Genomic DNA, 55,496 nt, shown 5'->3' with positions numbered 1-55,496 from the left:
TGCTGCAACTGCACATTCCCCTGTTCGACCAGGGCCTGTTCGCGGGCGTGGTGCTCGGCGAGTTCTCGGTCGACGGCCTGCTGCGCTACGGCATGCCGTCCGAGGTGCAGGCGCGCTACGCAGTGTCGCTGCTCGACGCCAAGGGCCACGTGATCGCCGGCAACACCACCAACCTGAAGGACAGCGGCACCCGCCTGCTGCCCTGGACCGAGCGCACCAATGAATACGAAGTGCCGGTGTCTCCCGTCGGCAACGCGCTGGTGCTGCGGGCGCAGGCCTACCGCACCTCGCAGGGCGTGGTCGGCAATGGGCTGTTCTGGCTGGTCTGCGCGCTCAGCGTGCTCACGAGCTGGATGCTGATCGGCACCTGGCGCCACACGCGCCGACGGCTGCAGGCGCAACAACGGCTGGTGGCCGAGACCAACTTCCGCCGGGCCATGGAAAACTCCATGCTGACCGGCATGCGGGTGCTCGACCTGCAGGGCCGCATCACCTACGTGAACGCCGCGTTCTGCGCGATGACGGGCTGGAGCGAGGAAGAGCTGGTCGGCCAGTCGCCACCCTTCCCCTACTGGCTCGAATCCGACCGCGAAGTGATGAACGAGCGGCTCGAAGAAGAACTGCACGGCCGCGCCCTGCCCGGCGGCTTCCAGGTGCGGGTGAAGCGCAAGAACGGCAGCGTGTTCAACGCCCGCCTTTACGTGTCGCCGCTGATCGACGCGCGCGGCCACCAGACCGGCTGGATGACGTCGATGACCGACATCACCGAGCCCACGCGCATTCGGGAGCAGCTCTCTGCTTCCTACGAGCGCTTCACGACGGTGCTCGAGGCACTGGACGCGGCCGTGTCGGTGGCGCCCATCGGCTCCGAGGAACTGCTGTTCGCCAACAAGCTGTACCGCCTATGGTTCGGCTCAGACACCGTGGGCCACCTCGGCATGGTCGCGCAGGCTGGCGTGCCGGCGTCGAACGCGCATGACGAGGGCCTGGACGACGTCGACCCCTACGCGGGCCTGCCGATCGACACGCTCACCGCCGCGCAGACCGCCAACAACGAGATTTTCGTGCCGCACCTGGGCAAGTGGCTCGAAGTGCGCTCGCGCTACCTGACCTGGGTGGACGGCCGCCTTGCCCAGCTCGTGATCGCGACCGACATCACGCCCCGCCGCGACGCCGAGGAACAGGCCGCCGCGCAGGCCGACAAGGCCCAGGCCGCCAGCCGCCTCATCACGATGGGCGAAATGGCGTCGAGCGTGGCGCACGAGCTCAACCAGCCGCTGACCGCCATCACCAACTACTGCAACGGGATGATGTCGCGCATCAAGGGGCAGACAATCGACACCGAGGCGTTGCTTGCTGCCCTGGAAAAGACCTCGAAGCAGGCCCAGCGCGCGGGCCAGATCATCCAGCGCATCCGTTCCTTCGTGAAGCGCAGCGAGCCCAACCGCACGCCGGCCGACGTGGCCACCATGGTGAGCGAGGCGGTCGAACTCGCCGGCATCGAGCTGCGCCGGCGCAACGTGCGCCTGAACCACTACGTGGCGGCACGGCTGCCGGTGGTGCGCGTCGACCCGATCCTCATCGAGCAGGTGATGGTCAACCTGCTGAAGAATGCGGCCGAATCCATCGACATCGCGGACCGCCCGCTGGCGCGCCGCAGCGTCGAGCTGCGGGTGCTGCCCAAGGTGATCGAGGGCCACAACGCCATCGAATTCTCGGTGCAGGACACCGGCAAGGGCCTGGCCCCGGAAGTGATGGACCGGCTCTACGAGGCCTTCTTCTCCACCAAGCCCGAAGGCATGGGCATCGGGCTCAATTTGTGCCGCACCATCGTCGAGTCGCATCGCGGCCGGATGCAGGCGGAGAACATCTACAATGGTCCGGATGTGATCGGATGCCGTTTTTCCTTCTGGATTCCGGTGTTGGACGCTATCAGTTCCGTAGCTAGCGACGAGGCAAAGGTACCTGCATGAGTTTGATTCCGAAGAAGGGCACGGTCTATGTCGTCGACGACGACGAAGCCGTACGCGATTCGCTGCAATGGCTGCTCGAAGGCAAGGACTACAGAGTCCGCTGTTTCGATTCCGCCGAATCCTTTCTCTCCCGATACGACCCGCGCGAAGTCGCCTGTTTGATCGTCGACATCCGCATGGCCGGCATGACCGGCCTCGAACTGCAGGATCGGCTGATCGAGAGGCGCTCCCCGCTGCCGATCGTGGTCATCACCGGCCACGGCGACGTGCCGATGGCCGTCGACAGCATGAAGAAGGGCGCCATGGATTTCATCCAGAAGCCCTTCAACGACGAGGAACTCGTCACGCTGGTCGAGCGCATGCTCGAACATGCGCGCGGCGCCTTCACCCAGCACCAGCAGTCGGCCAGCCGCGACGCGCTGCTGTCCAAGCTCACCGGCCGCGAGGCACAGGTGCTGGAGCGCATCGTCGCCGGCCGCCTGAACAAGCAGATCGCCGACGACCTGGGCATCAGCATCAAGACGGTCGAGGCGCACCGCGCCAACATCATGGAAAAGCTCAACGCCAACACCGTGGCCGACCTGCTGAAGATCGCACTCGGACAAGCGGCCCCCGCGGCCAAGGCCTAGAAGCTATCCCTGCGATAGCGATGAATGACCCCCACGCCTGCGCAAGCGGGCGTTTTTACTTGGAAGATCGAAACCGATGACCGCCCAACTGATCGACGGCAACGCCCTCGCCCAAACCATTCGCGCCGAAGTTGCCGGCCGCACCGCCGCACTCAAGGCCCGAGGCGTGAATCCGGCCCTTTCCATCATCCTAGTGGGCGAAGACCCGGCCAGCCAGGTCTATACGAAGCACAAGGTCAACGACAGCGCCCAGACCGGCCTCGCCGCCACGCTGGAGACCTACCCCGCCGACATGACCGAGGCCGACCTGCTGGCCCGCATCCGCACGCTCAACGACGACCCGAAGGTGCACGGCATCCTGGTCCAGTTGCCGCTGCCGAAGCACATGGACAGCCAGAAGGTCATCGAGACGATCTCTCCCAGCAAGGACGTGGACGGCTTCCACGTTGCCAGCGCCGGCGCGCTGATGACCGGTGCCCCCGGCTTCTGGCCCTGCACGCCGCACGGCTGCATGAAGATGCTCGAATCCATCGGCTACGACCTGCGCGGCAAGCACGCCGTGGTCATCGGGCGCAGCAACATCGTCGGCAAGCCGATGGCCATGATGCTGCTGGCCAAGAGCGCCACCGTGACCATCTGCCACAGCGCCACGCAAGACCTGGGCGCCATCACTCGCCAGGCCGACGTGGTCGTCGCGGCAGTGGGCAAGCGCAATCTCCTGACCGCCGACATGGTGAAGCCCGGCGCGGTGGTCATCGACGTTGGCATGAACCGCAAGGAAGACGGCAAGCTCGCCGGCGACGTCGATTTCGACGGCGTCAAGGAAGTAGCCAGCTGGATCACCCCTGTGCCCGGCGGCGTCGGCCCCATGACGCGCGCCATGCTGCTCGCCAACACCCTTGAAGCGGCCGAACGCGCCGCCAAGTAACTTCCATGGCCATGACGAACAACCCCCTCCTCGATTTCACCGATCTCCCGCTGTTCGACCAGATCAAGCCGGAGCACGTCGCACCAGCCGTGGACACGCTGCTGGCCGAAGGCGAGGCCAATCTGGAAACAGTGGTTGCGCCCGAATTTCCCGCCGAATGGGTCGCGATCTCGCGCGTGCTCGATGTCGGCGGCGAGCGCTTCACACGCGCCTGGGGCGCCGTCAGCCACCTGAACGCTGTCGCGGACACGCCCGAACTGCGCGCCGCCTACAACGAAGCCATGCCCCGCGTCACCGCCTTCTGGACCCGCGTAGGCTCCGACGAGCGGCTCTACGCCAAGTACAAGGCCATCGACGTCGCCACGCTCAACGCCGAACAGCGCCAGGCCCATCGCAATGCCGTGCGCAACTTCGTGCTGGGCGGCGCCGAACTGCAGGGCGAGGCAAAGAAGCGCTTCGCCGACATCCAGGAGCGCCAGGCCGAGCTGAGCCAGAAGTTCAGCGAGAACGCCCTCGACGCCACCGACGCCTTTGCCTACTACGCCTCTCTCGGCGAGCTCGAAGGCGTGCCCGATGACGTGGTGAGCGCTGCCCGCGCAGCCGCCGAAGCCGACGGCAAGGAAGGCTACAAGCTCACGCTCAAGATGCCGTGCTACCTGCCGGTGATGCAGTTCGCCAAGAGCACCGCGCTGCGCGAAAAGCTCTACCGCGCCTATGTCACCCGCGCCAGCGAGTTCGGCGACGCCGCCTTCGACAACACCCCGCTGATCACGGAGATCCTTGCGCTGCGCGAGGAAGAAGCCAAGCTGCTGGGCTACAGGAATTTCGGCGAACTGTCGGTCGTGCCGAAGATGGCCGAATCGCCCGAGCAGGTCGTCAAGTTCCTGCGCGACCTCGCAGCCAAGGCCAAGCCCTATGGCGAACGCGATCTGGCCGACTTGCGCGTCTTCGCGGCCGAGCAGTTGGGCATCACCGACCCGCAGCCCTGGGACTGGACCTACATCGGCGAGAAGCTGAAGGAAGCGCGCTACGCTTTCAGCGAGCAGGAGGTGAAGCAGTACTTCCCGGCGCCGAAGGTCATGGCCGGCCTGTTCAAGATCGTCGAGACGCTGTTCGAAGTGTCGATCCGCCGCGACAGCGCGCCTGTGTGGCACCCGAGCGTCGAGTTCTACCGCATCGAGCGCCAAACCCCTCAGGGCGTCCAGAAGGTCGGCCAGTTCTACCTCGACCCATCCGCCCGCGCCGCCAAGCGCGGCGGCGCCTGGATGGACGACGTGCGCGCCCGCTGGCTGCGCCCCGACAACGGCGTGCTGCAGACACCGGTCGCGCAGTTGGTGTGCAACTTCGCCAGCGGCGTCGACGGCAAGCCGCCGCTGCTCACGCACGACGACGTGACCACCCTCTTCCACGAATTCGGCCACGGCCTGCACCACATGCTCACGCAGGTGAACGAGCGCGACGTCTCGGGCATCAGCGGCGTCGAGTGGGACGCGGTCGAGCTGCCGAGCCAGTTCATGGAAAACTTCTGCTGGGAGTGGGACGTGCTCAAGCACATGACCGCCCACGTCGACACCGGCGAGCCGCTGCCGCGCGCGCTGTTCGACAAGATGACGGCCGCCAAGAACTTCCAGAGCGGCCTGCAGACGCTGCGCCAGATCGAGTTCTCTCTGTTCGACATGCTGCTGCACACCGAGTACCACGCCGCTGATGCCAAGCCCGGCGACGTGATGGCGCTTCTCGGCAAGGTGCGCACCGAAGTGGCGGTGATGCCCTCCCCGCCGTTCAGCCGCACGCCGAATACTTTCAGCCACATTTTCTCGGGCGGCTATGCGGCCGGCTACTACAGCTACAAGTGGGCCGAGGTGCTGAGCGCCGACGCCTACGCGGCCTTCGAGGAAACCGTGGGTGCCGACGGCGAGCCGAACATCGAGACCGGCCGCAAGTACCGCCAGGCCATCCTGGAAGCGGGCGGCAGCCGCAGCGCGATGGATTCGTTCAAGGCCTTCCGCGGCCGCGAGCCCCAGCTTGATGCGCTGCTGCGACATCAGGGCATGGCCGAGGCCCAGCCCGCTTGATGCGGCGCTGAAGCTTGCGATACTCGGGCGATGCATCCGACCCCTTACAAATTCTCACTGCATCGCCTGATCGGCCTGGCCCTCGTGTTCGCCGCCGTGAGCACAACGGCGCAGACCATCTACCGCCAGGTGGACAAGAACGGCAAGGTCACCTTCTCGGACCGGGCACCGACTGCCGACGCAGGGGCGGCTTCGGGCCCGCAAGGCGGTGTCACCACGCCGCCCAATGCAGGGCTGCCCTACGAACTGCGGCAGGTGGCACAGCGATATCCGGTCACGCTGTACAGCGGCGAAGAGTGCGCGCCCTGCGGTGCCGCTCGCTCCTTGCTCACGACGCGCGGCATTCCGTTCGACGAGCGCACCGTCAAGAGCAACGAGGAAATCGAGGCGCTGCAGCGCTTGAGCGGCCAGAGTGCGCTGCCGTTGCTGACCATCGGATCGCAGCAGCTCAAGGGTTTCTCGGACGTCGAATGGTCGCAGTACCTCGACGCGGCCGGCTACCCCAAGAGCAACAGCCTTCCCGCCGGCTACCGCAACGGCCCGGCACGGCCGCTGGTCGCGCAGCAGGCGGCGCCCGCCGCCCGCACGCCGGCCGCAGCACCCGCCGCGCAACCGGCCTCGCCAGCGCCCGCGTCGAGCGAGCCGGGGCCGAGCAACCCGGCCGGCATCAAGTTCTGAGCTGAAGCCTGGGCGCTGTTTGTTGTTCGCCCTCAGGCGAACGTCATCGTCTTCACGCCCGTCGCGGTACCCAGCAGGCACACGTCGGCCTTCTGGTGCGCGAAGACACCGACCGTCACCACGCCCGGCCACTGGCTCACCTCGGACTCGAAAGCCAGCGGATCGCCAATCCGCAAGCCGGTCACGTCGACGATGTGCTGGCCGTTGTCCGTCACCAGAGGCAGGCCGTCCTTCTCGCGCACCTGGGCGATGCCGCCCATGGCCGCGAACTGGCGCATCACGCGGCGCGCGGCCATCGGAATCACTTCCACCGGCAGCGGGAAGGCGCCCAGCGTTTCCACCAGCTTGGACGCGTCGGCGATGCAGATGAACTTGCGCGACTGGGCCGCGACGATCTTCTCGCGCGTGAGTGCCGCGCCGCCACCCTTCACCATGAAGCCGCGGTGGTCGATTTCGTCGGCACCGTCGATGTAGACGGCCAGTTCCTCCACCTCGTTGCTGTCGAACACCGGGATGCCCAGCGCCCGCAGGCGCTCGGTCGAGGCCACCGAGCTGGAGACGGCGCCCTTGATCTGGTCCTTGATGGTGGCCAGCGCGTCGATGAACTTGTTCACCGTCGAGCCGGTGCCGACCCCGACGATCTCGCCCTTGACCACGTAGGCCAGCGCGGCGTGGCCGACCAGGGCCTTGAGTTCGTCCTGGGACAGGGTGCCGGAAACAGGGGTTGGGGAGGCGGGTGCGGTCATCGCGGAGAATCCTTGGCTCATTGAAGTCGAGAATTATCCGATGCCCCTGCTGATGCCCTCTTCGCTCTACGGCCTGGCCCGCCCTTTCCTGTTCGGCTTCGACCCCGAGCACGCCCATGAACTGACCCTCGACGGACTCGCGCGCACCCAGAACACCCCCCTGGCCTGCGCCTACTCGGCACCGCGCGTCAGCGATCCCGTCCAGCTTGCGGGGCTGAGCTTTCCGAACCGCGTGGGCCTGGCGGCCGGGCTCGACAAGAACGCCCGCTGCATCGACGCCTTCGCGGCCATGGGCTTCGGATTCGTCGAGGTCGGAACCGTCACGCTGAAAGGTCAGCCGGGCAACCCCAAGCCCCGCATGTTCCGCCTGCCGCAGCGCGACGCGCTGATCAACCGGCTGGGTTTCAACAACGAAGGACTCGACGCCTTCCTTGCGAACGTGCAGAAGGCGCGCTTCCGCACGGCGGGCGGCGCGGCCAAACCACCGATGCTGCTGGGCCTGAACATCGGCAAGAACGCCGCCACGCCGATCGAGCGCGCGGTGGACGACTACCTCGCCTGCCTCGACGGCGTGTACCCACATGCCGACTACGTGACGATCAACATCTCCAGCCCCAACACCGCGAACCTGCGCTCGCTGCAGAGCGACGAGGCGCTCGATGCCCTGCTCGGCGCCGTGGCCGAGCGCCGCGAGACGTTGGCCACGCGCCATGCCAAGCGCTCGCCGCTGTTCGTGAAGATCGCTCCGGACCTCGACGAAACCCAGGTCGCGGTCATTGCAGCCACCCTGAAGCGCCACGGCATGGACGGTGTGATCGCCACCAACACCACGCTGGCGCGCGACGCGGTGAAGGGCCTGCCGCATGCGGAGGAAGCGGGCGGACTTTCAGGTGCACCGGTGCGGGAAGCAAGCAACCGCGTGATCGCGCAACTGCGCGCTGCCCTGGGCTCTGGTTTTCCGATCATCGGGGTGGGTGGCATCCTGAGCGGGGCCGATGCCAAGGCCAAGATCGCCGCCGGCGCAGACGTGGTGCAGATCTACACCGGGCTGATCTATCGCGGCCCCGGGCTGGTCCGCGAAGCGGCTCAGGCGCTGCTGCGGGATCGCAGCAAGGCCTGAGTCTTTTCGGCTTTTTTCAGCGCATGCGCCAGAGCACTGGCGCAATGAACGCGGCCCAGCGCAGCAGGCGCCTCGGCCGGATCACCACCACGGCAGCCGCAGCGACGACGCCGGCGGCCACGGGGTGCGCCCGCGCGATGCGCAATGCAGCAGCGGCAGCGGACTCGTCGGGCGGAGGCGTTTGCTCTCCCTCGGCCGCGTCATGCGCGAACTGCGGCTCGCGTCCGCCCTGCAGTGTTGCGATGCGCTGGCGCTGGCGGTCCATGCGCGCCAGCAATTCCTCCCGCGTGGCGGGTCTCGGTGGACGGGGTTCGTCTTCGTGCTGGTCCGGGTCCTTGCCAAGGCCGAAGCGGTCCTGCACCCAGGCCCAGTCGCGCTCGAACTCGTGGCGCGCCGGCGCGAAGCCGTTGGACGCATTGCGCAGGGTCTGCAGCAGGCCAATGGCAGCCACCAGCCACAGCACGATCCACACGCCCGCCACCGACCAGGCGGCCGTGATGCGGTATGGCGTCTCCCAGAAATGAACCACCACCGCCACGGATACCAGCGCCACGGTGACAGTGGTCAGCCCCAGCACGGCCAGCCCGAAGACGAGCATCAGCTTCAGGCGCTGCTTCTCGTCCTCCCAGGCCATGCGCAGCAGTTGCACCCGGTCCTCGGCCGCCAGGGCGCCTTCGGCGGCGGCGATGCGCAGCCGACGAACGCGGGCGTCCAGGCCGAACAGGGACAGCAGCCTCATGGGCTACCTCCTGTCATGCCCGGGTGAACGATGCTGCGGTGCGAGTGCCGGTCAGCGGCGGCCAAGCAGCAGGCCCACCAGCACGCCGACGGCCAGTGCCGCACCGGCGATCTGCCATGGTTCGTCGTGAGCGTAGGCGTTGGCAGAGGTGGCTGCTTCGCGGGCCTTCTTGGCGGCGAGCTTGCTTTTCTCGGATGCGAGCTCGCGCGCAATGGCGAGCTTGGTGTCGATGCGCTGGCGCAGCGCCTTGATGTGGGGAACCGAATCCAGGTCCTTGCTCGCCAGCACGCCGCGCACGTCGCTCGCGATGTCTTCGGCTGCTGCTTCAAGATTTTGGGATGCACTCATTGGAATCTTTCCTCCGTGATGACACCGGCACCGCGCCGGCGGCTTCACGCCAGCAAATGGCGTACTGTCATGTTACAGGCACAAAAGCCCCTCATGCGCGACAGATGTGCGGACTTGTGCCCTTCATTCACTCACTCGGCCTCCCGTACCCGCCAGCAGGCGGGCGACGTGCGCCCCGATCGCCAGGCTGCTCGTGAGCCCCGGCGACTCGATGCCGAAGAGATTGACCAGCCCCTCCACACCGTGCGACGCCGGTCCGTCGATCACGAAGTCCGCGGCCGGCTCGCCGGGCCCCGAGATCTTGGGCCGCATGCCTGCGTAGCCTGGAATCAGCGCGCCGTCGGGCAACGCAGGCCAGTACTTGCGCACCTCGGCATAGAAGCCGTCGCCGCGCGCGGGGTCCACCACGAGGTCGTCGGCCGAGGAGACCCACTGCACGTCGGGGCCGAACTTGGCCTGGCCGCCAAGGTCGATCGTCAGGTGCACGCCCAGGCCGCCCGGCTCGGGAACCGGATAGACGAGCCGCCCGAAAGGCGCCCGCCCCGACAGGGTGAAGTAGTTGCCCTTGGCGAAATGCTCGCGTGGCACCGCCGTAGCCGGCAGCCCCTCGAATCGGCGGGCCAGCGCCGGAGCGCCCAGCCCGGCGGCATTGACCACCGTTCGGCAACGCAACGCCGTGCCGTCCTGCGCGATCAGCACGATGCCGTCGGCACCGCATTCGGCGCGCATGACAGGCGATTTCAGCGCGAGCATGCCGCCCGCGTTCTCCAGGTCGCCTAGCAGGCTCAGCATCAGCGCATGGCTGTCGACGATGCCGGTGCTCGGCGAATGCAGCGCCGCAACGCATTGCAGCTGCGGTTCCATGGCCTTGGCCTGCTGTTCGGTGAGCACCTCCAGGTCGGCGACACCGTTGGCCGCCGCCTTGCCCCGGATCGCATCGAGCTGCCCCGCTTGCTCGGGCGAAGTGGCAACGATCAGCTTGCCGCAGCGGCGATGCGGCACGCCACGCGCCTCGGCATAGGCGTAGAGCATCTGCTTGCCTTCGACGCAAAGCCGCGCCTTCAGTGAACCTTGCGGATAGTAGATACCCGCGTGAATCACCTCGCTGTTGCGCGAACTCGTACCGGTGCCGATGGCACCTTCGGATTCGAGCACCAGCACCTCCCGGCCCTCGAGCGCCAACGCGCGCGCCACGGCCAGGCCCACCACTCCACCGCCGATGACGGCGCAATCAATTTCATCCATCGTGCGAGCTTATCGCGGCCCGTACGACGGACGCGCGGACTCAATTCACTGAGGTGGGGGCTCTGGGTCCGTGGGTTCGTCAGGCGGCGTGCTCGGGCCTTGGTCGGGCTCTACGGGCAGGTCCGGCGTGACGGGGGTCGGAAGATCGGGATGAGTGGCCATGGTCTTGCTCCTTTCGCACCATTTCCAGGCCGGCGCCGTCAAATGCGCGCCAGCACGCGGCTGCACTTGCCGTCGGCGCCAACCGACAGTTCACTCGTCTTCCGCCAAATCGCGTTGCCACTGCGGCTTTGTCATCCGCGATCGACGTGCTTTACTTCGAACGCGTTGACGGAGCGGCAATGAGCGCCGCGTCATTCTGGAGGGAGAGAAATGTCCACCATCGACGGCAAGAGCTTATGGAAGTGAGACTCCGCGTTCTAGCGCTGGCGGTTGGCACAGCGCTCGTCGCTTCGTGCGCGACCCGCGACGCGGCATCGTTCACGAACGTCTATGTCGCCGAATTTCACACCGACGAGCCGGCCGCACCCTGCCGCACGTCCGATGTGCCGCAGAGCCACGGCAAGGCGCGTGAGTTCTTTTCTCGCGCGAAGGAAGTCGACTACAAGACCTTGCACGACGACTACGAATTGGCGCCCTGCTACGTCGAAGGCACGCTGAACCGGCAAGGCAGGTCGTGCGACTGGCAGATCCGTGCGGGCGCCACGGGGTCGGTGCAGTGCGGGGAGCAGAAGCTCTACTTCGCATGCGACAGCTGCGACGACCTGTTCGGCGCGAAGCAGTAAAAACAAACCGGACGCGCAAAACAAAAAAGCGACCTGGAAATCCAGGTCGCTTTTTGATGATGGTGGGCGGTGGAGGCTTCGAACCTCCGACCCCAGCAGTGTGAATGCTGTGCTCTACCCCTGAGCTAACCGCCCAAAGCAACGCGTTGTTTGCGTTGCTTTGAATTACGAATCGCGTTCAGCGAAGCCTCAGATTATGCCACAGCTTTTTCGTCGTTTTGACGAAACAGCGTGCGACCACCAGAAGATTTGTCGAGTTGGACCAACACGCCCTCGTGCGCTGTGAGCTCATGCTCCGCCGCCAGGATCACCGGCAACTCGAACTGGCTCAGGTCCATGGCCACGACCTTGGTGCCGACTTCGGGCTCGTTCGAGGCCACGTCGATGAGCAGCGCATCCTGTCCGCGCGTGAGGTTGATGTAGACGTCGGCCAGCAGCTGGGCGTCGAGCTTGGCTCCGTGGAAGGTGCGGTTCGAACGATCGACACCGAAGCGGTCGCACAGCGCATCCAGCGAATTGCGCTTGCCCGGGTACACCTGCTTGGCCATGGCCAGCGTGTCGGTCACTTCCGCAACGAAGGTGCGCAGCGGAGGGAACCCGGCGCGCTCGAACTCCTTGTTGAGGAAGCCGACGTCGAAGGCCGCGTTGTGAATGATCAGTTCGGCATCGCGCAGGTACTCGATGATGTCGTTGGCCAGCGTGGCGAACTTCGGCTTGTCGCGCAGGAAGTCGGTCGTCAGGCCGTGGACCTTCAACGCGTCTTCGTGGCTCTCTCGCTCCGGGTTGAAATAGATGTGCAGGTCGTTGCCGGTGAGCTTGCGGTTGAACAGCTCCACGCAGCCGAGCTCGATGATGCGGTCGCCGTTCTCTGCGGAGAGGCCGGTGGTTTCGGTATCGAGGACGATCAGTCGCGACATCAGTGGTTTTCCTTGGCGTGGTTGATCGAGTACTTCGGAATCTCGATGGTCACATTCTCCTGCGCCAGGATCGATTGGCAACTCAGCCGCGATTGCGGCTCCAGGCCCCAGGCGCGGTCGAGCAGGTCTTCCTCGCCTTCTTCTGCCTCGTTGAGCGAGTTGAAGCCCTCGCGCACGATCACGTGGCAGGTGGTGCAGGCGCAGCTCATCTCGCAGGCGTGCTCGATGTTGATGTTGTTGTCGAGCAGCGCTTCGCAGATCGAGGTGCCGGCGGGCGCGGTGATTTCGGCGCCTTGCGGGCAGTACTCGGGATGCGGATAGATCTTGATCGTGGGCATGTTGTTGTTCTAGAGAGATTCGACCTTGCGGCCGGCAAGTGCGCGCGCAATGCCCGCGTTCATGCGCTGTGCAGCAAAGGCCTCGGTGTCGTCGGCCAGTTTCTTGGTTGCGGCCTCGATGGCGGCGGCATCGTTGCTGCTCTTGACTGCTTCGCGCAGTTGCACCATCGACGCATCGATGACTGCGCGCTCCTCGTCGTTCAGCAGGTCGCCGTCGGCATCGAGCGCGCTCTGCGTGGCGAGCAGCATGCGGTCGGCATCGACGCGTGCCTCGACCAGCGCGCGGGCCTGCATGTCCTGTTGTGCGGTGGAGAAGCTCTCCTGCAGCATCGTCGCAATTTGATCGTCCGACAGGCCGTAAGACGGCTTGACCGCCACGCTGGCCTCGACTCCACTGCCCTGCTCCTTTGCGCTCACGCTCAGCAGGCCGTCCGCATCGACGGTGAAGGTCACGCGGATGCGCGCGGCGCCAGCGGCCATCGGTGGAATGCCGCGCAGCGTGAAGCGCGCGAGGCTGCGGCAGTCGGAGACGAGGTCACGCTCGCCCTGCACCACGTGCAGCGCCAGCGCGGTCTGGCCGTCCTGGTAGGTCGTGAAGTCCTGCGCCATCGCGGTGGGGATGGTCTGGTTGCGCGGCACGATGCGCTCGACCAGGCCACCCATGGTCTCGATACCGAGCGACAGCGGGATCACGTCGAGCAGCAGCAATTCGCCCGCGCCGTTGTTGCCCGCCAGTTGATTCGCCTGGATGGCGGCACCAAGCGCCACGACTTCATCCGGATTCAGGTTGACCAGCGGGTCGCGGCCAAAGAAATCGGCGACGGCGCGGCGGACCTGCGGCATGCGGGTCGAGCCGCCGACGAGCACGATGCCCTGCAGCTCTTCAGGCTTGAGCTTCGCGTCGCGCAAAGCCTTGCGGACGGCCGCGATGGTGCGGTCGGTGAGTGACTGCGTGGCGGCGTAGAACTGCTCGCGGGCCAGATCGAACGAGATGGTCTTGCCTGCGACATCGGCTTTGAACGTGGTCGACGCCGAATCGGTCAGCGCCTCTTTCGCCGCCCGCGCGGCCACGAGCAACGCGGCCTTGTCAGCGTCGCTGCCGGCTTGCAGGCCGGTCTGCGCGAGCACGAAATCGGCGAGCGCGTGGTCGTAGTCGTCGCCGCCAAGGGCCGAGTCGCCACCCGTGGCAATCACTTCGAACACGCCCTGCGTGAGCCGCAGGATCGAGATGTCGAAGGTGCCGCCACCCAGGTCGTAGACCGCGTAGACGCCTTCGCTCGCGTTATCGAGGCCGTAGGCGATGGCCGCGGCCGTGGGCTCGCTGATCAGGCGCAGCACGTTCAGGCCGGCGAGTTGCGCGGCATCCTTGGTCGCCTGGCGCTGGCCTTCGTCGAAGTACGCGGGCACGGTGATGACGGCGCCGTAGAGTTCGTCGTCGTCGAAGGTGTCCTGGGCACGGTATCGCAGCGTGGCCAGGATCTCGGCACTGATCTCGACCGGCGACTTCTCGCCCGCCAGGGTCTGCACCTTCACCATGCCGCCGTCGCTGCTGCCGATGCGGTACGACATCGCATCGCGGTTCGCGATGTCGGCCAGGCCGCGGCCCATGAGCCGCTTCACGGAAGTGATGGTGTTGGCGGGGTCCTGCGCACGCGCGGCCACGGCATCGAAGCCGATCTGGCGGCGGTCGCCCTCGAGGTAGCGCACGGCCGAAGGCAGCAGCACGCGTCCCTGGTCGTCGGGCAGGCACTCGGCCACGCCGTTGCGCACCGAGGCCACCAGCGAATGCGTGGTGCCCAGGTCGATGCCCACGGCAATGCGGCGCTGATGCGGATCGGGCGCCTGGCCGGGTTCGGAAATCTGAAGAAGAGCCATCAGGCCTCCCGCCGGGCCGCCCCAAGGGAGGCCTGCGCCCCCATGGGAGGCAGCGAATACACGAAGTGATGAGCGTGGGGGTTCATATCTTCTATTGTCCCAACTGATCGAATTTGGCTTCGACGTCCTGTCCGAAGCGCTCAATGAACATGAGGGCTCTCACCTGCTGCGCGGCGGCGGGGTAGTCGCCTTTCTCGTCGATCAGCCAGTCGAGCGACGACAGCGCGCGCGCGCGGCCGGCCTCGACCTCCGCCTGGAGCTTCTCGAGGGAAGCGATGCTTTCGACGTCGTCGAGCGCTTCGCGCCACTCCATCTGCTGCATGAGGAACTCGGGCGGCATCGCCGTGTTGTTCTCCGCATTCAGCGGCGCGCCGTGCATCTCGCAGATGTAGCTGGCGCGGCGGATCGGGTCCTTCAGGCGCTGGTAGGCCTCGTTGATGCGCACCGACCACTGCATGGCCACGCGCTGCGCCGCAGCGCCCTGTGCGGCAAAGCGGTCCGGGTGGGCCTCGCGCTGAAGCTCTTTCCAGCGCGCGTCGAGCACGGCGCGGTCCTGCGCAAAAGTCGCCGGGACGGCGAACAGTTGAAAGTCGGTGTCGTTCAGGTTCATGGCAAGAAAAAACCGCCAGCACATGACATGGTGGCGGCTGTAGTCGCAGTCAGCGACGGCGCATCAGATGCGAAAACTTTCCCCACAACCGCAGCGGTCGCGTTCGTTGGGGTTGATGAACTTGAAGCCCTCGTTCAGGCCTTCGCGCACGAAGTCGAGTTGCGTGCCGTCGATGTAGGCCAGGCTCTTCGGGTCGACCAGCACCTTCACGCCGTGGTCTTCGAACACCACGTCTTCAGGCGCCAGTTCGTCGACGTACTCGAGCTTGTAGGCCAGGCCGGAACAACCCGTGGTCTTCACGCCCAGCCGCACGCCCACGCCCTTGCCTCGTTTGCCGAGGTAACGGGTGACGTGTCGCGCAGCGGCTTCGGTCAGCGTGACGGCCATGTCAGTGGACAGCTTCGGCAGCAGCGGATTCGGTCTTGACGCCGTGCTTGGCCTTGTAGTCGCTCACGGCGGCCTTGATCGCGTCTTCGGCCAGGATGGAGCAGTGGATCTTCACGGGCGGCAGGGCCAGTTCTTCCGCGATCTGCGCGTTCTTGAGCGCAGCCGCTTCGTCGAGCGTCTTGCCCTTGACCCATTCGGTCACGAGCGACGACGAGGCGATGGCCGAGCCGCAGCCGTAGGTCTTGAAGCGTGCGTCTTCGATCACGCCGGTTTCCGGGTTGACCTTGATCTGCAGCTTCATCACGTCGCCGCAGGCAGGTGCGCCGACCATGCCGGTGCCTACCGAGTCGTCGCCCTTTTCGAAGGAGCCGACGTTGCGGGGATTTTCGTAGTGGTCGATGACCTTCGAAGAATATGCCATGGTGTACCTCTCAAACTTTGTTCAATCGTGGAGCCTGGTGCGGGCCTGCGTCAGTGGGCCGACCACTGGATCGTGCTGATGTCGACGCCGTCCTGGAACATCTCCCACAGGGGGCTCAGCTCGCGCAGCTTGGCAACGTTGTGCTTGATGGTCGAAATGGCGTAGTCGATTTCTTCTTCGGTCGTGAAACGGCCGATGGTCATGCGAAGGCTGCTGTGCGCCAGTTCGTCGCTGCGGCCAAGGGCGCGCAGCACGTAGCTGGGCTCGAGGCTGGCCGAGGTGCAGGCCGAACCCGACGATACCGCCAGGCCCTTGATGCCCATGATCAGCGACTCGCCTTCGACGTAGTTGAAGCTCATGTTCAGGTTGTGCGGCACGCGGTGCTCGAGGTCGCCGTTGATGAACACCTGCTCCACGTCTTTCAAACCGTCGAGCAGACGCTTCTGCAGGCGGCGCGCGTGTTCGATGTCCTTGTGCATCTCGAGCTTGGCGATGCGGTAGGCCTCGCCCATGCCGACGATCTGGTGCGTGGGCAGCGTGCCCGAACGCATGCCGCGCTCATGGCCACCACCGTGCATCTGCGCTTCGAGGCGGATGCGCGGCTTGCGGCGCACGTACAGCGCGCCGATGCCCTTGGGGCCGTAAGTCTTGTGCGAAGCCAGGCTCATCAGGTCGATGGGCAGCTTCGTGATGTCGATGTCGATCTTGCCGGTGGCCTGGGCCGAGTCGACGTGGAAGATCACGCCCTTTTCGCGGCAGGCATTACCCAGCGCGACCACGTCCTGGATCACGCCGATTTCGTTGTTCACGAAGAGCACGCTGGCCAGGATGGTGTCGGGGCGAATGGCGGCCTTGAACTTATCAAGGTCGACGAGACCGTTTTCCTCGACGTCGAGGTAGGTCACCTCGAAGCCCTGGCGTTCCAGCTCGCGCATGGTGTCCAGCACGGCCTTGTGCTCGGTCTTCAGCGTGATCAGGTGCTTGCCCTTGCCCTTGTAGAACTGGGCCGCGCCCTTGAGGGCAAGATTGATCGATTCGGTAGCGCCCGACGTCCAGACGATTTCGCGCGGATCGGCATTGATCAGTTCGGCCACCTGTCCGCGCGCCTTCTCGACCGCCTCTTCAGCCTCCCAGCCCCAGGCGTGGCTGCGCGATGCCGGGTTGCCGAAGTGCTCGCGCAACCAGGGGATCATGGCGTCGACCACACGCGGGTCGACCGGCGTGGTGGCGCCGTAATCGAGATAGATCGGGAAATGAGGAGTTACGTCCATGGCTGGCTCGTGCTGGCGTGGGGGTTGTTTTTAGATCTGGGCTGCTGCTCGTGCCGGCGCCCGAAGGCGCCGCCGGAAATCAGAAGTCTCGAAAGAGGTCTCAGGACTTCGCGAAGGCGTTGCCGAGGGCGAACACCGAGTTCGGCGCATTCACGCGAATCGGCTTGACCACTGGCTGGGCCGAGATCGCGCGCTTGACGACCGGCTTGTTCTCGATCTGCACGCCCTTGGCGATCTGGTCGTCGACCAGCTTCTGCAGGGTGACGGAGTCGAGAAACTCGACCATGCGCTGGTTGAGCGAGGCCCAGAGCTCGTGCGTCATGCAGCGGCCGGCTTCGCCCAGGCAGTTTTCCTTGCCGCCGCACTGAGTGGCGTCGATGGGTTCATCGACGGAAACAATGATGTCGGCCACGGTGATGTCCGCAGCCTTGCGGCCGAGGCTGTAGCCGCCGCCGGGGCCGCGGGTCGACTCGACCAGTTCGTGACGGCGCAGCTTGCCGAACAGCTGTTCGAGGTAGGACAGCGAAATCTGTTGCCGTTGGCTGATTGCAGCCAGCGTGACCGGACCGGTGTTCTGACGCAACGCCAGATCGATCATTGCCGTGACCGCAAAACGGCCTTTGGTAGTGAGACGCATCGCAAGCTCCTTCAAGTGCTTACCGTTGAAATGACACCGTGGCCCTGGGCCGCAGTGACCTCGTCTCCGCCCTGCCCGACCCCTGACGCTGGTGAACCAGCCGGTAGGAGTCGGTCCTTCATCGCGAAGTTCTTTTTCTTGTTGTTGAGTATTTCGCTCAAGTATAACAGAAGCCCCCGGACTCTGCTCGGGTAAACCCCAGCGCCGCCCGCTTGAAGAACGCGAACGTTTGAACTACCGCGGCTAGAGCGCGATGTTGTCCCCGCCGGCAGCCCCGAAAGCCTGCTCCCGCAGCAGCGCCAGCTGGTCCCGCACGCGGGCGGCCTTCTCGAATTCGAGGTTCCGGGCGTGCTCCAGCATCTGCTTCTCGAGGCGCTTGATTTCCCTGGCGATGTCCTTTTCGCTCATGTCCTCGACCTTGGCGCGTTCCAGGTCGAGCTTGGCCATTTCCTTGCCCGTTTTCTCGCTGTAGACCCCGTCGATCAGGTCGCGCACCTGCTTGACGATGCTGCGCGGCGTGATGCCGTTCGCCTCGTTGTGCGCTATCTGCCGGGCCCGGCGGCGCTCGGTCTCGTCGATGGCCTTCCGCATCGAGTCGGTCATCCGGTCGGCGTAAAGAATGGCCTTGCCGTTCAGGTTGCGCGCCGCCCGGCCGATGGTCTGGATAAGCGAACGCTCGGCGCGCAGGAAGCCTTCCTTGTCGGCATCGAGGATCGCCACCAGCGACACCTCCGGAATATCCAGTCCCTCGCGCAGCAGGTTGATGCCCACCAGCACATCGAAGGTGCCCAGGCGCAGGTCGCGCAATATCTCCACCCGCTCCACCGTATCTACGTCGCTGTGCAGATAGCGCACCTTCACCCCGTTGTCGCCCAGGTAGTCGGTCAGCTGCTCGGCCATGCGCTTGGTCAGGGTGGTGATCAGCACGCGTTCGTTCTTGTCCACGCGCACGCGGATCTCGCCCAGCACGTCGTCCACCTGGTGGGTGGCGGGCCGCACCTCGACCTCGGGGTCGATCAGGCCGGTCGGCCGCACCAGCTGTTCGACCACATTGCCGGCGTGGTCCTTCTCGTACTGCGCCGGCGTGGCGGAAACGAAGATGCACTGGCGCATGCGCGTCTCGAACTCCTCGAGCTTGAGCGGCCGGTTGTCCAGCGCGCTCGGCAGGCGAAAGCCGTACTCGACCAGCGTGGTCTTGCGCGCCCGGTCGCCGTTGTACATGCCGCCGAGCTGGCCGATCATCTGGTGGCTCTCGTCGAGGAACATCAGCGCGTCCTTCGGCAGGTAGTCGGTCAGCGTAGCCGGCGGGTCGCCGGGCGCGGCGCCCGACAGGTGGCGCGTGTAGTTCTCGATGCCCTTGCAGTGGCCGATTTCAGCCAGCATCTCGAGGTCGAAGCGGGTGCGCTGCTCCAGCCGCTGCGCCTCGACCAGCTTGCCCGCGCCCACCAGTTCCTTGAGCCGCTCGCTCAGTTCGATCTTGATGGTCTCGACCGCCGCCATGACCTTGTCTCGCGGCGTCACGTAATGGCTGGACGGGTACACCGTGAAGCGCGGCACCTTCTGCCGGACGCGCCCGGTCAGCGGATCGAACAGTTGCAGCGACTCGATTTCGTCGTCGAACAGCTCGAAACGGATCGCCAGCTCGCTGTGCTCCGCCGGGAACACGTCGATGGTGTCGCCCCGCACGCGGAAGGTGCCGCGCGCGAAGTCCTGCTCGTTGCGCAGATACTGCATGCGGATCAGCCGCGAAATCAGGTCGCGCTGCCCGACCTTGTCGCCGACGCGGGCAATCAGCCGCATCTCCATGTAGTCCTCGGGCGTGCCAATGCCGTAGATGGCGCTCACCGTGGCCACGATGACCGTGTCGCGCCGCTCCAGCACGCTCTTGGTGGCCGACAGCCGCATCTGCTCGATGTGCTCGTTGATCGAGGAGTCCTTCTCGATGAACAGGTCGCGCTGCGGCACATACGCTTCGGGCTGGTAGTAGTCGTAGTAGCTCACGAAGTACTCGACGGCGTTCTTCGGAAAGAACTCGCGGAACTCGCTGTAGAGCTGCGCCGCCAGCGTCTTGTTGGGCGCGAACACGATGGCCGGGCGGCCCAGCCGCGCGATCACGTTGGCCATGGTGAAGGTCTTGCCCGAGCCGGTCACGCCCAGCAGGGTCTGGAACACTTCGCCGTCGATCACGCCCTCGACCAGCCCTTCGATGGCCTTCGGCTGGTCGCCCGCGGGCGGATAGGGCTGGAAAAGCTCGAACGGGGAGTCCGGGTACCTGATGAATTCACCCTGTTTCGCGGGCCCGATCGGGTCCACTTTCTTCAGGTCTGCTATGGCTTCGTTGTTGTCTGGCATGGCTGTTCCCGACAGGTGGCGCTCGCGCCGGTAAAATTCAAGGCAACCGGAAAGCATAAAGCCTAGTCCGGTTGCAGCGAAGCTTTCATCCCAAAGGACCTTTCCATGTCTATGTTCACCGCGGTCGAAATGGCACCGCGCGACCCGATCCTCGGCCTCAACGAGCAATTTGCAGCCGACACCAACCCCAACAAGGTCAACCTCGGCGTCGGCGTCTATTACGACGACAACGGCAAGCTGCCCCTGCTCCAGTGCGTGCAGGCCGCAGAACAGAACATGATGAAAGCGCCCACCGCGCGCGGCTACCTGCCCATCGACGGCATCGTGGCGTACGACAACGCCGTCAAGGCGCTGGTCTTCGGCGCCGACAGCGAACCCGTCACCTCGGGCCGCGTGGCCACCATCCAGGCCATCGGCGGCACCGGCGGCCTGAAGGTCGGCGCCGACTTCCTCAAGAAGCTCAGCCCCTCCGCCAAGGTCCTGATCAGCGACCCGAGCTGGGAAAACCACCGCGCGCTGTTCACCAACGCCGGCTTCGAAGTCGAAAGCTACCCCTACTACGATGCGGCCAAGCGCGGCGTCAACTTCGAAGGCATGCTGGCCGCCCTGAACGCGGCACCGGCCGGCACCATCGTCGTGCTGCACGCCTGCTGCCACAACCCCACCGGCTACGACATCACCGCCGCCCAGTGGGACCAGGTCGTCGCCGCGGTCAAGGCCAAGGGCCTGGTGCCCTTCCTCGACATGGCCTACCAGGGCTTCGGCTACGGCCTGAAGGAAGACGGCGCCGCCGTCGCCAAGTTCGTCGAAGCCGGCCTGACCTTCTTCGTCTCGACCTCTTTCTCCAAGAGCTTCAGCCTGTACGGCGAGCGCGTCGGCGCACTGTCGGTGCTGTGCGAAAACAAGGAAGAGGCCGGCCGCGTGCTGTCGCAGCTCAAGATCGCCATCCGCACCAACTACAGCAACCCGCCCACGCACGGCGGCGCCGTGGTGGCCGCGGTTCTCGGCAACCCCGAACTGCGCGCCCTCTGGGAAAAGGAACTGGGCGAAATGCGCGTGCGCATCAAGGCCATGCGCCAGAAGCTGTTCGACGGCCTCAAGGCCGCCGGCGTGAAGGAAGACATGAGCTTCATCACCACGCAGATCGGCATGTTCAGCTACTCGGGCCTGACCAAGGACCAGATGGTGCGCCTGCGCAATGAATTCGGCGTGTACGGCACCGACACCGGCCGCATGTGCGTGGCCGCGCTCAACAGCAAGAACATCGACTACGTCTGCGCGTCGATCGCCAAAGTCATCTAGGTGACAGCGAAGTGTGAGGGAATGCGTCCCAGCGACGATTCCTTCACGCTTCCAGGCCAAAGGACCCTCGCTGCGGGGTCGGTGTAGGGGTTAGGCCCCCTGTACCGCAGCGAATGCGCTGATATATTGCACCGCAACATTCCACTCCAAGATCAGCGATGCTCTATCAACTCTACGAAGCCCAGCGTTCCTTGATGGAGCCTTTCTCGGACTTCGCCCAGGCAGCCTCCAAGCTCTACGGCCAGGGCGCCGTGTGGGGCCAATTGCCCATGGCCCAGCGCATGGCCGCGGGCTACGACCTGCTCTACCGCCTGGGCAAGGACTACGAGAAGCCCGAGTTCAACATCAAGTCGGTGAAGGTCGACGGCGCGGACGTCGTCATCCAGGAAGCCATTGCGCTCGACAAGCCCTTCTGCGAACTGCGCCGCTTCAAGCGCTTCACCGACGAGCCGCACATCCTCAAGACGCTCAAGAGCCAGCCCGTGGTGCTGGTCGTCGCGCCCCTGTCGGGCCACTATGCGACCCTGCTGCGCGACACAGTGCGCACCATGCTGCAGGACCACAAGGTCTACATCACCGACTGGAAGAATGCGCGCCTCGTGCCGCTGTCGGAAGGCGAGTTCCACCTCGACGACTACATCAACTACGTGCAGGAGTTCATCCGCCTGCTGCAGGCCGAGTACGGCAACTGCCACGTGGTGAGCGTGTGCCAGCCCACTGTGCCCGTGCTCGCGGCCGTGTCGCTCATGGCCAGCCGCGGCGAGGCGCTGCCGCTCACCATGACGATGATGGGTGGCCCCATCGACGCGCGCAAGTCGCCCACCGCGGTCAACAACCTCGCGATGAACAAGAGCTTCGAGTGGTTCGAGAACAACGTGATCTACCGCGTGCCGCAGGGCTTCCCCGGTGAAGGCCGCCGCGTGTACCCCGGCTTCCTGCAGCACACCGGCTTCGTGGCCATGAACCCCGACCGCCACGCGAGCAGCCACTACGACTACTTCAAGGACCTCATCAAGGGCGACGACGCCAGCGCCGAGGCCCACCGCAAGTTCTACGACGAGTACAACGCCGTGCTCGACATGGACGCCGATTACTACCTCGAGACCATCCGCACCGTGTTCCAGGAATTCGACCTGGTCAACGGCACCTGGGACGTCAAGGCTCCCGACGGCAAGGTGGAGCGCGTGCGTCCGCAGGACATCCATGGCACCGCCCTGCTCACCGTCGAAGGCGAGCTCGACGACATCTCCGGCTCTGGCCAGACCGAAGCCGCGCACAGCCTGTGCACCGGCATCGACGACGCGAAGCGCGAACACTACGAAGTCAAGGGTGCCGGCCACTACGGCATCTTCAGCGGCCGCCGCTGGCGCGAGCTGGTCTACCCGAAGATGCAGAAATTCATCGAGGCCAACGACCAGCCGCAACGCCGCGCGAGCGCCCGCGACGCGCTGGCCGCCGAAGACACCGTGAAGCCGGTGCGCAAAAGCCCGGCTCCCGTAGCTGTCGCGGCCAAGAAGGCCCCGGCGAAAACGGCCACGGCCGTCGCCGTGAAGAAGACCACGCCGCGCAAGAAGCCCGGCACCGGCGCCGCGCGCTGAAGCGCGCGCCATTCCCACCGTGAACGGGCTCGCCGCACGCATCAACGACGCACTGCCCCAAACGCAGTGCACACGTTGCGGCTACCCGGATTGCGCGAGCTACGCCCAGGCCGTGGCCGACGGCGAGGCCGGCATCAACCAGTGCCCGCCCGGCGGTGCCGAAGGCATTGACCGGCTCGCAGGACTCACCGGCCGCGCGCCGCTGCCGCTCGACCCCGAATGCGGCACCGAAGGCCCGCGCGCCATGGCCGTCATCGACGAGGCCTGGTGCATCGGCTGCACGCTCTGCCTCGACGCCTGCCCTACCGACGCCATCGTCGGCATCAACAAGCGCATGCACACGGTGATCGAGGCCCACTGCACGGGCTGCGAGCTGTGCATTCCGGTCTGCCCCGTCGACTGCATCTCGCTCGAGGTCGAAACGCCCGGCCGCACCGGCTGGCAAGCCTGGTCTGCCGAGCAGGCCGCGAGCGCACGGCGCCGCTACGAAGTGCACGGCAAGCACCGCAACACCGACGCCCGCCTGGCCGAAGCGGCGCCCAAGCCCGAAACCCCGCAGGACGCCGGCGCACGCAAGCGCGCCATCGTCGAAGCCGCACTGGCGCGTGCCCGCGCCGCCTCGCAACAACGCCCACCAGCCACCAAACCATGACGCTCGACACCCTGCTCATCTACATCGTCGCTTCGCTCGCGCTGGCCCTGATCCCGGGGCCGACGATGCTGCTGGCACTCTCCAACGGCATCGAGGGCGGCATGCGCCGCGCGAGCTGGGGCATTGCGGGTGCATCGCTCGGCAGCATCACGCTGATCGCAGTCGTCGCACTGGGACTGGGCTCGCTGCTGGCGACCTCGGAGTGGCTCTTCAATGCGATCCGTGTCGCAGGCGTGGCCTACCTCGTGTGGCTGGGCGTCAAGCTGTGGCGCAGCGAAACCACCGACCTGCGCACCGCGCTGGCCAAGTCGCCGCTCGAAGTCCGTCCGCAGGGCCGTGTCGCGCTGCTGCGCAGCCTCATGGTGGCGCTGTCGAATCCGAAGACGGTGCTGTTCTTCGCGGCATTCCTGCCGCAGTTCGTCGACATCGCGAAGCCGCAAGGCCCGCAGTACCTGCTGCTGGGCGCCGTTTTCGTCGCTCTCGACACCTGCGTGATGCTTGCCTATGCCGGCGCCGGCACGCAGGCCGTGCGCTTCCTCTCGCAGCGCGGCCTCAAGGCAATGAACCGCGGTTGTGCGGCCGGCATGTGGCTGCTCGCGGCTACGCTTGCGGTGTGGCGCCGCCCCGGCGCTTGAAGAGCAACAGCAGCACACCCGCCAGCACTACGCCCACGGCGTACCACTCGAAGCGCGTGACCGTCTCGTCGGCGATCCACACGCCCAGCAGCATCGCGATCACCGGATTCACGAAGGTGTAGCTCGACGCCAGCGCGGCCGGTGCCCTCGCCAGCAGCACCATGTAGGCATTGAAGGCGATCAGCGAGCCGAACACCACGAGGTAGACCCACGCGGCCACTGCCTCGGCCTGCAAGGGCCAGCTCACCGTTTCGCCGGAAACCGCGGCCAGCCCCATCAACACCACGCCACCGCACAGCATCTCGCTCGCGAATCCCATCGCGCCGGGCGCCAGCGGCAGGCCGCGCTGGCTCAGCACACTGCCTAGCGACCAGCAGCAGCAAGCGATGCAGATTGCCAGCAAGCCTTCGGGCGAAGACCGGAAGCCGCTGCCCTGCGTCAGCATCAGCACGCCGACAAGCCCGAGCGCAATGCCTGCTGCTTCCAGCCGCGACGGCTTCACGCCCCAGATCAGGTTTAGGAGCGCAATGAGCAGCGGAATCACCGCGATGAACGCGACGACCAGCCCAGAGCCGATCGAAACCTCGGCGCTGGCCGTGCCGCCCATGCCGCCGCCCAGCATCAGCGCCCCGACGATGAAGGCATTGCGCCATTGCACCAGCGACGGCCACGGCGCCCCGCGCCAGCGCATCCACACGATGAGCAGCACGCCAGCGCACAGGAAGCGCGAGCCCATCTGCAGGAATGGCGGAAAGCTCACGAGCGCGTACTTGATCGCGAGGTAGGTCGAGCCCCAGACCACCCAGGTGGCGGCGAGGCACAGCCACAGCAGCAGCGGCAATCCGGAGCGCCCTGCGGACGCGGGCTTGGCTGGAGAAGCGAGGGTGGACATGTCCGAGGGAAGTCTCTTGTTGGTATGTGAAGGCAGCCATGGTATGAAAGCCGACCTCCGGCATCCATGCGACTTTCATGGTTCTGCCCTCTTCCCACCGTTGATTTGAAGGAGTTGCATGGACTTCACCTTGACCCCCACGCTGGATGCGCATGACACCCGCATCCTGGCCGAACTGCAGAACGATGCGCGGCTGACCATGGCCGAGTTGGGCCGCCGCGTGCACTTGAGCCAGCCCGCCGTGACCGAACGCGTGAAGAAACTGGAGGCCGCTGGCGTCATCAGCGGCTACCGCGCCACCGTGAACCTGGGCAAGCTGGGCTATGGCATCCGCGCCATCATCCGCGTGGGCCGCGCCGACTACGCACGCGTGGTCGAGCTGGTGCAGCAGACGCCCGAATGCGTCAATGCCTACAACGTGACCGGGGAGGACAGCTGGGTCCTGGAGATCGCGGTGATCGACGTGAGCCACCTCGATGCGGTGGTCACCAAGTTCTGCATCCTCACGGAGACCGCCACCTCGATCATCCTGAACCCGGCGCGCGAGCACCAGGCGATGCTGCCGCCCCGTAGTTCGGACGTAAAACCGCCGATCAGAAAAGTACTCAACGCGTAGCTGCGAGTGCGCTGAAGGCCGCCACCACTTCAGGCGGCGCCTGCACCATCTCGATCAGCACACCCTCGCCCGCGATCGGGAACTCGTCGTTCGCCTTCGGGTGTAGAAAGCAGATGTCGAAACCGGCCGCCCCCTTGCGAATGCCGCCGGGCGCAAAACGCACGCCCTGCGCCGTGAGCCATTCGACTGCCTTGGGCAGGTCGTCGATCCACAGGCCCACGTGGTTCAGCGGTGTCGTGTGGACGGCAGGCTTCTTGTCGGGGTCCAGCGGCTGCATCAGGTCGACCTCGACCTTGAACGGGCCCGCGCCCATCGCGCAGATGTCCTCGTCGACGTTCTCGCGTTCGCTCTTGAACGTGCCCGTGACCTCGAGCCCCAGCATGTCGACCCACAGCTTCTGCAGGCGCAGCTTGTCGGGGCCACCGATGGCGATCTGCTGGATGCCCAGCACCTTGAAGGGGCGTGCGGTAGCGGCGGTCATGCTGCGCAACTTTCCGAAGCCTGCTCCTGAACCTGCCGCGCATTGAGCCCGAGCTTGCGCAGCAGCACCGTGTCGGCTTCCACGTCGGGGTTGCCGGTGACCAGCAGCTTGTCGCCATAGAAGATCGAATTCGCACCCGCCATGAAGCACAGCGCCTGCACCGCGTCGCCCATCTGCTGGCGCCCGGCCGACAGCCGTACGCGCGCGGTCGGCATGGTGATGCGCGCCACAGCGATCATGCGCACGAAGTCGAAGGGATCGACCGGGTCCGAGTCGGCCAGCGGCGTGCCGGGCACGCGCACCAGGCTGTTGATAGGCACCGATTCCGGGTACGGGTTCAGGTTGGCCAGCTGAGCGATCAGCCCCGCGCGGTGCACCGGCTGCTCGCCCATGCCGACGATGCCGCCGCAGCACACGCTGATGCCCGCGCTGCGCACGTTGGCCAGCGTGTCGAGCCGGTCCTGGTAGGTGCGCGTGTCGACCACGTCGGTGTAGTACTCGGGCGCGGTGTCGAGGTTGTGGTTGTAGTAGTCCAGGCCTGCGGCCTTGAGCTGGTGCGCGTGGTGCGGCTCCAGCATGCCGAGCGTGGCGCAGGTCTGCATGCCCAACCCCTTCACGGCCTCGACCAGCACGGCCACCTTCTCCACGTCGCGGTCCTTCGGCGCGCGCCATGCGGCGCCCATGCAGAAGCGCGTGGCGCCAGCGTCCTTGGCGGCTTGCGCGGCGCGCACCACCTCGTCGACCTCCATGAGCTTCTGCGCCTTCACGCCGGTATCGAACTCGGCCGACTGCGGGCAATAGCCGCAGTTCTCCGGGCAGCCGCCGGTCTTGACCGACAGCAGCGTGGCCAGCTCGATATCGCCTTCGGGGAAATGCTGGCGGTGCACGGTCTGCGCCTCGAACAGCAGATCCATCAGCGGCTTGTCGAGCAGCGCCTGGATCGCCTCGACGGACCACGGACCCTCGGTCTTGGGGGCAGCGGCCTTCGCGGGCCGGTGCAGCGTGATCGCCTGTTGCAAGTCGTTGGCACCCATCAATTGAACTCCAGAATGATCTGATCGACGGCAAGCGATTCGCCCTTGCCCGCTGAAATCTTGCCCACAACGCCGTCCTGCGCGGCGAACAGCACGTTCTCCATCTTCATCGCCTCGATCACGGCCAGTTTTTCGCCGGCGCGCACCTGCTGCCCCGGCTGCACCGACACCTCGACCAGCAAGCCCGGCATCGGCGACATCAGGAACTTGCTCAGGTCCGGCGGTGCCTTGTAGGGCATCAGCTCCAGCAGCCGCGCGCCCAGCGGCGACAGCACCATTGCCTCTATCTGCGTGCCGTCGTGCGACACGCGCAGCGCCAGCGGGCTCTTGCCCGCGCCGCGCTCCACCTGTGCGGTGAACGGCTTGTCGTTGACGATGCCCTGCACACGGATCGCGCCCAGCGCAAAGCTGCTGTCGATCTTGTAGCTCTTGCCGCCGACGGCCACCGAGCTCGCGCCGGTCTTGCCATGGAAGTCGGTGACCGACACAGGGTGGTGCACGTGCTTGCCCTCCGGCCCCAGCTCGACCACCACGAACTGCTCGCCCACCTTCACGCCGTGGCCTTCGAGCTGCCCGCTGATGCCAGAGGCACGCGCGCGATAACGGCGGTGCACGTAGGCCGCGAGCGCAATCAGGAACGACGGATCGGCATGCGGCACGTCTTCCGCATGGAAGCCCTTGCCGTAGTGCTCGGCGATGAAGCCGGTGTTGAAGTCGCCCGCCACGAACTTCGGATGCGCCAGCAGCGCCGCCTGGAACGGGATGTTGCTGCTGATGCCTCGGATCACGAAGCCGTTGAGCGCCTCGCGCATGCGGGCGATCGCATGCTGGCGATCCTTGCCGTGCACGATGAGCTTGGCGATCATCGAGTCGTAGTACATCGGAATCTCGCCGCCGTCGTACACACCCGTGTCCACGCGCACGCCTTGCAGGTGCTCGGTGTCGCTCGCGAACATGGTCTCGGTCGGCGGCTGGAACTTCACCAGCCGGCCGGTCGACGGCAGGAAATTGCGGAACGGGTCTTCGGCATTGATGCGGCACTCGATCGCCCAGCCGTTGCGCTTCACCTCGGCCTGCGTCAGCGGCAGCTTCTCGCCGGCAGCCACGCGGATCATCAGCTCGACGAGGTCGAGGCCGGTGATGCACTCCGTCACCGGGTGCTCCACCTGCAGACGCGTGTTCATCTCCAGGAAGTAGAAGCTCTGGTCCTTGCCGACCACGAACTCCACTGTGCCCGCGCTCTGGTACTTCACGGCCTTGGCCAACTGCACGGCCTGCTCGCCCATGGCCTTGCGCGTTTCGTCGCTGATGAAGGGGGAAGGAGCCTCCTCGATCACCTTCTGGTGGCGCCGCTGGATCGAGCACTCGCGCTCGTTCAGGTAAATCACGTTGCCGTGCGAATCGCCCAGCACCTGGATCTCGATGTGGCGCGGCTCCTCGACGAACTTCTCGATGAACACGCGGTCGTCGCCGAAGCTGTTGCGCGCCTCGTTGCGGCACGAGGTGAAGCCCTCGAAGGCTTCCTTGTCGTTGAAGGCCACGCGCAGGCCCTTGCCGCCGCCGCCGGCCGAGGCCTTGATCATCACGGGGTAGCCGATGTCCTTCGCTATCTCGACCGCGCGCTCGGCCGTCTCGATGGCGTCGTTCCAGCCCGGAATGGTGTTGACCTTGGCTTCGTTCGCGAGCTTCTTCGAGGCAATCTTGTCGCCCATCGCCGCGATCGAATAGTGCTTCGGTCCGATGAAGGCAATGCCCTCTTCCTCGACCTTGCGCGCGAAGGCTTCGTTCTCCGACAGGAAGCCGTAGCCCGGATGCACGGCCTCGGCGCCCGTCTGCTTGCAGGCCGCGATGATGCGGTCCGCCTGCAGATAGCTCTCGCGGCTGGGCGCAGCGCCGATGTGCACGGCCTCGTCGGCCAGTTCGACGTGGCGGGCTTCCTTGTCGGCGTCGGAGTAGACGGCGACGGTGAGGATGCCCATCTTCTTGGCGGTTTGAATCACGCGGCAGGCGATTTCACCGCGATTGGCGATCAGGATTTTCTTGAACATTTGCCTTACTCATTTCTCATCAAGATGATGTTCCGCACTTGTCAGATTTGCCGGCCAGACGGCCTACATCTCCGTCAGACATTTTTCAAGCCATGCACCCGTCACTCGCGTGATCGCCATCGGCTCACGGTACGAGTGGACGGGATAGGCGTAGAAGAACTCGATAAGCCGCGTATTGCTCGCATCGGAAGTCTCTGTGCCCATGTACTTCAGCGTGGACTGAGCTTCGGACAAGGGCCGCCCTTTGAAGCGCATGACCGCGGGGATGAAAGAGGTTTGCCACGTTTCGCCGCACCGCCCGACAGTAGCCTCGGACGCCTGCGGGAACAAACGCGCCGCACATGCGGACGCAACGACTTTCAACTCATCGGAGGCTCCTGACGCGGGCAACGACTTTTCCCAGCCAGCAAGCAGACGTTCATACTCACCTTTGAGCGGGGCCAGCAGCTGTGCAAGAGCCTCTGCACGAGCCGTATCGGGCGAGTCCAACGAGCGATTCGCCTCCGCTTTTTCGGGGACGTGTAGCGCCTTGAAGAGCAGTCCGCATTGGACGCCACGCGCGTCGAATGCCGGCAACTTTGAATCGGCTGCACTGCACCCCGATACGATTCCCAGCATGGCCAGTGCGGAAACCAGGAGCTGGACAGAGCGTTGAATCACAGCGGAATGTTCCCGTGCTTGCGCCACGGGTTCTCGAGCTTCTTCTCGCGCAGCATCACCAGCGAGCGGCAGATGCGCTTGCGCGTCTCGTGCGGCAGGATCACGTCGTCGATGTAGCCGCGTGCGCTGGCCACATACGGGTTCGCAAAGCGGGCCTTGTATTCGGCCTCGCGGGCGGCGAGCTTCTCGGGGTCGTTCTTGTCTTCGCGGAAGATGATTTCCACCGCGCCCTTGGCGCCCATCACCGCGATCTCGGCGCGCGGCCAGGCAAGGTTGACGTCGCCGCGCAGATGCTTCGAAGCCATCACGTCGTAAGCGCCGCCATAGGCCTTGCGCGTGATGACGGTGATCTTCGGCACCGTGCACTCGGCGTAGGCGTAAAGCAGCTTGGCGCCGTGCTTGATGATGCCGCCGTACTCCTGCCCCGTGCCGGGCATGAAGCCTGGCACGTCGACGAAGGTGACGACCGGAATGTTGAAGGCGTCGCAGAAGCGCACGAAGCGCGCGGCCTTGATGCTGCTCTTGATGTCGAGGCAGCCCGCCAGCACCAGCGGTTGATTGGCCACGATGCCGATGGTCTGGCCTTCCATGCGGGCGAAGCCGATCACGATGTTCTTCGCATAGTCGGGCTGCAGCTCGAAGAAGTCGCCGTCATCCACCACCTTCAGGATCAGCTCCTTGATGTCGTAGGGCTTGTTCGGGTTGTCTGGCACCAGCGTGTCGAGCGAATAGTCGGGCCGGTCGGCGGGGTCGCCCAGGCCGTTGTTGCCCAGGCGCACCGGCGGCTTCTCGCGGTTGTTGAGCGGCAGGTAGTTGTACAGGCGGCGCAGCATCATCAGCGCCTCGACGTCGTTCTCGAACGCCATGTCGGCCACGCCGCTGCGCGTGGTGTGGGTGATGGCGCCGCCAAGCTCTTCGGCGGTCACGCTCTCGTGCGTCACGGTCTTCACCACCTCGGGGCCGGTAACGAACATGTAGCTGCTGTCCTTCACCATGAAGATGAAGTCGGTCATGGCCGGCGAGTACACGGCACCGCCCGCGCAAGGGCCCATGATCATGCTGATCTGCGGCACCACGCCCGAGGCCATCACGTTGCGCTGGAACACGTCGGCATAGCCGCCGAGCGAGGCCACGCCTTCCTGGATGCGCGCACCGCCCGAGTCGTTCAGGCCGATGACGGGCGCGCCGACCTTCATGGCCTGGTCCATCACCTTGCAGATTTTTTCGGCATGCGCCTCGCTGAGCGCGCCGCCGAATACGGTGAAGTCCTGGCTGAACACGAACACCAGGCGGCCGTTGATCATTCCGTAGCCGGTGACCACGCCGTCGCCGGGGATCTTCTGCTCGGCCATGCCGAAGTCGACCGAGCGGTGCTCGACGAACATGTCCCACTCTTCAAAGGTGTTGTCGTCGAGCAGCAGCTCGATGCGCTCGCGCGCCGTGAGCTTGCCCTTGGCATGTTGCGCGTCTATGCGCTTCTGCCCGCCGCCGAGACGCGCCTGGGCGCGACGCTTTTCGAGTTGTTCGATCAGTTCTTGCATGGTGTGCTTCCGAAGCTGTGGTCCTGAATTTCGTGTCTCATGGTCTGGCCGTGATGGCGGCCGCGGCGAGCAGGCTGCGCGCCGCAGTCGATGCCGGCAGCGTGCCCCGTGTCACCTGCTGCGTGAGCTGCGGGAGCAGTTCGCGCACCTGAGGGTGATGCCTGAAGGCCTGCTTGAGGCCTGCGTCGATGCGCTCCCACATCCACGCGGTGGCCTGCTTCTCGCGGCGCCTGGCGAGCTTGCCGTTGGCGGCCTGCAGCTGCCTGAAATGCGTGACGGCTTCCCAGAAGGCATCGACGCCGGTGTTGGCGAGAGCGCTCAGCTGCAGCACCTTGGGCAGCCAGAAGCGCACCTCCGCGCCGCTGTGCGCGTCGTGCACCGCGTGTGCGTGGTCCGGGTTGCCCTGGTGCCCGAAGAGCCGCAGCGCCGACGTGATCTGAGCCTGCGCGCGGGTGGCGGCGTCCTTGTCGATGTCGGCCTTGTTGATGACGACGAGGTCGGCCAACTCCATCACGCCCTTCTTGATCGCCTGCAGGTCGTCCCCCGCGTTGGGCAGTTGCATCAGCACGAACATGTCGGTCATGCCGGCCACTGCCGTCTCGCTCTGGCCCACGCCGACGGTCTCGACAATCACGATGTCGTAGCCGGCAGCCTCGCACACCAGCATCGCCTCGCGCGTTTTCTCGGCCACGCCGCCGAGCGTGCCGCTCGAGGGGCTGGGGCGGATGTAGGCGCGCTCGTGCACCGACAGCCGCTCCATGCGCGTCTTGTCGCCCAGGATGGAGCCGCCCGACACGGTGGATGACGGATCGATGGTGAGCACCGCCACGCGGTGTCCCTTGCCGATCAGCAACAGGCCCAGCGTTTCGATGAAAGTCGACTTGCCGACGCCCGGTACGCCCGAAATGCCAAGGCGAAACGAGTTGCCCGTGCGCGGCAGCAATGCCGTGAGCAGTTCGTCGGCCTGCGCGCGGTGGTCGGCGCGCGTCGACTCGAGCAGCGTGATGGCTTTTGCGATGGCGCGGCGTTGCGCCATGCCATCGGTTTCGGCGACGGCACGTTCGAGCGACTGTGCCGTGTTCAGCACGCAGCCTCCGAGGCCACGCGCCAGCGGTAGTGCAGGTCGACGCCCTCTTCGCCTTCGAGCACGAAGCCGTGCCGCAGGTAGAAGCGGTTGGCGTCGCTCTTCACGAGCGCGGTGAGCTTGATGTCCAGCCGCTGCGCGCGCGCCTGCGACTTGGCCCATTCCAGCACCCATTCACCGATGCCCAGGCCCTGGAAGCCGGTGCGCAGATAGAGATGGTCGAGGCGCAGCGCATCGCTGTCCTCCGGCTTGAGCGTGACGAAGCCGATGCGCTGGTCGCCATCGAGCACGATGTGATGCATGTACGGCACGACGAAGCCCGCGCTCAGGCGCTCGCGCGAGCGTGCCGCGTCGAAACGGCCCACGCGCTCCAGGCTCGGGCGCATCGCGTCGATGCGCAGGGCAAGCATGGCTTCGAAATCGCTGGAATCCACCGGCTGCAGCGACAGCCGCGACAAGAGATCGCCCACGTCGCGCCTCAGGCCGTGACCGCCGCGCGAATCTGCTCCAGCACGTCCTTGGCGCTGGCCGGAATGGGCGTGCCAGGTCCGTAGATGCCCTTGACGCCGGCTTCGTAGAGAAAGTCGTAGTCCTGCCGCGGAATCACGCCGCCGACGAACACGATGATGTCGTCCGCGCCCTGCTTCTTGAGCTCATTGATGATGGCCGGCACGAGAGTCTTGTGGCCGGCCGCGAGCGTGCTCACGCCCACTGCGTGCACGTCGTTTTCGATGGCCTGGCGCGCGCATTCTTCGGGCGTCTGGAACAGCGGTCCCATGTCCACGTCGAAGCCCAGGTCGGCGAACGCGGTAGCTACCACCTTGGCGCCGCGGTCGTGGCCGTCCTGGCCGAGCTTGGAGATCATCACGCGCGGACGGCGGCCCTGCTCCTCGGCGAAGGCGTTGATTTCGGTCTTGAGGGCTTCCCAGCCTTCGGCGGAGTCATAGGCAGCTGCGTACACACCGGTCACCTTTTGCGTGTCGGCCCGATGGCGGCCGAATGATTTTTCGAGCGCGTCCGAAATCTCGCCCACCGTAGCGCGCAGGCGCACGGCATCGATGCTCAGTGCCAGCAGGTTGCCGGTGTTGTTCTCGGCGGCTTCGGTCAGCGCGTCGAGCGCGGCCTGCACCTTGGCGGTGTCGCGCGACGCGCGGATCTTCTGCAGCCGCGCCACCTGCTGCTCGCGCACCTTCACGTTGTCGATCGACAGGCTGTCGATCGCGTCCTCGCTCTTGAGCTTGTACTTGTTGACGCCGACGATCACGTCCTTGCCGGAGTCGATGCGCGCCTGCTTCTCGGCGGCGGCGGCCTCGATCTTGAGCTTGGCCCAGCCGCTGTCCACGGCCTTGGTCATGCCGCCCATCGCCTCGACCTCCTCGATGATGGCCCAGGCCGCATCGGCCATGTCCTGCGTGAGCTTCTCCATCATGTAGCTGCCGGCCCAGGGGTCGATCACATTGGTGATGTGCGTCTCTTCCTGGATGATGAGCTGCGTGTTGCGCGCGATGCGGGCGCTGAACTCGGTAGGCAGCGCGATGGCTTCGTCGAGCGCGTTGGTGTGCAGGCTCTGCGTGCCGCCGAACACCGCGGCCATCGCCTCGATGGTGGTGCGCACCACGTTGTTATACGGGTCCTGCTCGGTGAGGCTCCAGCCCGAGGTCTGGCAGTGCGTGCGCAGCATCAGGCTCTTGGGGTTCTTGGGGTTGAACTCCTTCATGATGCGGCACCACAGCAGGCGCGCCGCGCGCATCTTGGCCACTTCGAGATAGAAGTTCATGCCGATGGCCCAGAAGAAACTCAGGCGCCCGGCGAAGCCGTCGACGTCGAGGCCCTTGGCCAGCGCGGTCTTCACGTATTCCTTGCCGTCGGCCAGCGTGAAGGCGAGCTCCAGCGCCTGGTTGGCGCCGGCTTCCTGCATGTGATAGCCGCTGATCGAGATCGAGTTGAACTTGGGCATCTTCTGCGCCGTGTACTCGATGATGTCGCCGATGATCCGCATGCTCGGCGCTGGCGGAAAGATGTACGTGTTGCGGACCATGAACTCCTTGAGGATGTCGTTCTGGATGGTTCCGCTGAGCTGGTCCTGCGCCACGCCCTGCTCTTCTGCCGCGACCACGTAGCCCGCGAGCACCGGCAGCACGGCGCCGTTCATCGTCATGGACACGCTCACCTTGTCGAGCGGGATCTGGTCGAACAGGATCTTCATGTCCTCGACCGAGTCGATCGCCACGCCGGCCTTGCCGACGTCGCCGGTCACGCGCGGATGGTCGCTGTCGTAGCCGCGGTGGGTGGCCAGGTCGAAGGCCACGCTCACGCCCTGCCCGCCGGCGGCCAGCGCCTTGCGGTAGAAGGCGTTCGACTCCTCGGCTGTCGAGAAGCCGGCGTACTGGCGGATGGTCCAGGGTCGCACTGCATACATCGTGGCCTGGGGGCCGCGCAGGTAGGGCTCGAAGCCGGGCAGCGTGTCGGTGTATTTCAGCCCCTGCAGGTCGGCGGCGGTGTACAGCGGCTTCACGCTGATGCCGTCGGGCGTGATCCAGTTCAGCGCGCTCACGTCGCCACCGGGTGCCGACTTGGCTGCGGCCTTGGCCCAGGCTTCGAGGTCGGCGGGCTTGAAAGAGGGTTCGGGTGTGCTGCTCATGAGGGGCCGCTTCGCAGTGTCTTGCAGAGGTGTTTGCAAATTCGCTTGCACGAATTTGCAAGTCGTTCGCGAGTCTACTCCATCCATAATTATTAATTCAAACCCGATTTTGAAGTACAGTGCGGCCCATGTCCGCCGTCACCCTTACTCCCCGCGCCCTCTATGAAGAGGTGGCCGAGCTGCTGCGCCAGCGGATCTTCCGCCGCGAGCTGGAGCCCGGCAGCTGGATCGACGAGCTGAAGCTGGCCGAGGAATACGGCATCAGCCGAACCCCTCTGCGCGAGGCGCTGAAGGTGCTGGCGGCCGAGGGCCTGGTGACAATGAAAGTGCGCCGCGGCGCCTATGTGACCGAGGTGTCGGAGCAGGATCTGGCCGACGTGTACCACCTGCTCTCGCTGCTGGAGAGCGATGCCGCCGGCGTGGTGGCCGAGCGCGCCACCGACGCGCAGCGCGCCGAGCTGAAGGCACTGCACGCCGAACTGGAAGCCGCCGCCACCCCCGAGGACCGCGAGCACTTCTTCGCCGTAAACGAGCGCTTCCACATGCAGCTGCTGGCCATCGCAGACAACAAGTGGCGCGATCAGATGGTGGCCGACCTGCGCAAGGTGATGAAGCTCAACCGCCGCAACTCGCTGCTGAAGGCGGGGCGGATCGCGGAATCATTGGCGGAGCACCGCGCGGTGATGGCCGCCATCGAGGCGCGCGATGCCGAGGCGGCCATGGCCCGCATGCGCGAGCACTTCAAGAACGGCCTCGAAGCCGCGAACTAGCGCGGCGCCAAAGAGAAACATCTCCACGGCGCGCCTCAAGCTGCTGCACACGGTGCGGTGCGCGGCCAAGGGTACGTGCTGAACCTGCGCAACGACAGGCAGGGCCGAGCGCCCTTCACTCCTGAGTCGACGTGCCGGCTTCCCCGGCAAGGCGCTGCGCCGTCTCCAGCAGCAGCGGCGCGATGCGCGCCACCATGGCGTCCTTGGGCAACAGGTAGGCAGGCCCGCCGCAACTCACGGAGTAGCGCTCGCCGCGCGGGCCCTCCAGGGCGAAGCCGATGGCGTGGATGTGCGGGTTCCACTCGCCGAAGGAGCCGCAGTAACCCGTCCTTGCGTACTCTTCGAGGCTGCTCATCAGGCCGGGCTCGATGGTGTTCCAGCTCTCCCCGCTTTCGATCCGGATCTGCGCCAGCAGCTCGCCCTGCTCCGGTTCCGGCAGCGCCGCCAGGTAGGCGCGCCCCGCGGCCGAGGTGGCAATGGCCATGCGCGTACCCACCTCGATGCGCGAGCTGATGACCACGGAACGCGGCCGCAGCGAATCGATGACGAGCATGTCGAGTTCGTCGCGTACTCCGATGTGCACGCTGACGCCTGCAGCCTCGGCCAGCGCCGACAGGTGCGGCCGCGCCACCGTGCGCAAGTCGAAATGCCGCAGGTACCGGCTGCTCATGTCCAGCAGAGCCGGCCCAAGGCTGAAGCGCTCGTTGTCCTGCGACTGTCGCAAATACCCCGCACTCACCAGCGTGGCGGTGAGTCTCGACACGGTGGCCTTGGGAATTCCCGTGGTATCTGCCAGTTCGCGATTGCCTATGGGTGCCGCCGCCATGCCGATGACCTTGAGGAGAGCCAGGCCGCGAGCGAGCGCGCTCACTTCTTCTTTGCCGCCAATCGCGTCATTCATTGAATCGAAACCTTCTTATTTCCCTGATACACCTCATTTTTCAGCAAAAAACGGTTGACGTGCCACTTATCACGAAGTAGCAATTTCGGAACAATGTTTCATCCATCGGCAAACGGGCATGAAAGCACCCGTGCCGGAAGCCGAAGAAAGAGCGCCTGGATCAGGCCGCCTGGACCATCGGCTCGTGTGCGATTGCCATCACCTCGTGCGGCGGGAGCGTCTTGTGCCGATGGTCGCTCCAGACCTGGCGCCAGCGGCGCGCACCCGGCAGACCGTTGCGCAAACCCAGCATGTGGCGCGCAATAGACGACCACTGCGTGCCATGCTCGGCGGCCTCGCGGACCATGTAGTCACACATCAGCGACTCGATCTCTTCGCGCGACAAGGTCTGTGGCGCGGCGCCGTAGAACTCGGCGTCCCATTCGGCGAGCCACCAAGGGTTGTGATAGGCCTCGCGCCCGATCATCACGCCGTCGAGCAGCCGCAGGTGTTCGTGCACCTGTGCATTGGTCGAGATGCCGCCGTTGATCGAGAAATTCAGCTCGGGAAACTCATGCTTCAGCCGGTGCACCAACTCGTAGCGCAGCGGCGGGATCTCGCGGTTCTGCTTCGGGCTCAGGCCCTGCAGCCATGCGTTGCGCGCATGCACGATGAAGGTCTGGCAGCCGGCCTCGCTGACCTGGCCGACGAAATCGCGCACGAACTCATAGCTCTCGATCTTGTCGATGCCGATGCGGTGCTTGACCGTGACGGGCACGCTTACCACGTCGACCATCGCCTTCACGCAATCTGCCACCAGTTGCGGCTCGTTCATCAGGCAGGCGCCGAAAGCGCCGCGCTGCACGCGCTCGCTCGGGCAGCCGCAGTTCAGGTTGATTTCGTCGTAGCCCCACTCTTCGCCCAGCTTGGCGCAATGCGCGAGGTCGGCAGGCTCGCTGCCGCCTAGCTGCAGGGCCACGGGATGTTCCTCGTCATTGAAGCGAAGGTGCCGGGGCACATCGCCGTGAATCAGCGCGCCTGTCGTCACCATCTCGGTGTAGAGCAACGCGTGGCGGGACAGCAGGCGGTGGAGGTACCTGCAATGGCGATCGGTCCAGTCCATCATCGGGGCAACGGACAGGCGCATGGCCTCGGTGGCACTGGCTTTCCGAGGGAAATCAAGCGCTGACAAGGACTTAGCGGGGTTCTCTTTCGGTGTCATTCGGCGGTGTTTGGTGCCATTTGTAGGGCCCAACTGGTACATTCTTGGCACAAATTAGACGTGTACCAACGTGAGGGGCCGCATCGGGCAGCATCATTAAACGCAAGCGCGCGGATGCGAGCGTAGCGCACCCCGCATCCGGATTCAGAAGACGGCGTCACTGCCCATACGGTGAATCGCCCGGCTTTCATGGAGGCCGGTTGGTTTAAGTTATGCCGCCTTCTTGCTGAGGAAGTAAGGGCGCATCGCGTCCGTGCAGCGTCGGGCGAATCACGGCTTCCAATTCAAGCCATTGCGTATTGCATGCATGTACTGCAGTGGAGCGAGGTTCTTGAAGCGGCCAAGCGCGAGAACGACGAGTTCTATTCGCTTCGCATGAGCACGGCAATGGAGCCCATCCTCGCGGGAGTGGGCAACGGTGAGCGACTGGTTCAGGTGTACCGACGGACCAACCGTCCGACGGAAGTCAATACCGTAGAGGAGACGGGACATCTTCTGACTGATGCCGCCCAGCGCCCCCATCAAAAACCGGCTCGCTCAACGAGGCCTACAAGTACACCGGAGCTTTGCACGTTCAGAACCTGCGCGGCAACGCCATCGCACCACGTCTGCCGATGGTTTTGGAAGCACGCTTACTGCACCCGCTCCTGCAACCCGATCTTCTTGAAAAACGCATCCACCATCGGCGCCCAGACGCCGACATTCCCCCGCCCCTGGAAAAAGCTGTGCCCCTCGTTGCCATAAGGCGGCACGATTTCCAGGTCGAGGTCCACGCCCTTGGCTTGATAGGCCTCACCCAGGCGCTTCGCAAGCGCGGGGCCGAAGAAGTGATCGTTCTCCGAATAGAACCACAGCATCGGCACGTGGGTGGTGCTGGCGTAGTGGCTAAAGGCCGCGACCAGCTTGCCGTCATAGCAGACATCATCGGGCCCGCGTGAGCCGCGTCCACCTGCAAAGCTGATCGTGCCGACGACGCCTGGCGGGTTCTGGCTGGACAAGGCCAGCACACCAAAGCCACCGGCGGAATGCCCGACCAGCACCACGTGCTTCGCATCGACATAAGGTTGCGCGCGGGCGTACTCGAGCGTGGCGTTGATGTCCTTGGCGGTTTCGAGTCCGGCGCCGATGTAGTCGGGGTTGCCGCAGTTGAAGTAGTTCTCGGCCCACGGCCCGTCGGAGGTGCCATAGCCGCGGCGCAAGGTATTGATCACCACGAAGCCGTGCCGCGCAAAGAGCTGCGCTTGCCAGCCAAGGAAGTTCTTCCATTTCGGAAAATCGTCCGGCGACCGCGGCGTCCCGTGGTTGATCAGCATGAGCGGAAACGGCCCCTCCCCTTCGGGCTTGTATTCAGTGGCGGACAGCTGGATGTGCGAATCGCTGAACACGCCCTTCACCGTCATCGGGATCTTGATTTCCTGCACGGTGATGTCGGCCAGTGCGGGTGTTGGCGCGAATGCTGCAAGCAGCACGGCCGCCATGCACGACACGATGCGCAGAAAGAAGCTGCTTCGGAAATTCATGGGTGTCCTTGTTGAGATTGCATTGCACCCGCAACGATGGCGGGATATGCGAGCGGATGAACGGTGGGGTTCGAGTTCATCTCGAGCATCCAGAGCCGTTCTTCCTTGTCCAGAATGGCATCCACCGTGAACAAGGTTTGGGGCCTGGACTCCGGCGGAATGGCCTCGACCAGGCGGAGGCCAACGGGCCACAACGGAGCCATCCAGCCCTGGCTCGATGCACGGTCGATGCGCATCACCTGCCTGTCCGTGGGCTGCATGAGCATCGAGCCATACCGGAATTCGACAATCTGCCGGACGCCTTTGTCGAGGACCGAATCCATGCTCTTGCCGAAATGGCGCAGAAGCGGCGTGCTGAGCGACAGGATCTTGTCGCGCTCCGCAAGTTTGCTCACGCCCGTCTGATCCGCGCGCGCCAGAATCAGGGTGCGAATGTCCGATACGCCATCGCCCACCACGCTCGGCATGCGGTCGAGTTCGGCGCAAACCGGCTCCTCGCTCCAGTACCAGACCTTGACAAGCCGGCCTTCGACAAACTGCTCGTAGTACTCGCCCGACGCCACGTCGATGGGCGCATCGATGGGGTAGCCGAACGGCCCCCGTATCTGCGCGCCGAAAGAAGATCTTGCTTTCTTGACAATGACTCCGCGCAGCGACGTGTCGCGCACGGACGAATACGATGGCACCGCGATACCCGCGGACTCGGCATGTCTTTTGAAAGCCAGCTTGTCGCTGGCGATGTCCCAGCGCTTGAGCTGATAGGGAAGCCATCCGGCAAACATGAAAGCGTCGTCGGTGAGGACCTTCTGGTACTGCCGCACGCCATCGACCGCGGCAAGGAACTGGGGAAAGAAAACCCAGTGCTCGCCGCCGCGCCGCACCAGCACATTCATCGAATCGAAAGGAAGAATGGCTTCGCCGGCAGAACCTCATTGACTTGAAATTGACCGTAACCCAGCACCATTTCCAGCCCTCCCTGAGCTTTTGCGTAATGGAAACATCTGATTCCAATCGTAAGGAATCAGTAAATTGGCTGTCTGGGAATATTTTTTTCTGCGGTCAGGCGTCGGTCAGACACTCAAATTTTTTTTGAACTTTTATTTTCAAAAAATTCCAATTGAGTATCGAAATAGTGGCTTTGCAGATTTGCCCGACCGTTGGTGCGGCGCAACTGGTTTGAGTTGTCGCCAGTCATCTGCATGAATCATTGCGCCGAGCTCAATCAACGACGGCTGCCAGAGCCGACGAGATGGGTTTACCCGCTCAGCCCGCCACCATCGCGCGATGCACGATCTTCCGCGCGGCAGCCTGCGTGACCGTGCCGCCCAGCGTTCCGTAGTGCGATCCCCATGCGCCCGAAGCAGCGGGGCTGCGCGTGCACATGAACGCATCCACAACCTCCTCGCTGCCGTGGCGCAGAAGCTCCGCGCCCTGGAGCGCCCGTGCAACAGCCTCGGTCATCGGCCGCGCCAGGAACTCATCGTCGATCGCGGCGCGCACCAGCCGCTCGGCATGGCTGACCAGTGCATCGAAGCGGCTGTCCTGCCCTTCCAACGGCTTCAGCTCACCGAACAACGCATCGATGGTGCGCGGGTCCTTGCTCATCGCGCGCCGAACGTCCATGCACATCATGTTGGCGGTCCCCTCCCACACGCTGTTGAGCGGGGATTCGCGGTACACGCGCGCCATCGGCCCCTCTTCGATGAAGCCGTTGCCGCCGTGGCACTGCAGGGCTTCGAAGGCAATGGAGGGCGCGCGCGAGCAGTTGAAGAACTTGGCCGCGGGCGTGGCGATGCGGGCCAGCAGTTTTTCGTGTTCGCTGGCGTTCATCAGGTCGGTGGCCTTGGCCACGCGCAGGGCCATCAGCGTGGCGGCCTCGACCTCCACGGCCATGTCGGCCAGCACATTGACCATCATCGGGCGATCGGCAATCGAAGAGCCGAAGGCGCCACGGGTGGTGGTGTGGCGCAGTGCCAGCGTCAAGCACTGGCGCATCAGCCCGGCCGAGCCCGCCGCGAAATCCAGGCGGGTGAGATGGGCGTGCGAAAGGATCTCGCGGATGCCCTTGCCTTCTGCCCCCACCCGAATAGCGAGCGTTCCGGCGTACTCCACTTCGCTGGACGCGTTCGACTTGTTGCCGCACTTGTCCTTGAGGCGCTGCACGAAGAAGCGGTTGTAGCTGCCGTCGGGCAGCGTGCGCGGCAGGAAGAAGCAGGTGACTTCGCCGTCGACCTTGGCCAGCGTGAAGAAGCCGTCGGACTGGGGCACGGAGCAGAACCACTTGTGGCCGGTCAGTTCGTACCAGTGCGCCGTGGCGCCGTGATAGTCGCTCGTGTGCGAGTAGCGTGCCGTGGTCTGCGTCTGGCGCAGGTCGGAGCCGCCTTGTTTCTCCGTCATGGCATAGCCCACTACCACCGAAGGCTTGTCGCCCACTTCCTTGCGGCTGAACTCGTAGGCCGTGCCCTTTGATTTTTCCGCCCAGATCGCAAGCGCAGGCTCGGCTTCGAAGCCGGCGTGCGAGGCATACGCCATGCCCGTCGGGCAGGCGGTTCCGTGCTCGACCTGGTTCCACAGGTACGACAGCACCGCGCGTGCGAAGTGGCCGTTCTTCTCCTTTGTGCGCCAGGTGAGGTTGGGCACTTCATGCTTCCATGCGAGAGCCATCAGCTCGTGCCAGCTCGGATGAAAGTCGACCCAGTCGATGCGGTTGCCGAAGCGGTCGTGCGTCTTGAGCTCGGGGATGTGGCGATTTGCCAGGCGTGCCAGTTCCTGCACGTCCTCGTCGCCGGCGACAGCGCCCAGTGCTTCGCAGCGCGATGCGGCCCACGGCGCCTCACGCGCGATGGCCGCCCGCAGCACGGCATCACCGCTGAAGGCATTGAAGCCGCTGGCCGGCAGCGCCTGATTGAGGACTTCGTGCGTGCTGTAGCGATCCGCGGGCGCTTCGAGGATTTCCGCGGCAAGGGGCTTGTTCATGAGGGTCTCCGTGAGAGTTTCCGAACCGTGGCGACAGAAGCGGGGGAAGGAACAGCCACACTGGCGCAGGCCAGCCTCGCGATCTGGTCCGCCAGCATGGCCACTTCGCGTTGGTAGCCGTCGGTGTCCTGGTGCTGCTGGCGGCTCAACGGTGACAGCGGGCCGATCAGCCCCTCCATGAACCCGCCCACGATGACGGACGCTGCAATGTCGGGTTGGATGTCGGGCGCCATTTCCCCCGAAGACTGCCCCGACGCGACGATGGCACGTATCACCTCGCTGATCGCCGCCCGGTACACCAGCCGGACCTCGTCGATCTCCTTGTCGCATGGCTCCGCGATCAGCGCATAAGCCAGGCGCGGATTGCGCATGGCCCGCCGCACGAAGGTCGCCACAGCAGAGCGCAAGCGGCCCAGGGCCGTGTCTTCCGCAGCCGCGATGTCGGCCAGCACGTCCACTTCGCGTTGCGACACGGCGGAGAGCACTTCGGCGAAAAGCTCGGCCTTCGAGGGGAAGTAACGGTACACGGTGCCGGTCGCAATGCCGGCCGCGGCGGCAACGCTGGCGACCTGCGCTTCCCTCCAGCCGCCCTCGCTCACCAGGGCGCGGGCGACCTGCAGGATGCGCGTGCGGTTGTCCTGCAGGCGGGCTTCGACGGCGGCGGTTTGTCTGTAGGCCATGAATGAAATGAACCGGGATTCACCAATGATGTGAATCAGAGTTCATTCATTCAATCGGTAAAGACCCGCATCCGGGTTCCCGAGCCATGTAGTTGCCCGGCGTCACGCCGAAGCAGCGGCGGAACCACCGCGAGAAATGCGCCTGGTCCGTGAAGCCGCATTGCGCCGCCACGTCGGCCTGCGCGCTGCCTTCGCGCAGCAGGGCCTTGGCCCGGCCGATGCGGGCAAGCCGCGCATAGTGGGCCGGCGCCATACCCACGGCGACGCGGAACAGGCGATGAAAGTGCTCACGTGACACGCCTAGCCTCGACGCCAGCGCGCCAGGATCGATGCGGCAGGCGTCTTCGGTCTCCAGGGCCGCGCAGATTGCCTCGACGCGTTCGTCGCCCGCACGGCGCTCGACCGGCACCAGCTCGCGGCCGGTCTGTGCGCGCAAGGCCTGCTCCAGCAGCCGCCCGACCCGAACGCCGTCTTCCGACAGCGCAGCGGCAGCGAGCGCATCGGCCGTCTCGGCGTCCTGCCACACGCCCTTCAGCAGTTCGCCCCGCAGTCCAGCAGGCCATCCGAACCGCGCCCCGACCCAGGCGTGCGGCACATACAGCATCACCATGCGAAAGCCCTGCGCACTCACGCCGGCCGTGTGCAGCATGAAGGGCGCCATCAGCACCATATCGCCCGCCTCGGCAATGCACCGCTCGCCTGCGCAGGTGAATTCGCAGCGCCCTTCGAGGATGGCGCCCACGCTCCACTCGGCATGCCAATGGAGTTCGAAGTGCGCCTTGGGGTCGGCCGCGAACATCGCCTCGACCTGCGCGCCGTCCTCCATCGGAAGGCCTATGACATGCGAAGCGGTGGCGGGCGAACTCATCCCGCCAAGGGTAGCGCCGCCGGCGTCGTCATGCCTGCAGCGCACCGCGCACCGTGAGGCCGGTCCAGCCTGCGCTGGCCGCCGTCGCCTCCACCAGCCCGAGCAGCGCGAGCTCTTCCACCGGATGCGCGTGGAAACGCAGGCTCGCGCTGCCCGCCATCCAGCCCGATTCGACGCGGTCGATGATGTCGGCGCGCAAGTAGCGCGGCGTCGCAACGCTGCCCGGCTGCGTCAGGTCGGGCCAGCCGACGGCACCCACGGTAGGCGCCGACAGGAAGCCCAATCGCCGCTCTGCCTTCTCGCCCGACAGCATGACCGAGGCATCGACCAGCCGCCGCTCCTTCACGCTCAGGCTCGCGCCGAGCCGGCTGGCCGCGCTCAGGGGTGCCGCCGCGGGGTGGATCAGCGGCATGCTGCGCGTGAGCCAGGTGCTGCCGATTTTCTTGGGCCAGCCCTGCAGCCAGCCGCGCAGCAGCGAGATGTCTTGGTCGACGTAGATCAGCGGGCAGTAGAAGCGCGCATCGCCGCCCTGCCCGGCGGCGATCTCGAGCACGACGATGGTCTCGCGGTACTGCGCATAGACGGGGTCCAGCAGCTCGCGCCCGTCATCGCCGCACGACTGCCAGTCGGCGAAGTGGACGCACCCCTTGCCGGTGGCCGTGCCGAGCGCCGCAGGCACCAGCGCTGCGCCGCGTGCGGCATCGAACTCGAATGCGACGTTGACCAGCCAGCCGGCGTAATGCCAGGGCGGCGCCTGCACGAGCGCGCTGCGGCCGGAAGAAGTGAAGGGAGGAGTGAAAGAAGGCGTGGAAGACGATGACATGGGGTGCGTGCGAGTTCAAGACCGCCGCACGATAGGCCGCGCTCGCGGCCGCGTCTTGTACGCCAGTGATCCCGCCCGCCTGGCCCGCTACCTCACCTCGGCAAGCGAGCGCTCCAGCGTCTGCGTCAGCTGCTCGACCGTGTACGGCTTGCGCAGCCACGCCGTGCCCTTCATTGCCGTGGCCGGCTCGGCCTGCCCCGTCACGAAGATCACCGGCACCTGATGGTCATGCAGGAGCCGTTCGGCCAGGTCGTGGCCCGACAGCGCGGGCAGGCCTATATCCACCATCACCACGTCGAAAGCGCCATCGAAGAAACGCGCGATCGCGGCCTCGGCGCTCTTCACGCCTGTCGCCCAGTGCCCCAGGGCCTCGAGCAGCTTCAAGGTGGTGGCGAGCGTGTCGGCGTCGTCCTCGACCAGGAGCACCCGGAGCTTTTGTTGTTGTGTTGTCGGCAGCGGTTCTGTTGTCATTGAAATGCATTTTTCCAGACAAATCGCCGCAGCGCAGTTCGTGCGCACCCTTGGGCGCAGAGATCTACGCCAGATAGCGGCCTTGTCTGACTCGGCGTGTCGGCCATACAGGCGCGGGCCGGCCTCGTATCATGCAAAGCCCCGCTCCATTGGCGGCAGTTGCCACACAGGCACGCGCATGAACACACCCGCATCTCCCCTCGACGCCGCCGGACTGCGGCAACTCGCCCTTGCATCCACCCCTGCCGCATCGCCCTGCGCCTGTCGCCTTCAGGACGCTGCCGCCTGGGAAAGCATCACCGAAGAGCGCTGGCCCGAAGCCTTGATGCAGCAGGTCGGCACGCTGCGCGACCCCGATCTGTACGAACCGACCTTCGAGGAATGGCACCCCGGCGGCACGCGCTACGACTCGCCCGATGCGCCGATCTCGGTGACGCACTTTCCGTTCAACCGCTGCAACGTGTACCGCTGCACCGCATGCTCGCTGCTGGTGCTGCGCTACACCGAGTTCGGCGGCTACTACATCGACCACCGCGTGCGGCGCGTCGACGCGGCATTGATCGCCGACTGACTGCGCAGCGGCCCGGCAATGCGCTGCGTGCGCGGCACAATCGCCCGCGTGCAATTCCTCAGACACCGCCTGCCCTTGCTCCTCGCGCTGGTCCTCAGCGTAGCAATGAGCTTCGTGGCGAGCGCCGCGAATGCCGCCGAGCCGGTGCTGCTCGTTACCGCGCCCGCCGCCTTGCGGACGGCCGAGCGCTCCGGTGCCGGCTTCGCGCGCTGGTTCGATGCGGCAACGCCGGCATCGAGCGACGGCGTCGTCACCAACGAGGCGCTGACGCGTTCAGCCGCGTGGCGCGCCATCACCGGCCCGCTGGGCGACAGTCTCGCCGGCATCCAGCGGCGCGACCGGCAAGCCGGCGTCGGCGTTGCGCGTTATCCGCACCGGCTGTTCGACGCGCGCTGGCTGGCGAGCCCCGATGCGTTCTTCGAGCTGGTCGGCGTTGCCAACCGCATGGACCGGCGGCCCTTCCAGAACGGCGCCTGCGGCGAGACGCGGCTGGTGTACCGGCTGGCCTACCGCACCGCCGCGATGCAATCGCGCCTGCCGATGACCGTCAACGTCGAGCTGCGCGGCGGCGCACCCGACGCCGACGGCAGCTGCGCGGCCACGGCCCGCCTCTGGCAGCCGCCGCAGACCGCGACCGGCGACGAAGCGCTGGGCCGCTGGCTGGTGTCGGCCGACGGCCCGCTGGCGCCGAAGCGCCTGGAACACGCGCGCATCTCGCAGGTCACGACCAACCTGCAGAGCGTGCGTTGGCCCTCGGCGGTGCGGCCCGACCTGGGCGGACATGCCGAGTACATGCTGCGCGCCTTCCGCTGGAACGCGGGCACGAAGCGCTACGAGGTGAAGCCGCTGGAGAACACGCCCGATGTCGCGAAGCTCAAGGCCAGCGCGCCGCTGCGCAAGGAACTGCAGCAGTGGCTGCGCCAGCCGGACAACCTGCGCGCGCTCGACGAGGCGACCTTGCAGATTCCCGACAGGTTCCTCGCCACCGAAGCCGTGTCGGTCGCGCCGCGCGGGCTGGAGCGGCTCGCGAACCGCCCCTTCGAACAGGTGTTCGCGCCCGGTGAATGGCAGGCGGTGCCCGGCAGCCGCACGCTGCGATCGCCGCAGGCGCTGCTGCGCCGCCTCGACGACCTGAGCTGCATGGGCTGCCACCAGAGCCGCGCGGTGGCCGGCTTTCACCTGCTGGGCGTGGACCGCCGTGGCGCATCGCGCACCTTCACCACCGGCAATGCACTCGCGGTACCGCACTCGCCCCATGTGCAAGACGAACTGGCGCGGCGCACGGCGTATGTGCGGGCCTCGCTGTCGACGCCCCGGCCCGATCCGTTCCGCCCGCTGGCCGAGCCGCTGGAAGCGAACACCGCCGCCGAGCCCGTGACGGTCGGCGCCCGCTGCGAGCCCACGCGCATCACGCCGTCGGCCAACCCCTGGCTCGACCGCGCCGAGAAGCTGCCGCGCATCTCCTGCGAAGGCGCGGCCTCCGTGTGCGAGAAAACCTCGGTCGGCTTCCCGGGCGGCATGTGCTCGGGCCCGTGCGATCCGAAGGATGCGAACGGCACCTGCGGCGGCATCGCCATCCTGAGCGACTTCAACAGCTGCCTCGCCGCGAAGAAGCCGTTCGGCAAATGCCTGGCCAAACACACGCGCCCCGGCAACCTGCGCAGTTGCTCCGCGCAGCAGCCCTGCCGGGACGACTACATCTGCGCTCAGGCCGAAGGCCAGCCCGAAGGGCGCGGCGCCTGCATTCCGCCCTACTTCCTGTTCCAGATGCGGGTGGACGGGCACTCCTGACGAACGCTGGTCCGTCCGTCCATTCAATAGATCAGGCAGCCGAATCGAGCGCCAGTTGCGTCTGCGTGACGACGGCGCAGCGCTTGCCCTCCGCATCGGCGATCCGTGCGCAGCGGCGGGCGCTCGATGCGCTGCGCGAGAGCGGGCAGCGTTTCCACCCTCTTTTCTTGCTCCCTCTCCCCTCGGGCAAGTCGTCGATGCGATGGGCATAGCACTCTCTGTTTGAGATGGCCGACCGCGAAAAATACCGAATTCAGGGGATGCCTTCAGACACCTCCATTAACAATAATTGACATCCAGAACCCCCTGCACGCCCGTCGGCAGTGGGGTTCTTTTTGTTGAGTCATACAACCATAAAGAGGGGTCAAGATGCTTTTGAGTCAAGCAAGCTCGGTCGCGCGAATCGGCGCCGTGGCCGGTGCGGTCATGTTGGTGGCATCGTGCGGCGGGGGTGGCGGCGGGGGTGGCGGCGGTGGTTTTCTGCCGGTGGTCGCACCGGCGACGGTGCCGCCCGTCGTGAACCATTCCATTGGCGGCACGGTCACCGGCCTCGCCGGCCACCTGGTGCTGCAAAACAATGGCGGCGACGACCTCAAGCTGTCGGCCGATGGCAAGTTCACCTTTGCAACGACCCTGGTCGAGGGCTCGGACTACAAGGTCAGCGTCCGTACGCAACCCCTGTGGCAGTTCTGCACCGTCACCAAGGACACCGGCAAGGCTTCGGCCGACGTGAGCGACGTGACGGTGGCCTGCTCTGCCGCGGCGGCCAAGGTCGAGACGCTTGCCGGCAGCACCGGCACCTCGGGCGCCGCCAACGGCAAGGGTAGCGCCGCATCGTTCTTGCTGCCTTGGGGCATCGCCGTCACCAAGGATGGTGGTCTGCTCATCGGGGACTGGGGAAACAATATCGTGCGCAAGATTTCGCCCGAGGCCGACGTCACTACGTTTGCTGGCAACGGAAACTTCGCGACAGTGAACGGCAACGGCACCAACGCATCGTTCGAAGACCTCGCCAGCCTCACCGTGGATGCAACCGACACCGCCTTCGTCGCGGACGCCCAAGGCCACCGAATCCGCAAGATCACGCCGACGGGCGATGTGACGACGGTGGCGGGCAACGGCACAAACACCACGACCGATGGCAACGGAACCAACGCCACCTTCAACACGCCCGTGTCGGTGGCCGCGGATGCTGCCGGCAATCTGTACGTTCTGGAGTATGGCGGCGCCGTCGTCCGCAAGATCACCCCGGCCGGCGATGTCACCACGCTGGCCGGCAGCAGCCCGCGGGGCTTTGCCGACGGCACGAAAACCGACGCAAAATTCGGGCGCGGCTACAACATTGCCATCGATGCGTCAGGCAACCTCTACGTCGCCGACTCCGAGAACAATCGAATTCGCAGGATCACCCCCGCCGGGGTGGTCACGACATTTGCAGGGACGGGGGCGTCCGGCGCCGTCGATGGACCCGGGGACTCCGCGACTTTCTCCGATCCCCGCGGCATCGCTGTCGATGCGGACGGCAATGTCTACGTGGCCGATTTCGGGAGCAGCCTGTTGCGCAGGATCACACCGGCAAGGGTGGTCTCCACGCTCGCCGGCAAAGAGGGCATCAAGGGTGGGCAAGACGGCATCGGCAAGGCTGCCACGTTCAATCAGCCCCAAGGGCTCACGATCAACGCAGCGGGCACGCTGTATGTCGCCGACACCTTCGGCAATTTGATCCGCAAGGTCACGCCGGTTCAGGCCCCCTGAGGCGCGCTGCGGCGACGTGCGCCGAGCGCGTCGCCGCGTGCAAGAAGCGCGTGCAGGCCACTGCCCTCACTCCCCCTCGTACCACCTGTCCTTCGCCAGCATCACCCGGTGGTGGCCGTGCCCCGCGGGCATCATCGGAAAGCAGTTCTCCTGCGCCGCCACCTCGACGTTGAGGAAGAACGGCCCCTCGCTCGCCAGGGATTCGGCCAGCGCCTCTTCCAGTTCAGCCGGGTCGGTCACGCGGCGCGCGCCCCAGCCGAAGGCCTTGGCAAGCGCCACGAAATCGGGCAGCGCCTCGTTCCAGCTGTGGCTCAGGCGGTTGCCGTGGTTCAGTTCCTGCCACTGGCGCACCATGCCCATGTAGCCGTTGTTGCACAGCACCAGCTTCACCGGCACGCGGTGCTGCACGGCAGTAGACAGCTCCTGGATGTTCATGAGCACCGACGCATCGCCGCTCACGCACACCGTCAGCGCCTCGGGGTGGCCGATCTGCGCCCCGATGGCGGCCGGCAGGCCGTAGCCCATGGTCCCGGCGCCGCCTGAAGTAAGCCAGCGGCGCGGGCTGTCGAAGCGCAGGTATTGCGCGGCCCACATCTGGTGCTGGCCGACATCGGTCGAGACGATCGCGTCGCGCCCGGCAATGGCGCGGTTCAGCGAAGACATCAGCTGCTGCGGCAGGATCGCGTCCTCGCGCGTCTCGAAGGCCAGGCAGTCTTCGGCGCGCCAGCGTTCGATGCGTGCCCACCAAGGCGCCAGCCGCTCGGGGGCAAAGCTCTCTGGCAGCAGCGCCAGCAGGCCTTCGAGGATCGCCGCGCAGTCGCCCACCATCGGCACGTCGACGTGCACCACCTTGTTGATGCTGCCGGGGTCGATGTCGATATGGATCTTGCGTGCATGCGGGCAGAACTCGTCGAGCTTGCCGGTGACCCGGTCGTCGAAGCGCGCGCCGATGCACACCACCAGGTCGGCCTCGTGCATCGCAAGGTTGGCCTCGAGCATGCCGTGCATGCCCAGCATGCCGATGAACTTGGGGTCCGACGCGGGGAAGGCGCCCAGCCCCATCAGCGTGAGCGTGCACGGCGCGTGCAGCAGGTGCACCAGTCGCGTGAAGGCTTCGCAGGCCTCGGGGCCGGAGTTGATGAGCCCGCCGCCGCCGTAGATGACCGGCCGGCGCGCCGTCGACAGCAAATCAGCCGCGCGCTGCATCATGGCCTTGGGCGGCATCGCGGCGCGGCTGGTGCGCAGCGCGCGCAGCGGCGCCGGTTCGGGGGAATGGCTCAGGCGGTTGAGCTGGATGTCCTTCGGCACGTCGAGCAGCACTGGGCCGGGGCGGCCGGTGGTGGCGATCTCGAGTGCGCGCCGCACCAGCGAAGGCACGTCGTCCGCCGAGCGCACCTGGCGGTTCCACTTGGTCACCGAGCGCGACATGCCCAGCGCGTCGCTTTCCTGGAAAGCCTGCGTGCCGATCACCGCGGTCGCCACCTGCCCGCTGATGCACAACACCGGCACCGAGTCGCTCATGGCGTCCAGCAGCCCGGTGATGGTGTTGCCCACGCCGGGGCCGGAGGTGACCAGCACCACGCCCACCCGGCCGGTGCTGCGCGCATAGCCTTCGGCCGCGTGCACCGCCGCCTGCTCGTGGCGCACCAGCACATGGCGCAGCCGCGGCTCGCCATGCAGCGCGTCGTACAGCGGCAGCGCCGCGCCGCCGGGGTAGCCGAAGATGGTGTCGACGCCGCACTCGACCAGCGTGTCGAGCAGGGCTTCGGCACCGTTGCGCACCACGGGGGGCGCCTCGGGGTGGAGGGACAGGGAGGGCGTGAGGGGTAGGTCGAGCAGTCGCATGCCGTCAATTCTTCCGGTTTGAGCGCAAAATATGCTTCTTTCTTTTGGCTCTTTGGACTCGATTCATGAAGATCAATCGGCAAATCATCGGCGACAACGAAGGATCTTTCGACAAGACCGATCTGGCGATCCTCCGCGTGCTGCTGCTGGATTCCCGCAAGACCCTGCAGGAGATCGGCAACGAGGTCGGCCTGTCGCCCACCAGCTGCTGGACGCGCATCAAGAAGCTCGAGGCCACGGGCGTCATCAAGCGCTACACGGTCGACGTCGATCCGGCCAAGCTGGGCTACCACGACTCGGTGATCGTGCAGGTCACGCTGGAGAGCCACACCGATGAAACCCTCTACGACTTCGGCCGCGTGCTCGCGACCATTCCCGAGATCCAGGAGGCCTACCTGGTCTCCGGCGACTACGACTACTACATCCGCATCGCCGTGCGCGACACCCGCGACTACGAACGCCTGCTGCGCGAGAAGCTCTACAAGATCCCCGGTATCCGGCACAGCAAGTCGCACTTCGTGCTGCGCGTGCTGAAGGAGACCAGCGTGCCGGTCATCTGAAGAAGGTGCGAACATCGCGGGGCACTGGAACTCCCCCAAAGGATCTTCGGATGTTCGATTTCTTCAAGAAGAAACCTCCGCCCGCGCCCGCCAAGGAAGCGGGCCCCTCCGTGCCGCCTCCCCTGGCGGGCCGCAACGGGCACCTGGGCGGCATCGAGGCGATCAGGCTGGACGGCACCATGTATTTCTTCGGCTTCGACTTCCGCAGCGACCTCGTGCTGTCGCCGCTCATTGCCGACCCCGCGCTCATGGCCCGCTTTGCCAGCCGCCACATGACGCAGCGCGACGGCACGCACGACGAGGCCTACTGGAGCCAGCTCGTGGGCCATGCCGTCGAAGGCTCGGAGCTGTGCAGCGACGAGCCCGGCCGCACATTCGACAGCCGCGCGCTCGCTGCCACCATCGCAAGCCTGGGCCGCGTACGCCGCGAAGGCACGCCCGAGCCCGGCTTCGGGCTCTCCTACCACTTGCGCTACCTGCTGGGCGCGGCGGGCGGCTGGGAAGTGCCGGAAGAAGCCGGCACCGAGGACGCCGACGTGTGGATCGGCCAGGTCGCGGGCGACGAGCCCGTTGCCGGCAGCACCACGCTGCAGGAAGTGGCCGCGCGGCTGCAGGCGCACCTGAACGCGCTGGTCGAGACCGCGCCCGGCAACTGGGCGACGCTGTTCACCGTGCTCAAGAGCTGAGGAAGCCGGCCGCTCAGAGCCGGATCAGTTCGACCCGCCTGTTCTTCGCGCGCCCCGCCTCGCTGTCGTTCGGCGCCACCGGCTCGGCCGAGCCCGCACCACGGGTCGTGAAACGGCGCGGGTCCACACCGGCTTTCACCAGAACCGCGATCACCGCCAGCGCACGGCGCTTCGAGAGGTCGTCGTTGTGCTTCGCGTCTCCCTGCGCATCGGTGTGGCCCACCACCGAGAGCTTCAGCGGCGGGTTGGCGCGCATGAGCTTGGTCATTTCGTCGAGCGTGGGCTGCGACTCGGGCCTGATGATGTCCTTGTCCAAGTCGAACAGGATGCCGTAGAGGTTGATGCGCCCCGTCTCCGCCAGGCTCTTCTGCATGGCCGTGGCATCGACGAAGACGATCTTGTTGTCCTCCATCGCCTTGGTCTCGACCACACGCACGAAGGCGTGGTTGCCCACGTCGGCGTTGTGCTCGGCCAGCGCGATGCTGGCGTACACGGTGCCCGTGGGTCCGGTCTTCTTCGCGAGCAGGTAGCGGCCGCTCACCGCGAAGTAGTTGCGCGCATAGTCGCCCCGGCTGCCCAGGCGCGGCCATTCGGGGTTGTCGAAGGCCAGCGCAAAGTCGTAGGGCGTGTTCGTGTCCACGCTGTTGGGGCGCGGCCGGTAGCACGACGCATTGGCCGTGCCGCAGGTGAACAGGACCTCGAAGCCCTTGGCCTTGAGGCTGGACTCGTAGTTGCGCTGCACCTCGAGCAGCGAGCGCTCCTTGGGCAAGCGGTAAAGGTAGAGCGTGACCTTGCCCTCGACCTGCAGCAGGTCGGGCTTGCCCCCGCCCCAGTTCTGGAACGGCTCCTTGATGAGGCCGACCTCGTCGTACGCGGCGGCCTTGTAGCCGTCGAGCACCGCGCCCTCGTAGCGGCCGACCAGCGGATGGTCCTTGGCAGGCTCTGCGGCGAACGCGCCGACAACCGGCAACGACAGCAATGCCGCGCAGGCGACGCGCATGAATCGGGCCATGAAAGCAGTCTGAGTCATCGAAGGCGTCGGCAAGAACGGCGATGCACTGCATGCTAGGCAGGGAAGCCGCCGCTGTGCATTCGACGGATGGCCTATGCCGTGGCCGGACCGCGCCGGCCCGGCCTCATTGCCTCAGCGCATCAACGTGTTCGATGGCAAGGTCTCGTCCAGCAGCTTGCGCGCCGTCTCGATGCCCGCCACCGGCAGCAGCTTGGGGTCGAGCAGGCCGACCTGCACCAGCACGCTGGCCTGGTCCCAGTAGATGTGCTCGTGATAGAGCTTGTTGCCGCGGAACTTGATGACGGCCAGCAGCGGCACTTCCACCCGCTTGCCGGTTGGCGCCACGCCCGGCAGCATCCACGGGATCTCGGTGGTGTGGGTGAAGCTGAACAGCAGTTCGTCGACCACCTGGGTGGCGCCGATGGTGCGCGAGATGGAGGTGAGCGCGGTGTCCGGCGGATTGCTGTTGACGAAGTGGTTCGTATAGAACGCGTGCAGGTCCTTGTAGCCCACGCCGCCGGTCATGGTCGGGATGTGGTTGACGTAGGGCTCGGCCACCATGGTGCTCATGGTGTCGTCGACGTTGCGCGTGCCGAACTCGTATTCGCAGTGCTTGTCCCACAGCACCGAGAGGTCGTAGTGCGGGCCGATGGCGTCTTTCAGCGTGGCGATGCTGCGCTCGTGCGCCATGAGCGCCGAGGGCTTGTGGAAATGCTCGCCGCCGGCGCGTGCAAAGGCGTGGTCCATGCCGGGGTAGACATGCAGCTGCACGCCGGGCCGGCCCTTGAGCGCAGCCACGATGCGGTCGCGCGCCTCGGGCGGGCAGAACTTGTCGAGCTCGGCGATGTGCAGGGTCAGCGGGCACTTGATGTTGTCGGCCTCGCCCAGCGCGGCGTCGATGCCCACGCCGTAGTAGCCGACCACCGCGTCGGCGTCGGTGCGGCAGGCGCTGAGGTAGGCGAGCTTGCCGCCAAGGCAGAAGCCCAGCACGCCGACCTTCTTTTCCATTACCTCGGTGCGGGCACGCAGCGCGTCGATGGCGGTCTGCATGTCCTGCATGCCCTTGGCTTCGTCGAAGCCGCCGTACAGGGCAAAGGCACGCTGCCAGTCGGCTTCGCTGTAGCCCAGTTCCACGTCGGGCTCCTGGCGCCAGAACAGGTCGGGCACCAGCACCACGTAGCCTTCCTCGGCGTAGTAGTCGGCCACCTCGCGCATCGTGTGGTTGATGCCGAAGATTTCCTGGGCGATCACGAGGCCGGGGCCGGTGCCCGACTCGGGCAGCGCCAGGTAGCCGCGGAAGGCGCCGCTGCCGTCGGCGGCCTGCATCTGGATGTACTGGCCCGAAGCCTTGGTTTTCTCTTGCATGTGGGTTCTCCGTTCTATTGCAAACATTCCGGGTGCCGCGTCGTCACCTGGTAGTAGCCCGAGTGAAAGACCAGCGGCTCGCCGTCGAAGCGGTCGTAACGCTCGACCTCGCCGATGAAGATGAGGTGATCGCCCCCGTCATACTGCCTGACATTGCGGCAGACGAAGCGCGCAATGACATCGTTGAGCAAGGGCACGCCCGCCGTGCCCTCGCAGCAGTCCACGCCGCCGAACTTGTCGGCCTGCGGCGTCGAGAACTGGCGCGACAGGTGATGCTGGTGCGCCGCCAGCACGTTGATGGCGAAATGGCTGGCGCCCGTGAAGTCCGCCACGCTCGGCGCGTTGCGCGCCAGGCTCCACAGCACCAGCGGCGGATCGAGCGACACCGAAGAGAACGAGTTGGCCGTCATGCCCACGCGGCGCCCGTCGATGGCGCGCGTGGT

The 55,496-nt window shown here is 65.8% G+C and carries 53 protein-coding genes and 1 tRNA gene (2 of these 54 running past the window's edge); 18 read left to right on the top strand and 36 right to left on the bottom strand.

The features are described from left to right. The 5 genes from ACWV14_RS14275 to ACWV14_RS14255 all read left to right on the top strand — a co-directional run. Positions 1-1,973, top strand: the 3' portion of a protein-coding gene (locus tag ACWV14_RS14275; protein ID WP_454909200.1) for a PAS domain-containing sensor histidine kinase. Its footprint begins 568 nt before the window's first position; only the last 1,973 of its 2,541 coding nucleotides appear in the window; its start codon lies beyond the left edge, outside the window; its stop codon occupies positions 1,971-1,973. Further along, positions 1,970-2,602: a response regulator transcription factor gene (locus tag ACWV14_RS14270; RefSeq protein WP_012747279.1), complete on the top strand. Its 633-nt coding sequence runs from the start codon at positions 1,970-1,972 to the stop codon at positions 2,600-2,602. Before ACWV14_RS14275 ends, ACWV14_RS14270 begins: the two co-directional genes overlap by 4 nt. Positions 2,603-2,678: 76 nt before the next feature. After that, on the top strand, positions 2,679-3,530 hold the full coding sequence (gene folD / locus ACWV14_RS14265; protein ID WP_454909199.1) for a bifunctional methylenetetrahydrofolate dehydrogenase/methenyltetrahydrofolate cyclohydrolase FolD: 852 nt from the start codon (positions 2,679-2,681) through the stop codon (positions 3,528-3,530). A gap of 5 nt (positions 3,531-3,535) precedes the next feature. Next, positions 3,536-5,605 carry a M3 family metallopeptidase gene (locus ACWV14_RS14260; protein WP_422086262.1) on the top strand — a complete coding sequence of 690 codons (2,070 nt, stop codon included), beginning with the start codon at positions 3,536-3,538 and terminating at the stop codon, positions 5,603-5,605. 30 nt (positions 5,606-5,635) lie between these two features. Then, entirely contained in the window at positions 5,636-6,283 is a 648-nt protein-coding gene (locus ACWV14_RS14255) for a glutaredoxin family protein (RefSeq protein ID WP_454909198.1), read from the top strand. A gap of 32 nt (positions 6,284-6,315) precedes the next feature. On the opposite strand, the gene rpiA is transcribed toward ACWV14_RS14255, so the two are convergent. Next, positions 6,316-7,029, bottom strand: coding sequence for a ribose-5-phosphate isomerase RpiA (gene rpiA, locus ACWV14_RS14250; protein WP_454909197.1), 714 nt, complete (start codon positions 7,027-7,029; stop codon positions 6,316-6,318). A gap of 40 nt (positions 7,030-7,069) precedes the next feature. Between rpiA and ACWV14_RS14245 the strand changes: the two genes are divergently transcribed. Further along, positions 7,070-8,149, top strand: coding sequence for a quinone-dependent dihydroorotate dehydrogenase (locus ACWV14_RS14245; RefSeq protein ID WP_454909196.1), 1,080 nt, complete (start codon positions 7,070-7,072; stop codon positions 8,147-8,149). 16 nt (positions 8,150-8,165) lie between these two features. On the opposite strand, the gene ACWV14_RS14240 is transcribed toward ACWV14_RS14245, so the two are convergent. From ACWV14_RS14240 to ACWV14_RS14230, 3 genes are all read right to left on the bottom strand, one after another. Beyond that, complete coding sequence (locus ACWV14_RS14240; protein ID WP_454909195.1) at positions 8,166-8,888, bottom strand: phage holin family protein; 723 nt, start codon at positions 8,886-8,888, stop codon at positions 8,166-8,168. 51 nt (positions 8,889-8,939) lie between these two features. After that, complete coding sequence (locus ACWV14_RS14235) at positions 8,940-9,236, bottom strand: glycine zipper domain-containing protein (RefSeq protein WP_081268986.1); 297 nt, start codon at positions 9,234-9,236, stop codon at positions 8,940-8,942. Between the two features lie 123 nt (positions 9,237-9,359). Beyond that, positions 9,360-10,481 carry an NAD(P)/FAD-dependent oxidoreductase gene (locus ACWV14_RS14230; protein WP_454909194.1) on the bottom strand — a complete coding sequence of 374 codons (1,122 nt, stop codon included), beginning with the start codon at positions 10,479-10,481 and terminating at the stop codon, positions 9,360-9,362. A gap of 398 nt (positions 10,482-10,879) precedes the next feature. On the opposite strand from ACWV14_RS14230, the gene ACWV14_RS14225 reads away from it, so the two are divergent. Beyond that, positions 10,880-11,266, top strand: a complete 387-nt coding sequence (locus ACWV14_RS14225) for a hypothetical protein (protein WP_454909193.1) — start codon at positions 10,880-10,882, stop codon at positions 11,264-11,266. A 60-nt stretch (positions 11,267-11,326) separates the two neighbouring features. On the opposite strand, the gene ACWV14_RS14220 is transcribed toward ACWV14_RS14225, so the two are convergent. The 10 genes from ACWV14_RS14220 to uvrB form a co-directional block, all read right to left on the bottom strand. Further along, positions 11,327-11,401 (bottom strand) — tRNA-Val (locus tag ACWV14_RS14220). A gap of 59 nt (positions 11,402-11,460) precedes the next feature. After that, on the bottom strand, positions 11,461-12,183 hold the full coding sequence (gene dnaQ, locus ACWV14_RS14215) for a DNA polymerase III subunit epsilon (protein WP_454909192.1): 723 nt from the start codon (positions 12,181-12,183) through the stop codon (positions 11,461-11,463). Then, positions 12,183-12,521 (bottom strand): ISC system 2Fe-2S type ferredoxin, encoded by a 339-nt coding sequence (gene fdx / locus ACWV14_RS14210; protein ID WP_093176617.1) that lies wholly within the window; start codon positions 12,519-12,521, stop codon positions 12,183-12,185. The genes dnaQ and fdx overlap by 1 nt, the downstream gene beginning before the upstream one ends. Before the next feature lie 9 nt (positions 12,522-12,530). After that, complete coding sequence (gene hscA / locus ACWV14_RS14205; protein WP_454909191.1) at positions 12,531-14,396, bottom strand: Fe-S protein assembly chaperone HscA; 1,866 nt, start codon at positions 14,394-14,396, stop codon at positions 12,531-12,533. Between the two features lie 91 nt (positions 14,397-14,487). Continuing rightward, a complete protein-coding gene (gene hscB / locus ACWV14_RS14200; RefSeq protein WP_422086252.1) occupies positions 14,488-15,006 on the bottom strand; it encodes a Fe-S protein assembly co-chaperone HscB in 519 nt (172 codons plus the stop codon). 63 nt (positions 15,007-15,069) lie between these two features. Continuing rightward, positions 15,070-15,393: an iron-sulfur cluster assembly protein IscA gene (gene iscA / locus ACWV14_RS14195; RefSeq protein WP_081268993.1), complete on the bottom strand. Its 324-nt coding sequence runs from the start codon at positions 15,391-15,393 to the stop codon at positions 15,070-15,072. A 1-nt stretch (position 15,394) separates the two neighbouring features. Beyond that, entirely contained in the window at positions 15,395-15,814 is a 420-nt protein-coding gene (gene iscU / locus ACWV14_RS14190) for a Fe-S cluster assembly scaffold IscU (protein WP_081268994.1), read from the bottom strand. A gap of 50 nt (positions 15,815-15,864) precedes the next feature. Further along, positions 15,865-17,085, bottom strand: a complete 1,221-nt coding sequence (locus ACWV14_RS14185; protein ID WP_422086251.1) for an IscS subfamily cysteine desulfurase — start codon at positions 17,083-17,085, stop codon at positions 15,865-15,867. A 100-nt stretch (positions 17,086-17,185) separates the two neighbouring features. Continuing rightward, positions 17,186-17,722: a Fe-S cluster assembly transcriptional regulator IscR gene (gene iscR, locus ACWV14_RS14180; RefSeq protein ID WP_007828186.1), complete on the bottom strand. Its 537-nt coding sequence runs from the start codon at positions 17,720-17,722 to the stop codon at positions 17,186-17,188. Positions 17,723-17,965: 243 nt separating this feature from the next. After that, complete coding sequence (gene uvrB, locus ACWV14_RS14175; RefSeq protein ID WP_422086250.1) at positions 17,966-20,074, bottom strand: excinuclease ABC subunit UvrB; 2,109 nt, start codon at positions 20,072-20,074, stop codon at positions 17,966-17,968. 105 nt (positions 20,075-20,179) lie between these two features. Between uvrB and ACWV14_RS14170 the strand changes: the two genes are divergently transcribed. The 4 genes from ACWV14_RS14170 (at position 20,180) to ACWV14_RS14155 (ending at position 24,261) form a co-directional block, all read left to right on the top strand. Beyond that, the gene (locus tag ACWV14_RS14170) at positions 20,180-21,376 is read left to right on the top strand and encodes an amino acid aminotransferase (RefSeq protein ID WP_454909190.1); all 1,197 of its coding nucleotides are present in this window, start codon (positions 20,180-20,182) and stop codon (positions 21,374-21,376) included. Between the two features lie 158 nt (positions 21,377-21,534). Then, a complete protein-coding gene (locus tag ACWV14_RS14165) occupies positions 21,535-22,974 on the top strand; it encodes a polyhydroxyalkanoate depolymerase (RefSeq protein ID WP_454909189.1) in 1,440 nt (479 codons plus the stop codon). Positions 22,975-22,993: 19 nt separating this feature from the next. Further along, positions 22,994-23,626 carry an RnfABCDGE type electron transport complex subunit B gene (locus tag ACWV14_RS14160; RefSeq protein WP_454909188.1) on the top strand — a complete coding sequence of 211 codons (633 nt, stop codon included), beginning with the start codon at positions 22,994-22,996 and terminating at the stop codon, positions 23,624-23,626. Next, positions 23,623-24,261, top strand: coding sequence for a LysE family translocator (locus ACWV14_RS14155; protein ID WP_081269000.1), 639 nt, complete (start codon positions 23,623-23,625; stop codon positions 24,259-24,261). Before ACWV14_RS14160 ends, ACWV14_RS14155 begins: the two co-directional genes overlap by 4 nt. Here ACWV14_RS14155 and yedA read toward each other — a convergent pair. Beyond that, entirely contained in the window at positions 24,227-25,153 is a 927-nt protein-coding gene (gene yedA, locus ACWV14_RS14150) for a drug/metabolite exporter YedA (protein ID WP_422086245.1), read from the bottom strand. The genes ACWV14_RS14155 and yedA overlap by 35 nt on opposite strands. A gap of 118 nt (positions 25,154-25,271) precedes the next feature. Here yedA and ACWV14_RS14145 point away from each other — a divergent pair, with 118 nt between their 5' ends. After that, a complete protein-coding gene (locus ACWV14_RS14145) occupies positions 25,272-25,769 on the top strand; it encodes an Lrp/AsnC family transcriptional regulator (RefSeq protein WP_454909187.1) in 498 nt (165 codons plus the stop codon). Here ACWV14_RS14145 and ACWV14_RS14140 read toward each other — a convergent pair. From ACWV14_RS14140 to scpA, 8 genes are all read right to left on the bottom strand, one after another. Then, positions 25,759-26,250 carry a VOC family protein gene (locus ACWV14_RS14140; RefSeq protein WP_454909186.1) on the bottom strand — a complete coding sequence of 164 codons (492 nt, stop codon included), beginning with the start codon at positions 26,248-26,250 and terminating at the stop codon, positions 25,759-25,761. The genes ACWV14_RS14145 and ACWV14_RS14140 overlap by 11 nt on opposite strands. Next, positions 26,247-27,284, bottom strand: a complete 1,038-nt coding sequence (gene bioB / locus ACWV14_RS14135; protein WP_454909185.1) for a biotin synthase BioB — start codon at positions 27,282-27,284, stop codon at positions 26,247-26,249. Before bioB ends, ACWV14_RS14140 begins: the two co-directional genes overlap by 4 nt. Next, positions 27,284-29,332, bottom strand: a complete 2,049-nt coding sequence (gene accC, locus ACWV14_RS14130; protein ID WP_454909184.1) for an acetyl-CoA carboxylase biotin carboxylase subunit — start codon at positions 29,330-29,332, stop codon at positions 27,284-27,286. The genes bioB and accC overlap by 1 nt, the downstream gene beginning before the upstream one ends. Before the next feature lie 63 nt (positions 29,333-29,395). Next, a complete protein-coding gene (locus ACWV14_RS14125; RefSeq protein WP_454909183.1) occupies positions 29,396-29,950 on the bottom strand; it encodes a hypothetical protein in 555 nt (184 codons plus the stop codon). Between the two features lie 38 nt (positions 29,951-29,988). Then, positions 29,989-31,533, bottom strand: a complete 1,545-nt coding sequence (locus tag ACWV14_RS14120; RefSeq protein WP_081269005.1) for an acyl-CoA carboxylase subunit beta — start codon at positions 31,531-31,533, stop codon at positions 29,989-29,991. Positions 31,534-31,570: 37 nt separating this feature from the next. Further along, entirely contained in the window at positions 31,571-32,620 is a 1,050-nt protein-coding gene (meaB, locus tag ACWV14_RS14115; protein WP_454909182.1) for a methylmalonyl Co-A mutase-associated GTPase MeaB, read from the bottom strand. Continuing rightward, positions 32,614-33,087, bottom strand: a complete 474-nt coding sequence (locus ACWV14_RS14110) for a GNAT family N-acetyltransferase (RefSeq protein ID WP_422086238.1) — start codon at positions 33,085-33,087, stop codon at positions 32,614-32,616. The genes meaB and ACWV14_RS14110 overlap by 7 nt, the downstream gene beginning before the upstream one ends. 8 nt (positions 33,088-33,095) lie before the next feature. Continuing rightward, positions 33,096-35,258 carry a methylmalonyl-CoA mutase gene (gene scpA / locus ACWV14_RS14105; RefSeq protein WP_454909181.1) on the bottom strand — a complete coding sequence of 721 codons (2,163 nt, stop codon included), beginning with the start codon at positions 35,256-35,258 and terminating at the stop codon, positions 33,096-33,098. Between the two features lie 128 nt (positions 35,259-35,386). Between scpA and ACWV14_RS14100 the strand changes: the two genes are divergently transcribed. Then, positions 35,387-36,028 (top strand): GntR family transcriptional regulator, encoded by a 642-nt coding sequence (locus ACWV14_RS14100; RefSeq protein ID WP_422086236.1) that lies wholly within the window; start codon positions 35,387-35,389, stop codon positions 36,026-36,028. Positions 36,029-36,143: 115 nt separating this feature from the next. Here ACWV14_RS14100 and ACWV14_RS14095 read toward each other — a convergent pair whose 3' ends face one another. The 9 genes from ACWV14_RS14095 to ACWV14_RS14055 form a co-directional block, all read right to left on the bottom strand. Further along, on the bottom strand, positions 36,144-36,929 hold the full coding sequence (locus tag ACWV14_RS14095) for an IclR family transcriptional regulator (protein WP_422086235.1): 786 nt from the start codon (positions 36,927-36,929) through the stop codon (positions 36,144-36,146). A 160-nt stretch (positions 36,930-37,089) separates the two neighbouring features. Further along, positions 37,090-38,055, bottom strand: coding sequence for a tRNA dihydrouridine(20/20a) synthase DusA (dusA, locus tag ACWV14_RS14090; RefSeq protein ID WP_454909180.1), 966 nt, complete (start codon positions 38,053-38,055; stop codon positions 37,090-37,092). A 707-nt stretch (positions 38,056-38,762) separates the two neighbouring features. Beyond that, positions 38,763-39,608 carry an alpha/beta hydrolase family protein gene (locus tag ACWV14_RS14085; protein WP_454909179.1) on the bottom strand — a complete coding sequence of 282 codons (846 nt, stop codon included), beginning with the start codon at positions 39,606-39,608 and terminating at the stop codon, positions 38,763-38,765. A 38-nt stretch (positions 39,609-39,646) separates the two neighbouring features. Continuing rightward, positions 39,647-40,543 (bottom strand): hypothetical protein, encoded by an 897-nt coding sequence (locus tag ACWV14_RS14080; protein ID WP_454909178.1) that lies wholly within the window; start codon positions 40,541-40,543, stop codon positions 39,647-39,649. Positions 40,544-40,913: 370 nt separating this feature from the next. Continuing rightward, positions 40,914-42,626: an acyl-CoA dehydrogenase family protein gene (locus ACWV14_RS14075; RefSeq protein WP_454909177.1), complete on the bottom strand. Its 1,713-nt coding sequence runs from the start codon at positions 42,624-42,626 to the stop codon at positions 40,914-40,916. Next, entirely contained in the window at positions 42,623-43,306 is a 684-nt protein-coding gene (locus ACWV14_RS14070; RefSeq protein ID WP_454909176.1) for a TetR/AcrR family transcriptional regulator, read from the bottom strand. Before ACWV14_RS14070 ends, ACWV14_RS14075 begins: the two co-directional genes overlap by 4 nt. A gap of 46 nt (positions 43,307-43,352) precedes the next feature. Continuing rightward, positions 43,353-44,132, bottom strand: a complete 780-nt coding sequence (locus ACWV14_RS14065; protein ID WP_454909175.1) for an AraC family transcriptional regulator — start codon at positions 44,130-44,132, stop codon at positions 43,353-43,355. A gap of 70 nt (positions 44,133-44,202) precedes the next feature. Next, the gene (locus tag ACWV14_RS14060) at positions 44,203-44,997 is read right to left on the bottom strand and encodes an acetoacetate decarboxylase family protein (protein ID WP_454909174.1); all 795 of its coding nucleotides are present in this window, start codon (positions 44,995-44,997) and stop codon (positions 44,203-44,205) included. Positions 44,998-45,084: 87 nt separating this feature from the next. Then, positions 45,085-45,468: a response regulator gene (locus tag ACWV14_RS14055; RefSeq protein ID WP_454909173.1), complete on the bottom strand. Its 384-nt coding sequence runs from the start codon at positions 45,466-45,468 to the stop codon at positions 45,085-45,087. A gap of 178 nt (positions 45,469-45,646) precedes the next feature. On the opposite strand from ACWV14_RS14055, the gene ACWV14_RS14050 reads away from it, so the two are divergent. The 3 genes from ACWV14_RS14050 (at position 45,647) to ACWV14_RS14040 (ending at position 49,585) form a co-directional block, all read left to right on the top strand. Beyond that, positions 45,647-46,039 (top strand): hypothetical protein, encoded by a 393-nt coding sequence (locus ACWV14_RS14050; protein ID WP_454909172.1) that lies wholly within the window; start codon positions 45,647-45,649, stop codon positions 46,037-46,039. A gap of 48 nt (positions 46,040-46,087) precedes the next feature. Continuing rightward, positions 46,088-47,830, top strand: a complete 1,743-nt coding sequence (locus tag ACWV14_RS14045) for a hypothetical protein (RefSeq protein WP_454909171.1) — start codon at positions 46,088-46,090, stop codon at positions 47,828-47,830. Positions 47,831-48,199: 369 nt separating this feature from the next. Continuing rightward, positions 48,200-49,585 (top strand): NHL repeat-containing protein, encoded by a 1,386-nt coding sequence (locus tag ACWV14_RS14040; RefSeq protein ID WP_454909170.1) that lies wholly within the window; start codon positions 48,200-48,202, stop codon positions 49,583-49,585. 66 nt (positions 49,586-49,651) lie between these two features. On the opposite strand, the gene ilvB is transcribed toward ACWV14_RS14040, so the two are convergent. Further along, positions 49,652-51,430 (bottom strand): biosynthetic-type acetolactate synthase large subunit, encoded by a 1,779-nt coding sequence (gene ilvB, locus ACWV14_RS14035; protein WP_454909169.1) that lies wholly within the window; start codon positions 51,428-51,430, stop codon positions 49,652-49,654. A 65-nt stretch (positions 51,431-51,495) separates the two neighbouring features. Here ilvB and ACWV14_RS14030 point away from each other — a divergent pair, with 65 nt between their 5' ends. Both ACWV14_RS14030 and ACWV14_RS14025 read left to right on the top strand, forming a co-directional pair. Next, the gene (locus ACWV14_RS14030) at positions 51,496-51,990 is read left to right on the top strand and encodes an Lrp/AsnC family transcriptional regulator (protein ID WP_172839876.1); all 495 of its coding nucleotides are present in this window, start codon (positions 51,496-51,498) and stop codon (positions 51,988-51,990) included. 50 nt (positions 51,991-52,040) lie between these two features. Next, positions 52,041-52,676 (top strand): hypothetical protein, encoded by a 636-nt coding sequence (locus tag ACWV14_RS14025; RefSeq protein WP_454909168.1) that lies wholly within the window; start codon positions 52,041-52,043, stop codon positions 52,674-52,676. A gap of 13 nt (positions 52,677-52,689) precedes the next feature. On the opposite strand, the gene ACWV14_RS14020 is transcribed toward ACWV14_RS14025, so the two are convergent. The 3 genes from ACWV14_RS14020 to ACWV14_RS14010 all read right to left on the bottom strand — a co-directional run. Beyond that, positions 52,690-53,688 carry an OmpA family protein gene (locus ACWV14_RS14020; RefSeq protein ID WP_454909167.1) on the bottom strand — a complete coding sequence of 333 codons (999 nt, stop codon included), beginning with the start codon at positions 53,686-53,688 and terminating at the stop codon, positions 52,690-52,692. A 132-nt stretch (positions 53,689-53,820) separates the two neighbouring features. Continuing rightward, positions 53,821-55,053 (bottom strand): dienelactone hydrolase family protein, encoded by a 1,233-nt coding sequence (locus tag ACWV14_RS14015; protein WP_454909166.1) that lies wholly within the window; start codon positions 55,051-55,053, stop codon positions 53,821-53,823. A gap of 14 nt (positions 55,054-55,067) precedes the next feature. Next, positions 55,068-55,496, bottom strand: the 3' portion of a protein-coding gene (locus ACWV14_RS14010) for a flavin reductase family protein (RefSeq protein WP_235507990.1). Its footprint extends 96 nt past the window's final position; the window shows 429 of its 525 coding nt (coding positions 97-525); its start codon lies off the right edge, out of view; its stop codon occupies positions 55,068-55,070.

The organism is Variovorax durovernensis (genome assembly GCF_977011995.1).
The sequence above is the reverse complement of the archived record's forward strand: the minus strand, read 5'-3'. Positions and strand labels throughout refer to the sequence as shown.

Bases quoted from the DNA above. Each gene is read 5' to 3' on its own strand.
- ACWV14_RS14095 (WP_422086235.1), bottom strand. From the start codon at position 36,929: ATGAATGACGCGATTGGCGGCAAAGAAGAAGTGAGCGCGCTCGCTCGC.
- ACWV14_RS14075 (WP_454909177.1), bottom strand. From the start codon at position 42,626: ATGAACAAGCCCCTTGCCGCGGAAATCCTCGAAGCGCCCGCGGATCGC.
- ACWV14_RS14230 (WP_454909194.1), bottom strand. From the start codon at position 10,481: ATGGATGAAATTGATTGCGCCGTCATCGGCGGTGGAGTGGTGGGCCTG.
- ACWV14_RS14065 (WP_454909175.1), bottom strand. From the start codon at position 44,132: ATGGAGGACGGCGCGCAGGTCGAGGCGATGTTCGCGGCCGACCCCAAG.
- ACWV14_RS14270 (WP_012747279.1), top strand. From the start codon at position 1,970: ATGAGTTTGATTCCGAAGAAGGGCACGGTCTATGTCGTCGACGACGAC.
- ACWV14_RS14185 (WP_422086251.1), bottom strand. From the start codon at position 17,085: ATGGACGTAACTCCTCATTTCCCGATCTATCTCGATTACGGCGCCACC.
- ACWV14_RS14255 (WP_454909198.1), top strand. From the start codon at position 5,636: ATGCATCCGACCCCTTACAAATTCTCACTGCATCGCCTGATCGGCCTG.
- ACWV14_RS14225 (WP_454909193.1), top strand. From the start codon at position 10,880: ATGGAAGTGAGACTCCGCGTTCTAGCGCTGGCGGTTGGCACAGCGCTC.
- iscA (WP_081268993.1), bottom strand. From the start codon at position 15,393: ATGGCCGTCACGCTGACCGAAGCCGCTGCGCGACACGTCACCCGTTAC.
- ACWV14_RS14055 (WP_454909173.1), bottom strand. From the start codon at position 45,468: ATGACAACAGAACCGCTGCCGACAACACAACAACAAAAGCTCCGGGTG.
- ACWV14_RS14085 (WP_454909179.1), bottom strand. From the start codon at position 39,608: ATGGCGGCCGTGCTGCTTGCAGCATTCGCGCCAACACCCGCACTGGCC.
- rpiA (WP_454909197.1), bottom strand. From the start codon at position 7,029: ATGACCGCACCCGCCTCCCCAACCCCTGTTTCCGGCACCCTGTCCCAG.
- ACWV14_RS14080 (WP_454909178.1), bottom strand. From the start codon at position 40,543: ATGAATGTGCTGGTGCGGCGCGGCGGCGAGCACTGGGTTTTCTTTCCC.
- ACWV14_RS14140 (WP_454909186.1), bottom strand. From the start codon at position 26,250: ATGACCGCCGCTACCGCACGCCCCTTCAAGGTGCTGGGCATCCAGCAG.
- yedA (WP_422086245.1), bottom strand. From the start codon at position 25,153: ATGTCCACCCTCGCTTCTCCAGCCAAGCCCGCGTCCGCAGGGCGCTCC.
- ACWV14_RS14050 (WP_454909172.1), top strand. From the start codon at position 45,647: ATGAACACACCCGCATCTCCCCTCGACGCCGCCGGACTGCGGCAACTC.
- ACWV14_RS14235 (WP_081268986.1), bottom strand. From the start codon at position 9,236: ATGAGTGCATCCCAAAATCTTGAAGCAGCAGCCGAAGACATCGCGAGC.
- ACWV14_RS14070 (WP_454909176.1), bottom strand. From the start codon at position 43,306: ATGGCCTACAGACAAACCGCCGCCGTCGAAGCCCGCCTGCAGGACAAC.
- ACWV14_RS14145 (WP_454909187.1), top strand. From the start codon at position 25,272: ATGGACTTCACCTTGACCCCCACGCTGGATGCGCATGACACCCGCATC.
- accC (WP_454909184.1), bottom strand. From the start codon at position 29,332: ATGTTCAAGAAAATCCTGATCGCCAATCGCGGTGAAATCGCCTGCCGC.
- ACWV14_RS14100 (WP_422086236.1), top strand. From the start codon at position 35,387: ATGTCCGCCGTCACCCTTACTCCCCGCGCCCTCTATGAAGAGGTGGCC.
- ACWV14_RS14170 (WP_454909190.1), top strand. From the start codon at position 20,180: ATGTCTATGTTCACCGCGGTCGAAATGGCACCGCGCGACCCGATCCTC.
- ACWV14_RS14020 (WP_454909167.1), bottom strand. From the start codon at position 53,688: ATGGCCCGATTCATGCGCGTCGCCTGCGCGGCATTGCTGTCGTTGCCG.
- ACWV14_RS14030 (WP_172839876.1), top strand. From the start codon at position 51,496: ATGAAGATCAATCGGCAAATCATCGGCGACAACGAAGGATCTTTCGAC.
- ACWV14_RS14260 (WP_422086262.1), top strand. From the start codon at position 3,536: ATGGCCATGACGAACAACCCCCTCCTCGATTTCACCGATCTCCCGCTG.
- dnaQ (WP_454909192.1), bottom strand. From the start codon at position 12,183: ATGTCGCGACTGATCGTCCTCGATACCGAAACCACCGGCCTCTCCGCA.
- iscR (WP_007828186.1), bottom strand. From the start codon at position 17,722: ATGCGTCTCACTACCAAAGGCCGTTTTGCGGTCACGGCAATGATCGAT.
- fdx (WP_093176617.1), bottom strand. From the start codon at position 12,521: ATGCCCACGATCAAGATCTATCCGCATCCCGAGTACTGCCCGCAAGGC.
- ACWV14_RS14025 (WP_454909168.1), top strand. From the start codon at position 52,041: ATGTTCGATTTCTTCAAGAAGAAACCTCCGCCCGCGCCCGCCAAGGAA.
- ACWV14_RS14040 (WP_454909170.1), top strand. From the start codon at position 48,200: ATGCTTTTGAGTCAAGCAAGCTCGGTCGCGCGAATCGGCGCCGTGGCC.
- scpA (WP_454909181.1), bottom strand. From the start codon at position 35,258: ATGAGCAGCACACCCGAACCCTCTTTCAAGCCCGCCGACCTCGAAGCC.
- folD (WP_454909199.1), top strand. From the start codon at position 2,679: ATGACCGCCCAACTGATCGACGGCAACGCCCTCGCCCAAACCATTCGC.
- ACWV14_RS14165 (WP_454909189.1), top strand. From the start codon at position 21,535: ATGCTCTATCAACTCTACGAAGCCCAGCGTTCCTTGATGGAGCCTTTC.
- iscU (WP_081268994.1), bottom strand. From the start codon at position 15,814: ATGGCATATTCTTCGAAGGTCATCGACCACTACGAAAATCCCCGCAAC.
- ACWV14_RS14120 (WP_081269005.1), bottom strand. From the start codon at position 31,533: ATGCAAGAACTGATCGAACAACTCGAAAAGCGTCGCGCCCAGGCGCGT.
- dusA (WP_454909180.1), bottom strand. From the start codon at position 38,055: ATGCGCCTGTCCGTTGCCCCGATGATGGACTGGACCGATCGCCATTGC.
- ACWV14_RS14125 (WP_454909183.1), bottom strand. From the start codon at position 29,950: ATGCTGGGAATCGTATCGGGGTGCAGTGCAGCCGATTCAAAGTTGCCG.
- hscA (WP_454909191.1), bottom strand. From the start codon at position 14,396: ATGGCTCTTCTTCAGATTTCCGAACCCGGCCAGGCGCCCGATCCGCAT.
- bioB (WP_454909185.1), bottom strand. From the start codon at position 27,284: ATGGGTGCCAACGACTTGCAACAGGCGATCACGCTGCACCGGCCCGCG.
- hscB (WP_422086252.1), bottom strand. From the start codon at position 15,006: ATGAACCTGAACGACACCGACTTTCAACTGTTCGCCGTCCCGGCGACT.
- uvrB (WP_422086250.1), bottom strand. From the start codon at position 20,074: ATGCCAGACAACAACGAAGCCATAGCAGACCTGAAGAAAGTGGACCCG.
- ACWV14_RS14060 (WP_454909174.1), bottom strand. From the start codon at position 44,997: ATGTCATCGTCTTCCACGCCTTCTTTCACTCCTCCCTTCACTTCTTCC.
- ACWV14_RS14015 (WP_454909166.1), bottom strand. From the start codon at position 55,053: ATGCAAGAGAAAACCAAGGCTTCGGGCCAGTACATCCAGATGCAGGCC.
- ilvB (WP_454909169.1), bottom strand. From the start codon at position 51,430: ATGCGACTGCTCGACCTACCCCTCACGCCCTCCCTGTCCCTCCACCCC.
- ACWV14_RS14245 (WP_454909196.1), top strand. From the start codon at position 7,070: ATGCCCCTGCTGATGCCCTCTTCGCTCTACGGCCTGGCCCGCCCTTTC.
- ACWV14_RS14155 (WP_081269000.1), top strand. From the start codon at position 23,623: ATGACGCTCGACACCCTGCTCATCTACATCGTCGCTTCGCTCGCGCTG.
- ACWV14_RS14240 (WP_454909195.1), bottom strand. From the start codon at position 8,888: ATGAGGCTGCTGTCCCTGTTCGGCCTGGACGCCCGCGTTCGTCGGCTG.